We start from the raw sequence: 57,671 nt of genomic DNA, 5'->3' as shown, positions 1-57,671 counted from the left end.
GCGTGATTGCTGAAATCCGGCAGGGTGACAGACGGGGCTGTTCCTTGCCGTTGTCCAGGCGGAAGAAGTCAAGCAAAGTGTTAAGCATATCCCGCATACGGTCGGAGGATTGCAGTATGTTTTGGATATACTGCCCGGACTTATCCTCACACTGTTCTTTCCGTATCAGTCCGGCATAGCCTGTTATTGCTGTCAGCGGTGTGCGCAGTTCATGGGTGATAGTATGTACCGCCTTCTTCCTTGACGTTATCAGTGCCTCGTTCCGTTGTACGGATTGTTCCAGTTGCCTTATCAAATCAGTTGTCTTGTGCTTGTATTGTTTAATGCTTTTTGCATCACGATGTATGATGATGTAGGAAATTAACAACAATAGAAGAACGAATCCCATTAAACCGCCTACTTGCATAAATGACTTTTCACGCATGGCAACTATTTCGTTTTCCCGGCTTTGCAGTTCGGTTTGTACCTTTTCTTCTATTTGGCAAATCAATTCTTGCAGTTGTCTGTTAAGTTCTGCATTACGAGCTGCAAGGCTGTCGGCTTGTTCCGACAATTGGCGATCCTGCACTTTCTGTTCGCTGATTACGTTTCTATTGACCGAATGAAGGATAGTGGTTGATACTGCTGGAGTTACTTCCTTTTTTTTGCCGAATATGCCTAAGAAACCTTTTCGTTTTGGCTTTTTGGACTGTTCCTGCACACTTTTCTGTACAATAACCGGAATTTGATTGGCTATCTTCTTGTTAATAGATTGTTGTTCATCCATTAACCGGACTATCTGGAACATCTGTCGTTCCTTATCCTCTAAAAGACTGCGCACACTATCGATGCGCTCTGCTGGATAGGTGGCCTTGAAACGGCAGAGCATACTGTCCATTGCCATACGCCGTGCATGGTAATGCTCGATATCTTTATCGTTCCATTCCAGTATTGTTTCACCCAATAGAGAAAATTTTATCATTTGAATATTGATATTGTTTATTTCTTTTCGGAGCTCGTCTATTTTTTTATTGCCAAGTTCTAATGCTTCTATCTCCTGCCATTCATAGAGGCTATTATATGCCATACATCCGATAAGAATGGAGATAAGTATATATCCCAACCGTATTGCCTTATAGAAATTTCCTGACCGCTCCATTATTTTAATGACATTGATTTTTGGAACATGAATAAAAGTTTATCTTTTTCGTTCATGCGGATATTATCAGAATAACCGTCTTTTGTTATTTGATACCCACATGGCTTAACCATAAAAATGCCTAAGCCCTTAGTGTACGAACTTACTTCTGAGGCATAGTCTTTACTTGTATTTAATGGAACTTTCCCTTTAATATGACACCACTCATTATTACAACTGATGTCTTCAATCTCAGACATCAGTTTTTGCAAATCTGTAATAGCTTTGGAACTCGCTACTTGGGGTATCTGCAACTCAAAACAGAGCATCGGTTCGAGAATGTCCACACCTGACTGTTGCAAAGCCAGCCTGAAGACATAAGGGGTCAGCTGTCTGAAATCAGCAGGTGTACTTACCGGGCTATAATACTCGGCTTGAGTAAAAGTTACTTTCAGATCTGTCACTTCCCATCCATGTAAACCAGATTGGCAAGACATACGAATCCCTTCAAAAACGGCATTTTGAAAAGAATGGTTCAGATAACCATAGGAGATGTCACTTTCGATTTGCAACCCTGCCCCTAACGGTAAGGGTTCAAGAGTCAGCCCTATTGTGGCCCAGTAAGGGTTGGGTGGTACTTCGATCTGAATAATCTTATTGACCTTTTTTATAGGTCGTTCTTTGTAGATAGTCTTGATCTCATCAAAATGGACCTTTACGGAAAATCGTTCTTCCAGCAATGTCTGTATGATTTCCTTTTGGGTCAAACCATATAACGAGATTTCCAATTCATCACTATATGAGTTTATGGAAAAGGACAAAGACGGGTCTTCAATCCACAATGTATTCAGAGCGGATATCACCTTGCTTCTCTCTTCGGGCTTATTTGGCCGGACGGAGGATTTGAGAGCGGGATGCTGATGAGATAATCCTTGAATCAAACAAGGTTTAGCACCTAAATAATCTCCGATTCGAAAATCTTCTATATCTTCTACAATCGCGATATCATTGGCACCCACTTCATCAACATTTATCTCTCTGCCCTGATAAATAGTCTTTAGATTTTTAATCTTGATGAATTTTTCCGAATCGTTGATTCTTACAACGTCTCGAAGTCTCAGACTTCCGTCAATTATTTTAAGAAAACTTCTTTTATGCCCTTTGGGGTCATGCTCTATCTTATAGAGATAAGCTGAAAGTCTGTTTGAGACTGATGCCGGAGGAAGTATAAAAGAAGAAATGGCGTCCAACAACTCATTGATACCGATATTGAACATTGCTGATCCATGTAGCACCGGATAGACTTTGGCTTTTGCCACAAGAGCGATTATCGTATTCCAATAATCAGCCGGTGAAATTTCGCTATCCGCCAAATATCGTTCTAATATATCGTCGTCATGGTTGCATACAAATTCTTTGTATTCTTCCTTTATATATGTTTGGGAGCAAACCGGATAAACCGATCCATCGACAACAGTTTGCATAAACAGGACATCTTGCGACAGATTTGTTTTTATATCCATATACAAACGCTCCAAATTCACACCGGCACGGTCAATCTTATTGATAAATATAATTGTCGGGATTTGCAGCTTTTGTAAAGTACTGAACAGCAACTTTGTCTGCGCTTGTATGCCTTCCTTTGCGGATAAGATGAGGACTGCTCCATCAAGCATTTTGAATGTCCGCTCCACTTCCGCAATAAAATCCATGTGTCCCGGAGTGTCAATGATATTGCATTTCACTCCATTCCAGATAATAGATGTCGTAGAAGCCCGGACAGTAATTCCTCTACGTTTCTCTATATCCATAGAGTCCGTTATGGTGTCACCATTATCCACACGGCCGCACTTTTCCGTTGCTCCACTGGCAAACAGCAGATTCTCGGTTACGGAAGTTTTTCCTGCATCAATGTGAGCAAGAATTCCTAAATTTATAATATTCATTTGGATTAAGCAATAATATACTACAGTAGATGCATTGTCGAAACGCACCTTTTAATACCTCCTCGTAGCATATGAGAACTACAGGATTACTAACTCGTATTAATATGTATATTATTACTGCCGCATAACGATTACAAAATTACACAAAAAAATATATCTAACAAAAGTGGGAGGATTTTTTAACTTTTTACCATAGACATTTTATTAGGGAAGCGTAGGTTCAACTGGCAAGTACAAATAAGTAGAAATGTTTGAACAACACCGTTTTAGGAAGTTGAAAAATCAAGTTTCTCTCTCGGTATAGCGTTTATTTTGGCCAATATCTTCTTTAGTTTAGCATTTGTGTATTTCCCATTCGTGTTCTATTTAGCTCCTTATTATGAGTATGTAGCAAGTTACTTATCAAATTCAGCCTCTTTGAGGGTCAAATATGGTTTTGCAAATGGTGACTGACAAGACATAAACAAGGTCAGCAGGAATTTTTTACATAAATGGACATGAATGTATATAACCTAAAATAAGAATAAATTTTAATAAGGGCTGCCCAAAAAGAAAAAAATGCAGTTGCCATCCTATAGATACTTGCAGAAAGGATAAAATTTACTTTTAGACCTTTTGGGATAGCCCTTATTAATACTTCAGATAAAATTCCTTAGGTTATATTTTCAATCCTTTGGACCGGGTTTCCTCCTTGGCATACAGTCCCGGACGCCCGATTATGACATGGTTGGCAACGATACTATCCGCCGGACTGCGTATCTGCGGCGGTGCATTTTCGGGATATTGCGCCTGCCTGTTCCTCACATCTTCCGCTTCCGGCTTGAGCTGTTGCCCTTCATTCTCCTTTTCTGCGACTTCGGGCGTGGGTGGCGCAAGCTCCAGCTGAATTTTTCGGTCAAGGGCGGCAAGTTCGGACTTCAACTGCTTCAGCTCGTCCTCCTTCTTCCACACCTTACCCGCTATCTCCTGTAACTGCGGTATCTCCATCTCCAGCACCTCGTTCTTCGCCTTGTACTGGTCGATGATGGAGGGTATCCTCTCCATCGCGTTGAGGAAGTTGCGGGCGGCGGCCAACGGGTCAGCCATCGCCAGATGCCCGTTGTTGTAGGTGTACTTGTAGTTCCCCTCGACCACGAAGCGGTTGTCGGTGAACTCCAATCCCTCTTTGAGTATCCTTTCGCTCACCACCTTTATCGGAAAACCGTAAAGTTCACCGACCTGCGTGTACAACCCTCCGGTCGTGGCATTCTTGGCTATCTCCTGCAAACGCTTTCCGATGACCTTCTCATCGGCGGAATCCACTCCGTCCACCTTTATTATATTAAGGCGGTTGCCCTCCTTGTCGGTCTGCACCACCGACAGGAAGCGGTTCCAGTCCTCCGTCATGGCATCTATGAAAGCCGTGTTGTTGCGCAACTCGCCGGTCTTTGACTCCAGCTTGAACTCCGAATCACGCTTGCCCTTGTTGAACGACTTGCGTTCCCCTTCGAGCGATGCGATCCGCTTTTCCAGTTTCGCCTTGTCCAACAGGTCGGTATTGCCGGAGAGCAACGCCATGTATTCCGAGAAATTCATGCCCGATTTTTCGTCCATTGCCCCCTCGTCGATGGTACGCGCACCCATCGCACCGCTTTTGAGCTGGCTTATGAAAGTCTGCTTGCAGTGCAGGAGGTTGAACTTGTAGCTGTCCAGTGACTTCTCCACCGCGTAGATGATTACATCCACGTTGTTCCCGGCGAAATGTTTGGCAATCTCATTACCTGCCCTAACTCCGCGTCCGTCACGCTGTTGCAAGTCGGACGGTCGCCACGGCGTATCGAGATGATGGATAGCCACACACCGTTTCTGGGCGTTCACACCCGTTCCGAGCATAGAGGTAGAGCCGAACAGCACACGCACCGTCCCGGCGTTCATGGCGTCTATCACCGCCTTCCGCGCCTTGTCGGTCTTGCACTCCTGAATGAAGCGCACCTCGCTTGGCGGTATACCGTAGTCCTCCGTCAGTTTGCGCTTGATTTCCGAATAGACGTTCCACCCGTCGCCCGGCTGGTATGTCCCCAAATCAGAGAAAACGAACTGCGTGCCTTTCTGGGCGTCGTATTTTTGATAATACTCCGCGATCATCTTGGCACAGTGACTCGCTTTGTTGTCGGGATGATCTTCGTAATTCGGGTCTATCATGCGCATGTCGAGTGCCATTTTCCGGGCATAGTCCGTGGCGATGAGCATCTTCGCCTTTTCTTCCGTTTCCGAAAGCGGCAGCCTGCCCAACAAGGTGGCATCGCCCGTCTTGGCGAACTGCATCAGTTTCTGTATGAAGTCCTCCTGTTCCGGCGTGGGCGGTATATGGTGCAGTATCTCGTTCTTGGCAGGACGGTCAACGCCCACATCCTCCGCCGTGCGGTAGTCCGTGATTTCATTATAGAAGGCGGCAAGCTCCGGCACTTTGATGAAGTAGCGGAAACGCTCCTTCTGGACCACATTGTTCGTCACGTTAAATTCAAAATCCGTCGTCTTCTTGGCAAATATCGCCGCCCAAGCGTCGAAACACCTTATGTCCTGCCGTTCCAGCTCCTTCGGGCGCAGGTACTTGAACAGCAGGTACAATTCAGTCAGTGAGTTGCTGATAGTCGTGCCGGAGAGGAAGGTCGCACCCAAGTCTTTTCCTGTGCGCTCCTGTATGGTGCGTATGGCAAAGAGCATGTTAAGTGCCTTCTGGCTTCCCTCGCTGTTTCCCAATCCCGCCACACGGTCGTGGCGCGTGTTGAAAGTCAGATTCTTGAACTGGTGGCTCTCATCTATGAAGATGTGGTCGATGCCCATCTGCTTGAAATCCACCACGTCGTCCGTGCGTGACTTTATGGCGTGTTCCACCTTCTCCAGCTTCGCTTCAAGGTTGTGCTTGCGCTTCTCCAATCCTTTCAGCATCGCCCGCGACACGTTCTTTCCCTGCTGCCGTAGCACTTCGAGGTTTTCCTCCACCGTGTCAAGCTCTGCTTGCAGGATGCGCTGCTGCAATTCCGGCGACTGCGGTATCTTGCCGAACTGGTCGTGCGACATGATGACGCAATCGTAGTCGTTGTTCTTTATATTATTGAAGAAGCGCACACGGTTGGCGGTCGAAAAGTCCTTCTCCGAAGCGTACAGAATACGTGCGTTGGGATATGCCGCCTGATAGGTGGCTGCAATCTCCGCAACGTTGGCTTTCAGCCCGATAATCATCGGCTTGTGTGCCAAATTCAGACGCTTCATCTCATGCGCGGCGATGCACATTATCAGCGTCTTACCGGTTCCCACCTCGTGGTCGCAAATTCCGCCGCCGTTCTGTTTCAACATCCAGACGCAATCCATCTGTGAGGGATAGACGCTCTTGATACCCCGGCTTGCCAGCCCTTTCAGGTTGAGGTCGGGAAAGGTCTGATGGGAGCCGTCGTAGCGCGGGCGCACGAAACAGTTGAACTTGCGGTTATACATCGTCACAAGCCGCTCCTTGAACTGCGGCGACTGCTCTTCGAGCCATTCGGAGAAGCCGTTTCGTATCTCGTCAATCTTGGCGTTGGCGAGTTGTATTCCCTCGCTGTCGCGCATCTTGATGTCGTTGCCATGCTCGTCCTTGCCGATGGACTTCATCATGTCAGGGCAGGTGTTGTGCAGGGCGTGTTTTAGGAGGTGCATACCGTCATAGTTCCGGTAATACCCCTTCACCAGAAACTCGTCCGTGATTTTCATGGTGCGGTAGCCGCACACCACCGAAAACTCGTCCATGCTTGCGGAATAGGCGATTTTCACCTCCGTGTCGAACAGCCGGCTCATGTAGGCGGCATAGACACCCGTCGGAATCCAGCGTTCCCCGAAATTGAAGTCCAGATCCTCGAAGGCGATGCGCTGCGGCTCGGCATCTTTCAGAGCCTCCAACGCCTGCTTCACCTCCGGCATACGCTCATTTTCGGGATTGTCACCCATCCATGCCTCTATGCGTTCCGCTTTCTCTATGACATTTCCGGCGATGAAACGGTCTTTGATTTCGTAACCGGTCACGAGCGGATTGTAGTAGATGCGCCCTTGCAGGGCAGTGAGCAAATCCTCCGCCGTGCTGTCGGTTATCTCCCGCATATAGTCGAGATTGACCGTACCATATTTGTTGAGCGACGCAGACAGGGCTTCTTCGGGAGAGCCTACGTTGGCATGGCTCTCCACCGCGAAGGAAACAGGATGCTCGAAGATGTCCGCCTTGACGAACTTTCCGTTTTCCATCCGTTCCAGCGAAAGGATGTCGCGCCCGCCCGCATCCATCATCACTAACTTCACGTTCTGCTTGGCGTTGAGGTTGCCGTAGCGCATGACAAACTCATCGTAACAGGTATTCAGATGCTCTCGCCACGGAACATTTGCCTCGCGCCGGAGCGATTCATAACGGTACAGACGCTCGTAGGCGTCACGCAGCGACACATACAACAACGCCTTTTCCTTCTGGTATCCTTTCAGGTCGAGCGGCTGGAATGTCGCCCCGTATGGCGTGATGTCTTTCAGGTAGCCGATGTTATGACGCCCCCGGTCAGCCACCAGCGACCCTTCGCGCAGGTGCATCTCCGGCGTGCGGTGGTAGGCACGCGGAGAAAGGTCCACGACTTCCTCCTTCGGCTTTTCCGCTTCGATGTCGGGGAAAAGGAAAGTCCCCACCGCTTCCGATGGGGTATCTGTAACGGCAGGTGCGGCGACTGCCTCCGGCTGTGTTTCCTCCTGTCGTGGCTGCTCACGGGAAGTTTCCGGCACGGCTTTCACTTCCGTCTTTTCCGCCACTTGTTTCTCGTTATGCTGCCTTGCCAGTTCCCGAAGTTCTTTCCTACGCTCCGGCGTCAAACCCATCATCATTTCATAGAAACCGTTGATGGGAGGATTGGTATCCCAGTCCAGTGTGGCATAGATGTCGTCCGGGTCGGCAGGCTTGGCGGTGTTCTCCGCTTTCACCTCCTTATTCTCCATTGCGGGTTTTGCAGTTGGAGCTGTCGGTGTAACCGTGACTTTCGGTTTGGGCGGAGTGGACTTTGCCGTAACTGCCTTTTTCACCGTCTTTTTCTTTTTGGAGGTTTTCGGTTGGCTGACCTCTTCCGTCATCCCCCAGAGGTCAAGCAGGGTGAGCTGCACGCCTGCGGAATATTGCGGGCGCGGTTCTATCTCCGGCTTTTCATCTGCGGGTTGCGGCTTTTCTGTCGGAGTTTCCACCGTCTGCGCCGAGGATACTGTTTCCAATTTTATGGCAGGACGCTCTACTTTATTTTGAACGGCAACTTTTTCTTCCGTTCCTGCCTGCCGGATTGAACCCGAATACAAGCGCATGGCAAGCCTGTAATGGAAATCCTCGTCGAGCATACGGCGCAAATCCCCGGCGATGCCTGCTGCCTTGCCCTCGTGCAGATAAACCATAGCGGGCTTCCCGTAGGGGTCTGTGTCAAGTTTCGCCATCGTATGCACGATGCGTTCCGGGTGGTGGATGAAATAGGCGTTGTCGGTCAGGGCGGTTTTCGTGTCCGTCTGTATCACGGTCATCAGCCGCTCGTCCTGCGACATTTCCTTCTTGCTGAGGTTCTTTTGCAGGACAATCAGGTCACTGCCCACCTCCGTGCCCGCGTTGTCCGTGAACAGGTTGTTGGGCAGGCGTATCGCGGATACCAGATTGGCCTGACTGAACAGCTCGTTACGCACGGAGGTCTTGGTGCTATTCAATACCCCTTGCGAGGTGATGAACGCCACGATACCGCCGTCACGCACGGCATCCAGTCCTTTGAGAAAGAAATAGTTGTGGATGGTTTTCTGGGCGGAGCGTCTGCCGAAAGAGTCGCTCCGCTGAAACTCCGCGTCGAACACGGCAATGTCACCGAACGGAATGTTGGACACCGCCAAGTCGAAATAATTGTTGAACGGTCTTTCGATTTTCTCAAAACCGCAGGTGCGCATTTTCTGGTCGGGATAGAGATGCCTCAAGATTGTACCCGTGAGCAGATCCTTCTCGAAAGCCATCACATCCGCATTGGGGCTGTGCCGCAGCATGGAATCCACGAACACGCCGACACCTGCCGACGGTTCGAGCATACGGGCGGGGCGGACGCTGTAATCTGCCAGCACGTCCGCGATGGTGTCGGTTATCTCTTTGGGGGTGTAGAAAGCGGTCAGCACGGACGCTTTCAGCGAATCCACAAACCGCTTGTACTCTGTTTCGTCCTTGCTGTTCTCACGGATAAGCCTGTGCAGCTCCACCGTCGGGGCGAACAGTTCGAGGTCGGATTTCGCCCACCGGACGGCATCCGTCAGTTCCTTTGCAGGGTTGAGGATACATTTCAGACCGCCGAAACCGCAGTACCTTTGAAGTATGGCACGCTCTTCGGTTGTCGCTGTCCTATTTTCCCTGTCAAGGATGAATGCCGTCCGTATCGCCTCGATGTTGTCCCGCAGTTTCTGTTTGCGGTTAAACGCCATATTCGTCTAAGTAAAGGACGGTTGCTCCCGTCAGCTCCGTGTAGAGCAGGTCGTAATCGGAAGACAGGGCGAAATTGTCATCCGAGAGGTCATAGACGGAGAACACGTTGCCGACAAGCGGCAGCAGTTTCAGGACAAAGGCTTCACGCTTCTCTTCCGGCACTTCATCGGCAAACTCGTTTTCCACGACTTCGCGGAGGATGGCGTAACGGGAATAATGCAGCCCGCGCAGCAGCGTGTCCATCGCCAGTTCCTGCGCACCATCGGCGGGATAGCCTTCAAGCCGTGCCCTCTCATACGTTTCGGCGGCACGGTCGGCCCGTTCCCGTATGAAAGCGGTGTCGTCAGCCTGTTCAAACTTGTTCGTGCGGAGATAGTCCAGCAGGTACAGACCGTAATAGGAAAAGTCGGTCTGACCCTCGTTTTTCTTCTTGTTGTTCATTACTTTGGATTTAGCGGATTGATAATTAACGGGATAATCGGTTGGAAAAAGGAAGAAAAAGGCACTCGGTATCCCTCCGAGTGCCACCACTAAATCCAAAGTATGAGTGTAATCCGGTATCGAAGAACAATTCATTACTCTGAACAAGTGGCAAAGTTAATACTATTTCTTCCGTCCTGAAAATTTCTTGTCCTTTTTAGCCTCCGGGAACACAAAAGTCGTGTTATATTCCCCGTCAAAGGCGACAACAGCATCGAAACTCTTGCCCTGTTTGCTCTTGAACCCTTTGAGCAGCTTGGTATGCCCTTCGGTGAGCAGGTCTTTGATTTCATCGTCGGACAGGGTGCGTCCCGCTTTCAGCCGGAACACGGGCAGTCCGCACTCCGTGTTGTCGCAGCGTACCACCTTGCCGTAGAACCGCATCCTGCCCGTGCCACACTTGGGACACGCGCAGCCGGAGTCACGGCTGCCGAAGAGCTTGTCGCACGAGATCAGTTCGGAGGTTATCTCACGTGTGTACGCCTCTATCTCCTTGCGGAAGGTGTCGTCGGACAGTTCCCCGCGCTCGATACGCGCCAGCTCCTTTTCCCATTCGCCCGTCATGGCAACATCGGCGATGCGCATCGTCTTGACGACGGAATTGAGGGCAAGTCCTTTTTCGGTGGGAACAAGCGACTTCTTGCAGCGTTCCATGTAACCGCGCTTGAAAAGCGTTTCGATGATGGAGGCGCGTGTGGCGGGAGTACCGATGCCACAGTCCTTCATCGCCTGCCGCAGTGCGTCGTCCTCAATTTCCTTGCCCGCCGTTTCCATTGCCGAGAGCAGGGTGGCTTCGGTATGCAGCGGCTTGGGTTTGGTCTTTCCTTCGGTAATGGACGAGCCTTTCGGTGTCAGCGTGTCGCCTTCCTGCCAGCCGGGGATGGTAATTTCCTCTTTTTCCTCGCCATAGACGGCACGCCATCCGGTTTGCTTCACGACGCTGCCTTTTACGGTAAACTCCACTCCGGCACATTCCGCCGTGACAGTGGTCACATCCTTGACGCATTTCTCAGAGAATGCCTCGACCATGCGCCCGGCAATCATCTGATAGATGGTATTGTCCTCTTTGGAGAGGAAGAGCGGTTTCTCACCCGTGACGAGCAGGGCATGGTGGTCTGTCACCTTGCCGTCGTCCACGCTGCGGCGTGTCGGGGCGGCTTTTGCCCGCACCTTGTCTTTCCATTCGGGCTGTGTGCCGATGAAAGCGAGCAGTTTGGGAATTTCGGCAAACACGTCTTCGGGGATGTAGCGGCTTCCCGTTCTCGGATAGGTTATCAACTTCTTTTCGTAGAGTTTCTGCGCGATTTCAAGCGTCTGTTCCGCCGTGAAGCCGTGCTTGGCGTTGGCTTCTTTCTGGAGCGTGGTCAGGTCGTAGAGCAAGGGAGTTTCCTCCGTCTTCTCCTTGCGCTCGGCTTTCGTGACAGTGGCGCAACCTGCCGCCTTTACCTTATTATATAGTTCCATCGCCGGTTCTTTCTCTTTCCATTTCTCGGAGGATGAGAATTTCACGACTTCGCCGTCGCAACCGTCCGTTGCGATATGGAGCTGCCAGAATGCTTCGGACGTAAAGCGGCGGTTCTCCCAGTAGCGTTCACATACCATAGCCAACGTTGGTGTCTGCACCCGCCCCACGGAATACGTGCCGTGTCCGGCGGCGATGGATAACGCCTGTGTGCCGTTGATGCCCACGAGCCAGTCGGATTCGCTCCGCGCTTTGGCGGCGAGGTAGAGGTTGTCGTATTTGCTGCCGTCTTCGAGTTTCCGCAGTCCCTCGCGGATAGCTTTGTCGGTGAGAGAGCTGATCCACAGGCGCACGAAAGGAGTGGTGCAACCCGTATAGTGGTAGAGGTAGCGGAAGATAAGCTCTCCCTCGCGTCCGGCATCGGTCGCCACGATGATATGTTCGCTTGTGTCGAACAGTCTTTTGATGACTTTTATCTGCGACACCACGCCGCTGTCGGGCTTGTAACCTTTCTCCGTCCTGACCTGACGGGGGACGAGCGTGAATGTGTCGGGAATAATCGGGAGGTTGTCACGGACAAATCCGCGCACGCCGTAGCCGTCGGGCATGGCAAGCTGAACGAGGTGTCCGAATGCCCATGTCACGGCATAACCGCCTCCCTCGAAATATCCTTCCTCTCTCTTTGTCGCGCCCACGATGCGGGCGATTTCACGTGCCACGGAGGGCTTTTCTGCAATGATTGTCTTCATGTCTTCTTCTTTTTTGTTGATACTTTGGATTTTATTTTGGATTCAGTGGCGGACACGGGATTACATTTTCATGCCCTTGCCCGTTTTCTTCTGCGGCTTCTCCTGCTGCTGTTGCTGGCGGGCGTCCTTCGGGTTGGTCTGACCTTTCTGCAACGGCTCTCTCAGATTCTTTGTAGCCTCGTTGGTCTTGCCATCGTTGTTCACCGCCACCTGCGTGCGGCTCTCGTTGGACGGAGCAACCTGCTGTGCATTGTCAGGGTTCGTGTCGTAGCGGTACGGGCGTCCCTTCTCCGGGTTGAACTTGATATACATCGTGGCATGGAAGCCCTGCTTGTCGGTCACGTTCTCCAGCTTCACGGCTTTACCCGCCACATAGTCGGCTTTCTGCTGGTCGGTGAAGCTCACGCCGCTCCATTTGCTGATGGGGCGGATGCTGCCGTCCTCGTTCGTCCACGTGTTGCGGCGTTGCTCCTTCTTGGTCTGTGCGGCATTTTCCCCGCCCTGCGCCTGACTTTTCGATGTGTCGCCTTTGGTTTCCTGTGTCTGTGCGGTACGGGGCGACTTGCCGGTTCCCGGCACGAACTCCACGCCGCGCTGCTCCACGTTCACTTGCAGGGTGGTGACGAACTTTCTGCCGTCGTTGCGCTCGATGAGCTTGTCGCGTACGGGCAGTCCGGCGCGGAGCATGTCCCGCTCCTGCGTGGTGATTTCCGTCTTGCCGATGCGCTCCGGGATGCGCACCCTGCTTGCCGGAATGTCCGTGATTTCATTCGTCTTGCGGTCGATGCTGATGTAGGAGGGGATGATCTCGCCCGTTTCCCTGTCCACAATGTCCACGACCCTACCGAGATTGCCCGTTTCGCGGAGGTTCTTCCGGTCATTGTCGGAGAATTTGTGTTCCTTGTACTCATCCAGCTTCTGCTCCTTGCGGATGAAGTGCGGCACGAGGCTGATGTTTCCCTCACCGTCCTTCTTGAAGGAGAGGCGGGCGTCCAGCTCGAATGATTCGCCGCCGAAGGTCGGTTTGACCTTTACCAAGTCGGACTTGCCATAGTTGAGCATCTTCGTAAGGTCGCCGGACTTTTCAAGGTTGTCCCGCTTTACGCCCCATCTGTCCTCCAGCTCCTGCCAGTTGATTTTACTCTCGTCGATGGGCTGGTAGCCACGTTTGCCCTGCATCTGTTCGGATTTGTCCTGTTGCTGTTCTTTCCGTTGTTCCATGTTCTCCTGTTTTTGAGGTTCTTGTTTCTCTGTCTGTTGTGCTGCCATCTCTTCCTGCACCTTCTTCTCATAGTCGGAGGTGTCCACCTTGTGAGGGGCGAGCAGCTCCTTGTTCGCTTCGGGGTCTTTCAGCAGTTGCTTCATCACCTCTAAGAGATTTTCAGCTTGGTCTGCCGCAATGCGGTAGAAACCGAAGCGGCTGGGTTCCTTGCACTGCCGGAAGAAGTTCTTGAAGAAGTTGTCCAGCACGTCGCCATGTCGGTCGAATTGCAGGAAACTCTGCGCGTTCTCCGCTTTTGCGGGGGTGCGCTTGGGTGTGCCGTCCGCGTTCAGCCCGGCTACCACGCTGATCTCGCCTGTCTTCTCGTCACGGACTACCAGCACGTCCTTTTCGTCTTTTTTCTTTGCCATCTGAAAAATGTTTTAATGGGTTATTTATGAAAGAAATTATGGATACGAGCCTTGTAGAAGGCTATATCTTCCTTTTTGAAGTCCTTGATATGGTTGGAAAGGAATGTCAGCACGTCCTCCTCGCTGTAATAGGTCTTCTTGCCCAGCGTCTTGTAGGGCAATGCGCCTACGCTGCGGTAGCGTTGGAGGGTGCGTTTGCTTATCTGGAGCAACATGCACAAATCCTGATTGTCGAAAAGGCGGATGCTTTCCGTGATAGTGGGCTGTTTCCCCTCAGCCTTCATCGCCAGCAGCAGTTCGTCCTGACGGTCGAGCCGTTCCATCAGCTTCTGCATCCAGCCCTCGAAGTTGTTTCGTGTGAGCAGTTCCATGACCTATGTCCTCCTTCCTTTTGGTTTGCCGCCCGTGCGCAGCGTGTGGTTGTGGAACAGGGTGTCTATTGTCCCTTCCTCGTTCCTTACTGTGTTGTCCTCCAATAGCCGCAGTATCTCGGAAAGGCGGTAGCGGCAGCTTCCGCGTACCACCACATACTCGATACGGTGGTCGGTGCGCATACGCTGCATGGTGCGCTTGCTCACGTTGAGCATCTTCGCCGCCTGTGCCGTGTCAAGCAGCTTGTCTTCGGTTTCCCGCTTCCGTTTCTTCTCGTCCCTTGCCTCGCGGATGTACCCTGCGATGTTCGCAATCTGCGCCATCATCTCCTTGTAGGCGGAACTTTCCATTGTTATCACTTTCATGTTCAGTCCTTTCTTTTTGTTTCTGCGACAAAATTCGGCAATAAACAAAAGGGGCTTTAACAACTCACTACGTGACTCACGTAAGATTTTTGCGGAAGATGGCTCCGTAACCCGGTCAAACGGCGCAACAGGCAGCCTTTCAGCGGAAAACGATACGTCTTGTATGCCGTTTCGTTACCTTTGCGGCAAACTCTAAATGACATGAATATGGAAATAGTATCTATCGAGAAAAAGACTTTCGAGATGATGGTGGCGGCATTCGGCGCACTCTCGGAGAAGGTCGCCGCCCTGAGGCGCAAAAGCGACACGGGGCGCATGGAAAGATGGCTCACGGGCGAGGAGGTCTGCGGGCAGTTGAGAATAAGCCCGCGCACGTTGCAGACGCTGCGTGACAGGCGGCTTATCGGCTACTCGCAGATAAACCGCAGGTTCTATTACAAGCCAGAGGAGGTGAAGCGGCTGATACCGCTTGTCGGCACGCTCTATCCGCACGGCAGATGATTTGATTTATTCACCCACTGAATCCGAAGTTATGATGAACGAGAACAACGATGTTTTTACGATGGAAGACGAGCCGATAGCCTCTGTGGTGCAGGATATGCGCAAAGGCTCGAAATGGCTGTCCGCATTTCTGGAAAGCTACCGTCCTCCGCTGGACGGGGAACGTTACCTGACGGACGGCGAGGTGTCGGAACTGCTCCGTGTGAGCCGGCGCACCTTGCAGGAATACCGCAACAACCGCGTGTTGCCCTTCATACTTTTGGGAGGGAAGGTGCTTTACCCGGAAACGGGGCTGCGCGGGGTACTGGAAGCGAACTACCGCAAGCCGCTGGAGTGAGGCGGTTTCATGAAAAAGTAAACGGGTGACACCTTTTGTGGTGCTACCCGTTTACTTGTCTTATGGGGTATGTGCAATCAGCAATACCCGGCTTTTCCGTTCTGTATGAACATCACGTATGTCTGCCGTTTCTCTTGTGAGAGTGCCTTTCCCACCAGCCATGTGCGGAACAGGTGGGTGTTGTAGGTATTCACCCTGAAAGCGACCGGGATGATGATTTCAAGGGCGTACACGTCCGCGTGCAGCCCGTTTTCAAGCTGCATGTAGCGGCACACCTCGTAGTCGTTCAGCACGTCCGACTTGCGGACGGCTCTGATGGCGGCGTTCACTGCCGGGACGGTCGTATGGAACAATCCGGCTATTTCGGTGGCGGTCATCCACACGTCGTTACCGGTTACGCTGACTGCCTTGTCCTCGATGATGATTGTGTCACGTTTCATGGCTTTTCTTTTTAGATGGTGCAACCTGCAAATTCCTCGACGCCGTTCAATCTTGCGGCAAGGTTCTCCATGTCCTGATTGAGCTTCTCTTTGGTTATCTTTGCGTAAATCTGCGTCGTCTTTATGCTCTTGTGTCCGAGCATGGAGCTGACCGTTTCGATGGGAACACCGTTGGAGAGGAATATCGTCGTGGCTGCCGTGTGGCGGCTCTGATGCCACGTGATATGCTTGGTGATGCCGCAACGCTTGGCGACGGCACGGATACCGGCAAGGCACGTGTTATAATGCGGAACGGGAAATATCCTGCCGTCCCCGCACAGTCCCCGGTATTTGCCGATTATGCGGTTGGCGATGTCGAGCAGGCGGATGTTGGACACCACGCCCGTTTTCTGGCGGTTGATGTTTATCCACTCGTGTTCGTCGAAGTAGGTGCGGATATTCTCTTCCGTAAGGTTGCGCATATCCGCGAACGACAGCCCCGTGAAGGCGCAGAACAGGTAGAGGTCGCGGTACAATTCCTGTTTGGCGTTTTTCAGTTTCCCCTCCATCAGCAGGCGGATCTCATCTTTGGTCAGGAAACTGCGTGTTGTTTCCTCCTTCTTGATTTCATACTCGCGGAACGGGTCGCGCGTCAGCCACTCGTTGTTGATGGCGATGAATACCATCGTCCGTAACGGGCAGACGTACAGCCACACGGTATTGGTGCAGCAGTGCTTGTCCGTGCGCAGGAACATCTCGAAGTCGGAGATGAAAGCCGGGGTAAGCTCTTTTAGGGCGATGTCCTTCACATGGTAGCGGATGTCGAGGAACTCTTGCATGTGCTTGTAAACGGTGCGGTACTTCAGCAGCGTGCCTTTGGCTTTCATGCCTGCCTCCACCTGCTTCTCGTAGTCCTCGTTGTGCTGGCGGAACACCTGCATCAGCGTGTGGTAGCGGTGTTCCAGTCCGAGAAAGGCGTTCTTCACCTTCTCCGCCGTGACGAAGTTGTCACGCTCCATGATTTCCTGATAATGCCTGTTGATGCGTACCCGCATCTTGTCAAGCATACGGTTCGTTTCGAGTGCCGCCGTGCTTCTGCCCGTGACACGTCCACCTTTGGTGTCCCACAGTTTCGGATCGACAGTCAGTTTGCAGCTGAACTGTGTCTGGCTGCCGTCCACCGTGATGCGTCCCATGACGGGAACTGTCCCGTCCTTTTTCACTACCTGACGCTTGAGGTAGTAGATTACTGAAAATGTACTCTTCATTGTCCTTAATTTTTGGGTTTCAAAATTAGTTGGTGAAGAGTCCGGTGTTGGTACGCAAAACGGGGAGGAACGGCGCAATCTTTTTCCGTAACCTGATTTTTCGCATGAGTTATGGATAACTCACTATTCCTTAGAGCCTTGTTTCGCTATTCGTACCCGTTTGTCGCATTTTCGGGCATGGTTACGAACAAGTAACGTAGCGGCGTCAGGATTTGGCTTCGGCAGGGATTGTAATGGCTTCACGGATTATCGCCACTTCAACCAAAACCCTTGTAACTCAATTCTATCACTATATCTTTCCGCATTTCACTTTTTTGTAGTAACTTTGCCGCTTAAATAAAATTACCGATGAGCGTAGAGATAAGAGAAGTTACCAGTAAGAAGGAGCTTAAGAAGTTTGTCAAGTTCAATATCGAATTATACAAGGGTAATCCCTATCACGTACCGGGTTTAATAGAGGAAGAGATGATGACGCTGGATAAGAAGAAAAATCCGGCGTTCGAGGTGTGCGACGCTATTTACTTCCTTGCCTATAAGGACGGGAAGGTGGTAGGCCGTATCGCCGGTATGGTGAATCGCCCGAGTAACGAGGCTTGGGGACAGAAACGTGCCCGCTTTGGTTTCGTTGATTTTATTGATGATGACGAGGTGGTTGATGCCCTTTTTGGCGCTGTCGAGAAATGGGCCCGCGAACAAGGCATGGAGGAGATCCACGGTCCGATGGGCTTTACCGATATGGATCACGAGGGTATGTTGATCGAGGGTTTCGATCAGATCGGTACGATGGCTACAATTTATAATTATCCCTATTACCCCAAGCAAGTGGAGCGTATCGGATACGGAAAGGATCAAGATTGGCATGAATTTAAGATCTATATACCGGATGGCGTTCCCGAGAAGCATTTGCGTATCGGCGAGATCGTGAAGAAGAAATACGGATTGAAGGTGCTGAAGTTCAAGAACGCTAAGGAGATTATGCCTTACGCCCGTCCGGTATTCCATACATTGAATGCGGCTTTCGCTCCCTTGTATGGTTTCGCGCAATTGACCGAGAAGCAGATCGATTATTATATCAATATGTATATCCCTATGCTGCGTTATGATTTGGTAACGCTGATCGTAAGGGAAGAGGATAATGCGGTGGTTGGCTTTGGCATCTCCCTGCCCAACCTTTCGAGAGCCTTGCAAAAGGCTCGTGGGCATATGTTACCCTTCGGGTGGATTCATTTGCTGAAAGCGTTGAAGAGCAAACCGAAAGTAATCGACCTGTATTTGACAGGAGTCTTGCCGGAATATCAAAGTAAAGGCGTGAACGCTTTATTATTTAATGACTTGATTCCGGTCTATAAGCGTATCGGTGCCGTTTACGCCGAGAGTAACCCGGAGCTGGAGACGAATAGCGCCGTACAAGCGCAATGGGATTATTTCAAGCGAGAGCATCATAAATCAAGAAGAGCGTATATTAAAAAGTTATAAGAGATATGGATGAGCTGAATTCAACGATACAACAACCTACGGAATATAACGATGATGACATCAAGACACTGGACTGGATGGAGCATATCCGCCGGCGTCCCGGTATGTATATCGGAAAACTGGGGGACGGTAGCTATGCCGATGATGGTATCTATGTGTTGTTGAAGGAGGTGCTGGATAACTCTATCGACGAGTACATGATGGGGTATGGCAAAAGTATCGAGGTGACTATCGAGGAAGGTACGGTAGCCGTACGGGATTATGGCCGTGGTGTCCCTCTGGGTAAAGTCGTGGATGTGTCTAGCAAGATGAATACCGGCGCTAAATACGATAGCAAGGCGTTTAAGAAATCCGTGGGTTTGAATGGTGTGGGTATCAAGGCGGTGAATGCCTTGAGTAGTTATTTCTTGATAACCAGCTACCGTGACGGAGAGTGTAAGCGGGTGGAATATAGTAAGGCGATCGTCACGGAGGAATCGGATATCCAACCGACCGGGGAGGCGAACGGTACGCAGGTGTTTTTTGTCCCGGATCGGGAGATCTTTAAGGATTATCATTATAAGGACGAGTTTATCGAGGGGCTATTAAAGAACTATGTCTTCTTGAACTCGGGACTTTCCATTATTTACAACGGCAAGCGTTTCTATTCCCGCAACGGTCTGGTGGATTTGTTGAACGAGAATATGACCACCGAGCCTCTTTACCCGATCATCCACCTGAAAGGGGAGGATATAGAGGTGGTTATCACGCATAGCAACCAATATGGAGAGGAATATTATTCGTTCGTGAACGGCCAGCATACCACCCAAGGCGGTACGCACCTTTCTGCTTTCAAGGAGTCTATAGGCCGTGTCATCAAGGAATATTACAATAAGAATTTCGAGTATTCGGATATTCGTGCGGGTATCGTGGCCGCTATCAGCATAAAAGTGGAGGAGCCTGTATTCGAGAGCCAGACAAAGACCAAGCTCGGTTCGAAAGATATAGGACCGGACGGCCCTACGGTAGCGAAGTTTATCGGTGATTTCATCAAGAATGACCTGGATAACTATTTGCATAAGAATATGGAGACTTCGGAGCTTTTGCTGAAGAAGATCTTGGAGTCCGAGAAAGAGCGCAAGGCGATCGCCGGTGTTACGAAGCTGGCCCGCGAGCGTGCGAAGAAAGCGAATTTACATAATAAGAAACTAAGGGATTGCCGGATTCACCTGACCGACTCGAAAGGGGATTTGCTAGAGGAAAGCAGTATCTTTATCACGGAGGGTGACTCGGCTAGCGGTTCTATCACGAAGAGCCGTAACCCGAATTACCAAGCTGTATTTAGTTTGAGGGGTAAGCCTTTGAATAGTTATGGCTTGACAAAGAAGATCGTTTACGAGAACGAGGAGTTTAACTTGCTTCAAGCGGCCTTGAATATTGAGGATGGCTTGGAAGGTTTGCGGTATAATAAGGTGATTATCGCGACAGATGCCGATGTGGACGGGATGCATATCCGTTTATTGTTGATTACCTTCTTCTTGCAATTCTTCCCCGATTTGATTAAGCGTAATCATGTCTATATCTTGCAAACCCCGTTATTTCGGGTACGTAACCGGCAGAAGACGTGGTATTGTTATTCGGAGGAGGAACGCTTGGCTGCCATAGCCGCTGCCGGGAAGAATCCGGAGATCACCCGATTCAAAGGTCTGGGAGAGATCTCTCCCGATGAGTTCAAGCATTTTATCGGCAAGGATATACGCCTTGATCCGGTGACAATGAAGAAAGAGGACCTCGTGAAAGATATGCTCGAGTTCTATATGGGGAAGAATACCATGGAGCGACAGAACTTTATTATCGATAACTTAGTGGTTGAAGAAGATGTCATCAATTGAAAATAAACGTATTGCGCTTTTTCCCGGTACCTTCGATCCTTTTACGATCGGGCATCAATCCTTGGTAAGGCGTGGGTTGGAACTGGTGGACGAGATCGTGATCTCGATCGGTATCAACGATAAGAAGCTTACCTATTTCTCCTTGGAGAAGCGGATGGAAGCGATCTGGAATCTATACAAGGATAATCCAAGGGTGAAAGTCATGTCATATAATCAATTGACGGTGGATTTCGCTAAAGAGGTCGGAGCCGGCTTTATCTTAAGAGGAATCCGTACGGTCAATGATTTCGAATATGAGAAGACGATCGCGGACGTGAATCGTAAGTTGACGGGTATCGAGACTTTTATCTTGTTTACGGAACCGGAGCATACGCATATTAGCTCAAGTATTGTCCGTGAGTTGTTACGCTACGGCAAAGACATTTCCCAATTCGTCCCTAAAGAGACGAGATTGTATTGAAAATTATGAAACGAATATATCTGATGAAAAGAATCGTCTTATCCCTGCTGATCGTCCTAGGTGTGTTTACCGGAGCGACAGCGCAAAAAGCGAATATGGATGCCCGGAAGCTCCAATTGGCTTTATTCGCTATATCTAATCTATATGTCGACTCTACTAGCGAGACGAAGTTGGTGGAAGACGCTATAGTCGGCATGTTGGATAAGCTAGACCCTCATTCCAATTATATGGACCCGGAGGAGACGAAAGAGATGACCGAGCCTTTACAAGGCAATTTCGATGGTATCGGCATACAGTTCAATATGTTGACGGATACGCTTTACGTGATTCAGGTAATCCCCGGAGGTCCCTCTGAGAAGGTGGGGTTGATGGCGGGCGACCGTATTATCCAAGTAGACGATACCTTGATCGCCGGCGTGAAGATGAAGACTACCGATATCATGAAGAAACTACGCGGACCGAAAGGTACCGAGGTGCGTGTGAAAGTAAAGCGAGGCAAGTCGCCGGAATTGATGGATTTCAAGATCGTTCGCGGTAAGATTCCCGTGTATAGTCTGGATGCCGCTTATATGGCGGATAAGAATACCGGTTATATTAAGTTGAACCGTTTCGCCGCTTCTTCCGCCGATGAATTCAGGGAGGCGTTGGAGAAGCTCCGGAAACAGGGCATGAAGAACTTGATTCTGGATTTGCAGGGAAATGGTGGGGGATATTTGAATATCGCCATAGAGTTAGCGGATGAGTTCTTGGATAAAAACCGGTTGATCGTTTATACGAAAGGGAGTAAGCAACCTCGTGAGGAGGCGAACTCTACCGCTCGCGGACAATTCCAAGAGGGACGTTTGGTCGTTCTGGTGGACGAGTCCTCGGCTTCGGCCAGCGAGATCGTCTCCGGCGCTATTCAAGATTGGGACCGTGGAGTGATCGTAGGTCGCCGTACCTTTGGCAAAGGTTTGGTACAGAAACCGATTCCCCTGCCGGATGGTTCCATGATTCGTTTGACGGTTTCCCGTTACTATACACCCACCGGACGTTGTATACAAAAGCCTTACGAGAACGGGAAGATCGAGGAGTACCACCATGATCTGATCGACCGTTATAACCGGGGGGAGTTGATGAGTGCCGATAGCATTCATTTCCCGGATTCAATGAGGTATAACACCTTGGTTTCCGAGCGTACCGTATATGGAGGTGGAGGTATTATGCCGGACGTGTTCATCCCGGTAGATACGACTCGCTATACGGATTATCACCGGAAACTGGTAGCTTCCGGTTTAGTCAATCGGGTGTCCATGAATTATCTGGATCGTAATCGGAACCAGATGATGGCTAAATATCCGAAGTTCCAGCAGTATAAGCAAGATTTCGTGGTCGGAGAGGATATCATGGAGGAGCTTCTGAAGATGGCCGGCGATGAGAAGATTGAGTTTGAGGAAGAGCAATATAATCGTTCGAAGCCGTTGATCATGCTTCAGATCAAGGCGCTTATCGCACGGGATCTCTATGATATGGCGCAGTACTTCCAGATTATCAATGATGATAATCCAAGTTACCAGAAAGCGCTTCAGATTATTAATAATAAAGAAACTTACAATAGGCTTTTAGGACGTTAGCCAACGTAAACTGATAAGGGTATGTATTGGACGCTTTTTCTGACATTCGTGAAAATCGGTATGTTTACCATCGGAGGTGGATACGCTATGTTGCCGCTGATCCAACGGGATGTGGTGGACCGGGGGTGGATGACGAAAGAGGACTTTATCGACGTTTTCTCCGTGGCCCAATCGTTGCCGGGTATTTTCGCCGTGAATATAGCGATCTTCGTGGGTTATAAACTGAAGAAGACATGGGGCGGTTTTGTTTGTGCCTTGGGCACGATTCTCCCTTCTTTTGTAATCATGCTCTTGATCGCGTTATTCTTTACGCAGGTAAAGGATAATGTATGGGTGGAGAAGGCGTTTATGGGATTGCGTCCGGCGGTGGTCGCCTTGATCGCCGTGCCTTGTCTGACAACCGCACGTTCTATCAAGTTGAGTTACGTGCAAATGATCATACCTGTCGGGGCGGCATTGCTGATCTGGATGGGTGGGGTGTCTCCCGCTTGGATTATCTTGGCGGCTATAGCCGGAGGTTTGGTGTATGGTTTAAATAAGAAGGGCTGATATGATTTGGTTACAATTATTATATGTATATCTGAAGATCGGTATATTGGGCTTTGGTGGCGGGTATGCGATGTTATCCTTGATACAAGCCGACGTGGTGGACCGCTATGGTTGGATTTCCTTGCAGGAGTTTACCGATATTGTCGCTATCTCTCAAATGACACCCGGGCCGATCGGTATCAATAGCGCCACCTATATAGGGTATACGGCGGTGCATAATGCGGGGTATTCAGAGACGATGAGTATCCTAGGGTCTTGCCTGACGACATTCGCGGTATGTCTGCCCTCTTTCATATTGGTTCTCTTGATCTCTTATTTCTTCGCTAAGTTCCGGAATAATAAATATGTAGAGGCGGCTTTCCTTGGATTGCGCCCGGCTACGGTCGGTTTGATCGCCGCCGCCGCCTTGCTATTAATGAATAAAGAGAACTTCATCGACTACAAGAGCTTCTTGATCTTTGGCGCCGCCTTTATCTTGACTTGGAAATTCAAGATACATCCTATCTTGATGATTATTTTGGCAGGTATCGCCGGGGTTATTTTGTATTATTGAGGATCAAATCGGCTCAATTTGAGCTGATTCTTTAAGAAGAATGACTACTTTTGAGCCGATAAAAGATAGGTGGAATGGCGTTTATTCTTACTTCTTGCTCGATATAACGCAAATCCGCTGACACACCTTTTGTGCGGAGGTAGCGAGATCGTGGGAAAGAAGTGGTGATAAGCGTGCTTTTTCGTTAAAAAGAGGCCGATTTGGGACATAATAGGTGACGAGACAGCTTGCGAGAGGACGCATTCCTTGATGCGTATACTTGCGTTAGGCGTTGTGAGCGGCTGTGCATTGGGTTGTGAGTACCTGTGAATGGGCATTCGTAGCCTGTTACAACCTTATCGTAACACTGTTTCACCCTTTTTCTTGTCTAAATAGATGAATTAGGATGAATTCATTTCACTGGAATAAAAGACTGTTTTTGGGTATTCGTCTATTAGCGAGATGATTGCCGTTTTTTTCTTTCGTATTTGGGAGTGAGCCGTACCTTTGCCCGGAATAATCGATTCTCCGGGACTTCGGTTATCATTTTGTCAAATTGTCAAATCGATGGCCTTATAAATATATATCCGCACGCTTTCCTGTCGATGCAATTGCCCGTTTAATCGGTGAAAACAGCCCCTTTTTCTAGTCTGGTTGCCCATGTTTTTAAGGTAATATAGTTTTGCTTTCGTAAAAAGATAGAAAACGAAGGCAATATGAAACAATACGCTTTATTATTCGCATGTCTGTTCTTCCTCTGTGTAGGGAGTAAGGCACAAGAGCAACCTACCCGATGGACGTTGCGTGCTTGCTTGGATTACGCTTTGGAGCATAATATCCAAGTAAAGAAAAGCAAGGTGTCGCATCTTTCCGGTATAGAGGATACGAAGCAGGCGAAAGCACAGCTTTTCCCTTCCCTTTCGGCTTCGGTTACCCAAGGATTCGTGAATTATCCTTCGAGCGACGCCGCTACGAATAATAGCTATAGCGGTAATTATGCGCTGAACGCTAAATGGACGCTTTTTGATGGAGGGCAACGTGTACAGGCGATCAAGCAACAGGAAATACAAAATACCGTCGATGAGCTGGGTATCGAGCAAAACGAGGATGATATCCAAATCTCCTTGATACAGACCTATATGCAGGTACTATATGCGATGGAGTCCGTTCGTATCAACCAAAATACGGTCGAGGTATCTACGGCGCAACGGGATCGTGCGGTGGAGTTGCTACGTGCCGGTTCGATCTCGAAAGTGGATTTGGCTCAGTTGGAAAGCCTGTTAAGCACCGATAAATATCAATTGGTCGTAGCCCAGACGAATCTAGACAATTATAAGTTGCAATTGAAGCAATTACTAGAACTGGATATAACCGAAGAGATCGAATTGGTGATGCCGGAGCTTACGGAGAAAGATATCTTAACCCCGCTTCCGAGCAAGCAAACGATTTACAATACCTCTCTGGCCGTGATGCCGCAAATAAAGAGCAGTGAGCTGGCCGTGGACATCGCCGAGCTGGAGAAGAAAAAGGCGAAAGGTGCTTTCCTTCCTTCGCTCTCCATGAACGCCGGGCTGGGTACCGGCCATCTTTCCGGAACGGATTACGCTTTCGGTAGCCAGGTCTGGAATAGTTTCAACGAGAGTGTCGGATTGACGATCAGCATCCCTATCTTCAGTAACCGTCAGTATAAGACGGCCTATAACAAGGCGAAATACGCGATTACCACCAGCCAGTTGGAGTTGCTGAATACCCAAAAACAATTGCTGCAAACCGTGGAGGGGATCTATCTGGACGCTACCTCGTCGCAGACCCAATATACCTCGGCTACCGAACGCTTGAGTTACGTGAAAGAAAGCTATAACTTGATCGATGAGCAATTCAGCCTCGGTATGAAAAATACGCTTGAGCTATTGACGGAGAAGAACAATTATCTGACCGCCCAGCAAGAGCAGCTACAAGCGAAATACATGGCCTTGATGAGCGTTCAATTGCTGAATGTTTATCAGAAGAAGCCGGTTGCGGAGAATTATTAACCCACTAATGGATATATTTACTCCACTCTCTTTTTTCAAGGTTACCCTGCGACGGAGGTCGCGGGGGCCTTTTGAACAAGAATACAACGTAAAACAGAAATAAAACGAATCAGAATATGGACAAGAAGAAACTAATCATGGGCGGTGTTGCCGTTATCCTCATTGCGGGGGGCGTGTTCCTTTTCACGGGCAAATCCTCGAAAGGCGGGATCAAGCTGGAGACCGCTAAAGTAGGGCGCAGCACGATCACGAATACGGTTACGGCCACCGGTACGGTAGAGCCCGTTACCGAGGTCGAGGTAGGTACGCAGGTCTCCGGTATCATCGATAAGTTGTACGCTGATTATAACGACGTGGTGAAAGCCGGCCAACTGATCGCCGAGATGGATAAGATCAACCTCCAAGCCGAGCTTCGTTCCGCCGAGGCGCAATTGGCGAGCAGCAAGACGGAGTTCGAGTATCAACAGAAGAACTACGCACGTAGCAAGGTGCTTCACGAGAAACAATTGATTAGCGATACGGATTATGAGACGGCTACCTATAATTATGAGAAGGCGAAGGCCGCTTACGACCAGAGTCAGGCCTCCATGGTGAAAGTAAACCGTAATCTGGAATATGCCACGATCACGAGCCCTATAGACGGAGTGGTTATCAACCGGGCCGTTGAGGAAGGACAGACCGTTGCCGCCGGCTTCGAGACCCCGACGCTGTTTACCATTGCCGCCGACTTGACGAAGATGCAGGTAATAGCGGATGTGGATGAGGCGGATATAGGGAACGTGGAAGAAGGTCAACGAGTTAGTTTTACGGTGGATGCCTACCCGAACGATCAATTCGAGGGCGTGGTTCGTCAGATTCGTTTAGGGGACAGCGAAAGCACTTCCAGCGCTTCTTCCAGTACTTCTTCTTCCACGGTTGTTACGTATGAGGTAGTAATTACGGCGGATAATCCGGACTTGAAACTGAAACCTCGCTTGACGGCAAATGTCACAATTTATACGTTGGAACGTGCGAATATCCTGACCTTGCCGAACAAGGCACTTCGTTTTATCCCCGAGCCCGCCATCATGGAATCGTTGGGTATGACCGTGACAGATCCGAATGCGGAGGTACAACCCGGAAAACGCTTGGTTTGGTCCCGCCAAGGAAATACCTTGAGCCCGAGGCAGATTACGGTCGGAACCAGCAACAACAGCGTGACCGAAGTAACCGAGGGCTTGAGCGAGGGCGATGAGGTAGCCGTAGATTTAGCGAGCGCCGCCAACATGCCGGAAGTAGGTGCAGGAGCGGAGCGTAGCCCCTTCATGCCGGGCCCTCCGGGAAGCAACAAAAATAAGAGATAGTTTGCGTCATGAAAGAAATTATCAGATTAGACAATATAAAACGAGACTTCCACGTAGGCGACGAGACCGTCCATGCCCTGCGAGGCGTGTCGTTCACGATTCGCGAGGGGGAGTTCGTTACGATCATGGGAACCTCCGGCTCCGGAAAGAGTACGTTGCTGAACACGCTGGGTTGCCTTGATACTCCTACGAGCGGGGAGTATTACTTAGACGGAGTATCCGTGCGCACCATGAACAAGCGGCAGCGAGCGACCCTCCGGAATCGCAAGATCGGATTCGTTTTTCAAAATTACAATCTGTTGCCGAAGACGACAGCGGTAGAGAACGTAGAGCTTCCTCTCATGTACAATCCTACTTATAAAGCGGCCCAACGTAGGGAGAAGGCGGTCAACGCTTTGATCGCCGTGGGCTTGGGAGACCGACTGATGCATAAAAGTAACCAGATGTCCGGTGGCCAGATGCAGCGTGTGGCGATCGCCCGTGCCTTGGTGAACGATCCGGCGGTGATCCTTGCGGATGAGGCTACCGGCAACTTGGATACCCGTACCTCTTTCGAGATCTTGGTGCTCTTCCAGCGCCTGCACGCCGAGGGACGCACGATTATCTTCGTCACCCACAACCCGGAGATCGCCCAATACAGCAGCCGGAATATCACGTTGCGCGACGGTCATGTAACCGCCGATACGGTGAATACGAATATCTTGAGCGCCGCTGAGGCTTTGGCCCGCCTGCCCAAGAATGATGATTAGAATAATGAATTAATGTGGTAATAGCATATTATTTAGAATGAATACGACGAATTTACTAAAGATAGCCCTCCGGGCCTTGGCTAACAACAAGCTGCGGGGATTCCTCACGATGTTGGGTATCATCATCGGCGTGGCTTCCGTGATCACGATGCTGGCCATCGGTCAAGGCTCGAAGCGGAGTATACAGGCGCAGATCAGCGAGATGGGCTCGAACATGATCATGATCCAGCCGGGAGCCGACATGCGTGGTGGTGTCCGCCAAGACGCCTCTGCCATGGAGACGCTGAAGCTACAGGACTACGAGGATATCGTGAACGAGACTCGCTACGTCTCCGCCACTTCGCCCTCCGTGAACAGTAGCGGGCAGGTCATCTATGGCGCCAACAATGCCCCGACCACCGTCTACGGTATCAGCCCGGATTATATGGAGATACGCCGATACGAGGTGGAGGATGGCGATATGTTCAGCGATCAGGACGTGCAGACCGCCGCCAAGGTATGCGTGATCGGGAAGACGGTGGTGGATAACCTTTTCCCCGGCGGAGAGAATCCCGTCGGTAAGGTGATCCGTTTCCAGAAGCTACCGTTCCGGGTCGTGGGCGTACTGAAAAGCAAGGGATACAACAGCATGGGAATGGACCAAGACGACCTGATCTTAGCTCCATACACAACTATTCAAAAAAAGATCTTGGCCATTACCCATTTGCAAGGCATAACCTGCTCGGCGCTCAAAGAGGAGTACACCGATCAAGCCATAGACGAGATATCGGAGATACTGAGGCGTAACCATAGGCTGCGGGAAACCGATGATGATGATTTCACGATCCGGAGTATGCAGGAGTTGAGCACGATGTTGACAAGTACGACGGATATAATGACGACGTTGCTGGCTGCGGTGGCTGGTATCTCTCTTCTCGTTGGTGGTATCGGTATCATGAATATCATGTACGTGAGCGTGACGGAGCGTACGCGGGAGATCGGCCTCCGTATGAGTATCGGCGCGAAAGGCATGGATATCTTGGCTCAGTTCTTGATCGAGTCTATCCTTATCAGCGTGACCGGAGGATTGATCGGCGTGCTTTTCGGCGTGGGAGCCGCCTTGATCGTGAATGTCGTGGCGCATTTCCCGATCTATATCCAGCCGTGGAGCGTACTGCTCTCTTTCGTGGTATGTACGGTGACGGGCGTGTTCTTCGGATGGTACCCGGCCAAGAAGGCGGCGCAGCTCGACCCGATCGAGGCCATACGCTATGAGTAGACGAATGCTCACTAGATAAGGCTACATGGCTCATATAACGGTAGGAATGACTATATTTGCGTAGCACTAAAGAGGATAATAAGATGAATGACACACCACAATCTCCCCCTATCAAAGGTTTGGGAAAGTTGATACACATCGCGGGATGGGGTATCCTGTTCTGCTCCCCCTTTTTCTTCACGGGGAGGGAGTCGCAAGTCACGTTCGAGGGCTATTTCCGGAGCATCATCGTGCCGCTTTCCTTCATGCTCGTCTTCTACTTGAATTACGGGTGGCTGGTGAGGCGGTATTTGTTTAACCGCCGGACAGGGCGTTTCCTGCTGATCAACCTATTGCTTATCGGGGGTATGATGCTGTTCGTGCATCTCTGCATGCGCTATTTCTATCCGCCGGAGATGCATCATCCGGCTCGTCCGCCCCGCCCGTTGAACGAGACGGTGGGGTTCTTTCTCGTCAACGCCGTTATCTACTCCTTGGTAGCCGGCCTTAGCGTGGCGATCAAGATGACGGACGGATGGTACCGGGTGGCGGCTATCCAGCGGGAACTGGAGAAGGAGCGTGCCGAGGCGGAATTGCAGAACCTGAAGAGCCAGCTTAACCCGCATTTCCTGTTTAATACGTTGAATAATATCTATAGCTTGATAGCGTTCAGCCCGGAGAAGGCGCAGGAGGCGGTGCACGATTTGAGCCGCTTGCTTCGCTATGTCTTGTATGAGAGTAGCCAGCCTTTTGTCTCTTTGGAGAAGGATTTCGACTTCCTTCGTAATTATGTGGAGCTGATGCGTATACGCCTGCCCAAACATGTGGAGCTGAAAACGAATATCGTCGCTTCCTCCCCGGGAACCTTGATCGCCCCCCTGTTGTTTATCTCCTTGGTTGAGAATGCGTTTAAGCATGGGGTGAGCAATAATAAGCCGTCTTTCATCCATTTGGATATCCATCAGGAGGGGGCGGAGGTAGTTTGTACTATTGTGAATAGCTATTTCCCGAAAAGCCCGGATCAAGATAAAAGTGGTTCCGGTATCGGGCTGGTGAATCTGGAGAAACGCTTGGGGCTGCTCTATCCGGGGCATTTCTCGTTCCAATGCGGTCGGGAGGGGGATAACTATTCTTCTTATCTATCAATTACTATAAACGAGACTGAGATATGAGATTGACTTGCGCTATTATTGACGATGAACCTTTAGCGGTTAGCTTGCTGGAAAGCTACGTCTTGAAAACTCCGTTTCTGGATTTGCAGGGGACTTATAATAGTGCCTTGGACGCTCTTTCCGACTTACGGGATCGGCCGGTGGATCTGCTTTTTCTGGATATCCAGATGCCGGAGTTGAGCGGATTGGAGTTCTCCCGTATCTTGAACGCCGATACCCGTGTCATTTTTACGACGGCTTTCGATCAATATGCCGTGGATAGTTACCGGGTAAATGCGCTGGATTATTTGTTGAAGCCAATTAGTTATCCGGACTTCCTTGCCTCGGCGAATAAGGCGTTGCGATGGTATGAGTTGCTCCGTAAGCCGGTGTCTTCGGAAGAGAAGGAAGGATCCGCGCCAATCGCAGAGAAGGGCGGGATGGAGAGTATTTTCGTCAAGAGTGAGTATAAGCTGTTGCAAATAGAGCTGCGCAAGATATTATATATTGAAGGATTAAAGGATTACGTGAAGATATTCGTGGAGGATGAGTCCCGTCCGGTCCTTTCGTTGATGAGCATGAAGAGTTTGGAGGATATGTTACCTTCGGATCGCTTTGTGCGTGTTCATCGCTCTTTTATCGTCCAGCCGGAGAAGATCAAGGTGATCGAGCGGAATCGGATTGTCTTTGGAAAGGAGTATATCCCGATCTCCGACAATTATAAACAGCATTTCTTAGAGATGATAGAGCGTAGATCGATCCTGCCGAAATAACCGCTGGTTAGTTGAGCAATTGGAGCAATAATTTCTCTATCGCTACGGTCATAGGACGTCCGTCGCAGGAATAGTTGTTTACGAATAGGGCGATGGCGTATTGCTTATCGCCTTTGTTTATATATCCCGCATATCCTTTTACCCGGCTCATGCTTCCGCTTTTAAGATGAGCTTTTCCTTGGAGGGATGAGCCTTTTAAGAAGTTCCTCACCGAGCCTTCTACCCCCGCTACGGGCAATGATTCGTAGAAGGCTGTGTGTTGTTGTGAACAGGTTTTCATATAAATCAATAAATCAGCCACAAAAGCTGTTGATAACTTGTTGGTAACCGCAAGACCGCTACCGTCGTACATCCAGACGCACGAGAGGTCGAGTCCTTTCCCTTGCCAATAGTCCCGAAGCACCTGGATACCCCGGTTAAAAGAAGATATGACCTCTCCCTTACGGGGCGTATATCGTAGGCCGATCGTCTTGATCAAGGCATCGGCGAATAAATTATGGCTGACATGATTGGTCACTTCCACGATTTCCCGAAGCGTAGGGGAGTAAGTGGTAACAATCTCGGTCCGTTTCCCGGGTTGCCACCTACCGGCTTCCCGCAAGATACGGAAACAAGACGGTGATTCGCCGACCGTGATCCCTTCATGTTCCAATTGCCTAGTGAGATAATCCGCTAGGAAAAGAGCCGGGTCGGGAATATCCCCTTTGAGCGGATACCATTCCCGGTTAGCGGGGACAATGCCATATAAATAACGATCCGTGGCGAATGGCGCCCCTACGATAAAAGAACTATCCGAAGATACTTGCTGGGTCGTTAAGTAATTATGGAAATGGATGCCGGATAATTCCGGTTCGGTTCCTTTCAACTTCGGGCGGGTTCCGGGAGCTCCGGTTTGCAACCCTAATTTATAAAGATTGTCGAATACGCAAATCCCATAGCTTCCGGCACCATAATAACTACCCATATCTTCGCCAACCCATTTAAGGGAAGTGCCTTCCGTGTCGAATATACTTTCATCAGCGATTACGGCTCCTTGTATTTTATGGATACCCACCTTTTTCAAGGCGGAGATCCATTCCTGTAGAAACCGCTTATGATCCGGGGCGAAATGCGCTGAGCCAAGGCTAGGATCTCCGCTTCCCTTGATATATAAATTGCCTTTTAACAAGCCGTTCTCGATGGAGCCGTCGTATTCTAATGTCGTGGGAAAGCGATAATCCTCGCCCAATATCTCCAATGCGGTAGCGGTCGTAACCGTTTTCATGACCGAGGCTGGGGTCTGCTGCCGGATTGTATCGTAAGCGAATACCGTCTCGCCACTGTTAACCTCTTTCACGATCAAGGAAAATGAAGCTCCTTCCATATAAGGCTTGCGCAGGAATTGCTTGATAGGTTGTGGAGTCTGTGCCCCCACTGAAAGGTATAAGCAAGAAATGAGGAAGAAAAAGGATATTTTACGTATCATGATGTTTATATATTCTACTTTATTCTATCTTTGTCGCAAGCAAAGATATGAAAATAATATGAATCCACTGTTTGACAAGCCTTTTACGTTTGACCGTGTAATACGCATAGTGTTCGGTATACTGGTCATCTCAGGAATTATTTATTTGATAGCCTTATTACGAAACGCTTTGTTACCTTTCCTGATCGCTTGGTTACTGGCTTATATGATGCAACCGTTCGTAAAGTTCTTCCAATATAAATTATGTTTTAAGAGCCGCATCTTATCGATTATGGCGGTATTGGTGACTTTAGGGCTATTGATAACGTTGCTGGTAGTCATGGTCATTCCTTCCATCGCGGCTGAGGCGGATAAAACGCTAGAACTGATCCGCACACATGATCCCGGTGAAGGTCATGTCCCTTTGATCCCGCATTCATGGATGGAATATCTGGAAAGTAATGTGAACTTCGCCCAGATCATGGAGTTATTGAGTAAGGAGAATTTGTTGAAAGCGGTGAAGCAGATTGCGCCCCAGTTATGGTCTATCTTATCGAACACTTTCTCAATCCTTTTCAGTATCACGATCGTGTTCGTGATCTTGCTTTACTTTATTTTCATCCTTTTGGATTATGAGAAGATCGCGAATGGTTGGATCGATTTGATACCGGAGCGTTACCGTCCGTTCCTGCAAGGTTTGGCTGAGGATGTGGAATACAGCATGAATCGTTATTTCCGCGGACAATCGTTGATCGCTCTTTCTGTAGGGGTTCTCCTCGCGATCGGCTTTAAGATCATTAATTTCCCGTTGGCGGTCACGCTGGGCCTGTTTATCGGCGTGCTGAACTTAATTCCCTATATGCAGGCGATCGGTATTATCCCGATGATTCTATTGAGCTTATTGCGTTCGGCCGAGACTGGCGAGAACTTCTGGTTGATCTTTGGTATGGCTATTTTAGTCTTGGGTATCGTACAATGTATACAGGATTTATATCTTACCCCTCGCATAATGGGTAAGGCTATGGGACTGAATCCCGCCATCATCTTACTCTCATTATCCATCTGGGGAACGATCCTAGGCTTTATAGGCTTAATAATAGCCCTCCCATTGACAACATTGTGCTTATCCTACTATAAACGCTTTATCTTGCACGAAGATAATGAGTTAGATCCCGGAAACCTTGCTCATCAACCTAAGCGAGAGAAAATAAATTCAGATTTAATCGCAAAAAAATAGCCATGCCTATTGCATATTAAAAAAATACTCCTACCTTTGCACCCGCATTACAGAAGTAACGCACAGGATGATTCGCTAGCTCAGCTGGTAGAGCACAACACTTTTAATGTTGGGGTCCTGGGTTCGAGCCCCAGGCGGATCACTGAAGAACAAAGCCCAAAGAGATAAGTCCTGCAATATTAACGTATTGTGGGACTTTTTATGTTTTAGGGATCGGTCGATAATCCTCCTGTTTTCTTAGCCATAAGTTTGGAATCGGTCACGTTTCACACACTCTTAATTTGTTGTATTGCAGCGATATGCTGTGAAGGCTGTAAAGGGGAGCGTGGAGACGCTTACATGTCTCTTATCCCGAAGATGTGATGAGGATGAGCTTGTGGTATTATGACAATTAATCGTAAGATCCATGCCGCAATGTGTATTCCATCAAGGGATAGTATAGTCTAACACCAGACGATCTGATCTTTTCACATCGGTGAAGAGATCTTTTCACCTATGTGATACGATCGTTTCATATCTGTGAAAAGATCATATCACAGGCGTGAAACGATCTTTACCTATAGATAGAACAGCTACTGCTGTGTCAGCTAACGCTTTTAGTTGACTACATTTCGTCTTATAAATAAGCCTGGTTGACTCGATTAATACTTAATAATAATAAAGTGTCTTGTTGTGATTTCGCGTTGAAGGCATCTTCTTTCCCGGCTTTCTAGCGTAATGCCCTTGGCTAAGGGACGCTCTCTGGGAAAGCATCTGGCTTTTCTCGTTCAGTTGTATAATCACGACCGGCTAGTTCGATAGGATGGTTATTTAAGCCCGTAACTCTTCCCGTGATAACTTGTGCCTGTGTGAATGTGGTAAATTCATCCTCGATTTAGTCAACATTCCTGTGCATATTTCGCAAATATACTTTTCATTAGGGAATCTACCTAATAAATTCTACTTTTAGGACTTAGGGGATTAGGATATATTTGATAGCTTTGCGGAGGAATGGGGTTCGTGCCTCTTTCTCGAATAGATGATAACAATAAAAGTAAATGATAATGAATGAAAAAATGAATACTCCATTGGGTAGCGCTTTTCCCAAGGAACGGGTTCGTTATGCGATGCTTTCTTTCTTTTTAGCGCAAGGTCTTTGTTTCTCTAGTTGGGCTAGCCGTATTCCGGACGTGAAGGATTTCTTTGAGGTGAATTACGCTTTCTATTGGGGTTTGGTCTTGTTCCTGATCCCGGTAGGTAAGTTTGTGGCGATACCGTTAGCGGGTTATTTGGTGTCGAGGTTGGGAAGCCGTATTATGGCGCAGGCCAGTGTGTTGGGATATGCCTTGGCCTTATTCGCGATCGGTACGGCACATAATATTTATCTGCTGGGTGTCTATTTATTCTGTTTTGGGGTGTTCTGGAATCTTTGCGATATATCCTTGAATACGCAAGGGATTGGTATCGAGCGGCTCTATGGACGTACGATTATGGCCTCATTTCATGGAGGTTGGAGTCTGGCGGCCTGTTTAGGAGCTTTGATCGGGTTTATCATGATCGTATCCGGCGTCACTCCGTTCTGGCATTTTACGTTGATTGCATTATTGATTGGAGTGACTGTTTTGGTAAGCCGGAAGTATTTGCAGGAAGACGTGGCGGTTGAGTCACCGGAGGAAGAGAAGGAAGCGGAGAAGAAAGAAGCTCCGGCATTGTTGAGCTTTATCCGTAAGCCGGAAATGCTGTTGATCCAGTTAGGTATCGTCGGACTGTTTGCCTTGGTGGTGGAAAGTGCGATGTTTGATTGGAGTGGACTTTACTTCGAATCGGTACTACAAGTTCCTAAATCCTTGCAGATCGGTTTCTTAGTGTTCATGGTGATGATGACGGTAGGCCGTTTTCTTACGAACTCCGCCTATAGTGTTTTAGGAAAGCAGAAGGTGTTGCAATTGGCGGGTTTCTTTATTTTTGCCGGTTTCTTTATCTCAGCCATGTTGGGCGGTATGTTCGAATCGATGACGGTAAAGGTGATCGTGAATTCCTTAGGCTTTATGTTGGTAGGCTTGGGTATCTCGTGTATGGTGCCTACTATTTATAGCTTGGTGGGTGCTAAATCGAAAACTCCGGTGGGAATTGCCTTGACAATCCTTTCTAGCATCAGTTTTATCGGCTCGTTGATCGCACCTTTGTTGATCGGAGCGATCTCGCAGGCTTTCAATATGAAATACGCTTATATCGTGGTCGGCTTGTTAGGGCTTTGTATCTTGCTAATGACTACATTCTGCAAAGCATTCAAGAATAATTAAAGATAGAGACTTGAGAATTGAAAATTAGGAGAGAGCGAATAATTTTCAATTCTCAATTTTCAACTACTCAGGCATTCGTTGTTCCGCTGTCTCTAAACATCGCAACACATCTTCCTTAGTGCCGTTGAATGGGCCTATTCCTTCGATTTTCAATGTTGTCATAGCTGCCGCGAAACGTCCGGCTTCTTCTATGCTTGCGCCTTTGGCACGTTTATAGAGATATCCTGTCATATAAGTATCACCCGCTCCGGTAGCGTTTACGACTTCTTTCGGTATGTAAGCGGGGATTTTATGGAAAGTGGAACCGTCGTAAATGATAGATCCCATGCTTCCGAAAGTCAGCAATACCTCTTTCACGCCCCAATCGTAGATAACTTTTCCTGCGTTTACGGCATCGGTATATCCGGTTAACACCTCCATCTCATGTTCGTTAGCCTTGAGGAAGTGCACGTATTTAAGTACTTCTTTTTTCTCTGGCCAATCCACTGCAAATACATCTTTGTCTCTTACTTCCCGTAGATATCCTTGCGAGTCAATCGATACTAAGCCTTTCCCCGCTAAATACTTTACCACTTCCAAAGAGAAATCATCGGCAAGCAAACTACCAAGGTGGAAGATCTTGGAGTTGATGTTCTCCAGATATTCCACGGTGAAAGGATCTGCTTTCGCCAATACACGTTGCGTACGGTTATCTTGGTTCTCTCCATAAATATTCTCGAAATAAACGGTGTGCTTACTTGGCATCACGGCAACGTCGATACCTTCGGCTCGTAGTTCCTCCACCGTTTTCATCTCAGATTCAGCCAAGGCTGTCACTAGAGTATAGTCGATATCATCGAAATGTTTTATCGCATGCGAGAAATAAAAGGAGGTTCCTCCCGGCATATGGACGGTGTTCTTAGGTGTTACTACCTTATCCAAGGTGATGTGTCCTACGCAGCAAAGTTCGTGTGTATTCATTTTTTACTCAGTTTATTATAAAGCGACAAATTTATGAAAAAAGAGTTCAAGTACATAGGATAGTCGTTATTTTGACCAATAAAAGCATAAACGAGGCGTTTCCATTCAAGAGCGAAAGTATTTACATATAGTAGAAACGAAAGTGTTTACCTCTAGAAGTAAAGTCATTTACATATGGAAGTAAACAGCGTTACATCTAGTTGTAAATGTAATATGCTGATAATCCGTATATAATACTGTTGGCGGATAATGCTCGGTGTATCTGCTGGAAATATTCAAATTCACCTTATCCGATAAGCATGCTTATTTGGATTTAGAAAGAAGAATTGATAATCAGTCAACGACATAGATAATATATAATGTACGCTCGTACATTATAATATATGCAATACGCATAGAGGTTATACTACTATATAGGTGATGTATATTTTATGTGCGATGGAATAGAATGTGAGAAACGACTAGTCTAAACGATCGATTTTTATAGTCATTTGCAAAGGTACGCGTTTCTTCGACACTTACAACCCTTCCGCATTATTTTTTTATCGCTTATCCTCTTTCTTATCAATAGGATAGGTTATCCTTTACGAAACAACGGATTCTTTCAACAAATCTCCTGTTTTGGCACTAAAAAAACGCAAGATTTAGACGATCGTTTAGACTAGTCGTTTTGTACCCATTTAGGTGGGATGCATATATAAAGAGCTTTTAATTAACACTAGTATTAATATTAATTTTAGAATTATGAACAAAAAGTTTTCTACTCTTTTGGCGGGAGCTTTGCTAGTAACCGCTTTTTCTGCGGGAGCTGCTAATGTTGCTCCTAACGATGTGAAAGCTGGAGAGTATTATTTGATTGGTAATACCACGGATGGTTATTTGACAATCGGTAATAACTACAACCAGACAGCAAAAGACTCCATTATGTTTATTAATGCTCAAGCTGATGCTGATCTTTGGAATTTAACCAAAGCAGGTTATGATGAAGCTACAGGAGTTCAACGTTATACCATTAAGAATAAGAATGGTGTAGTTCTCTCTGTAGCTAAGAGCGATAAAGCTCCTTTCAGTATCCGTGGAGGTATCAGTGAGTTTGAGGTTGCGGGTACTACTGCCACTGGTTACTCTATTTCTGGAGCAGTTGCCGCAGGTAAGGTTCTTTCTTTGAAGAAAGCAACTTCTTTGACGGAGACCCTTCCTATTAATGCTTCTCCGATGGCTACTTATAATATTGAAGATCCGGGAACAAAGACTTTGGTTGCAGAGGAGATTTCTGATTTCTCTGTATTTACATTGGTCGCTGATCCAACGGTAACGAAGAACCCGTTTGATGGAGTTGTTGTAAGAGCTAAGGACGTTACAAGCGCTGGTCAGGCTTGGATTCAATTCGAGGTAGCTGATAAGAAAGACTTCTTTATTGGTGTCGATACTACTTTTACTACGATTCATAACCAACAAAATGTCTTTGGTGCGATTTTAAAAGCTGATAGTACTTATGCTGTGAATGAGAAACATACTGTAGGTAATGCAGATTTTCAGTTGTTCAAGGTTGTTAAGGATCTGAGAACAGATAAGATGACATTGACTGTTAAGTCTGCTCCGGTGAAAACAAGAGCTAATACTAGTACTCCATTCAGTATTCAAAATAATGCGGTGTTGAAATATGCTAAGATAGATAACTTGAATGTATTAACAGTAAGTGTTGATACTCAAGGTTCTGCTTTGGCATTTACTCAAACTCCGGGTACTCCCGCTAGCTTGCCTAACGGTGCTGGTGTTTATTTCTTGAAGAACAAGAATACCCATAATGCTATGGGTACTGCTAAAAACACTAACTATAATAAATACTATGGTGAGACTGTTACAGACTTTATCTCTTCTATCTCTAACGTGAAACGTGAAGGTCAATACTATGTGGCAGAGAAGGATGGTCGTTATGCAGTTGTTAGCCGTATGCAGGGTGGTGACGCTGTTACGAATTATGCGTTGGATGGAACTGCTGATTATCGTGAGATTTATAAAGTTTCTGATAATGTATTTACTTTCAATGGTACAGATACGATTGAGTTTGTTTATGCGAAGGAAGTAACAGAAGCAAAAGATCGTTTCTTAGGTTACAAGTCTTTCACGAAGGAAGAGGCTATGAATGATGCTTTCGCATTGAATTTGGTATCGGGAACTCCGGGTGTTGATGGTTTATACGCTTATGCGAAAGATTCTTTGATCTCAATTAAATCTACTGATTTTGATGAGGCTATCAAGTTTAAGGTGCAACCGGTAACTTTATATAGTTATGCTGTTAATGGTGGTGTGATTGATTATAGCGATGTGAAGTCTACCTCTACTATTTACAATAATGGTGGTGCTCAAGCTTTGAAGGATACATTATCTGTATCAATGTATACGTTGAGTGAACAATATACGAATAATAACTTTACAAGCAATGTTAATGGAGTACTTGCTGATGTTAAGTTCTTAGATCGTACACCTGTAGAATTTGTATTTGTTAATGGTGATGAGGCTGGTGAATATTTGATGATACCTGCTTATTCTGTTGAACACTATAGCGCAGCTGTGACAGAATCTTCTCCTGAGATTATCGAAATGAATAATAAAGTCGTGTTTAATGTGAGATCATCTGCTTTATCTTATGTGGAAAAAGATGATGTACGTGATGATTTCTTCAAGTTTGAAAAAGCTCCGGCTCCGGTTTACGCTAACTTAGGTGCTCCTTCTCATAAGATCCTTTCTTCTTCAGAAGGTGATGGTAAGGCTCTTTCTATGAATCCGACTACATTGTTCGCAGAGGTTAAGACCGCTGAACAAACTCCGTATATCGATAGCTTGTTCGGTTTGTGGATTGATACAGCTTGCGTGAAGGATATTACAAAACCTTTATATTATGTAACAACTGGCAATGGCCTTTCAGAGGTTGATCGTGAGGCTGGTTTTATGTATTATTTAGTTAATCCGTTTGATTCAGCTTATGTAGCTAATGATAATGGAAATAGCGTTGCTAATACAGAAAGTGCATATTTGTATAAGGATTATAATAATAATACATATGCAAAAGCTGCTTTTGTGAAAGCAAAAGTATATGGTGCAGATTCACTGACAATCGCTCGGTCAAAAGCAACTGCTGCTGATACGTTGAAGAACATGAGTGTAAATCCTGCGGCTATGGCATTTAGAACAACTGCAGCTACTGATGGTACAACTAACCTGATTGTAGAGAACACTGTTAATGTATTCAATGGCCAAGATGTTGATGATAATCAATTGTATTATCCGCAATCTTTCTTCTTGAAGGTTATTAACAATGTTTTAGTTTGGTCTTCTGTTCCGACTGACGCTCATATGTTTAATGTTGCTGCTACTGAATTACACCCGACATCTAACGATAGCGTTGAAGAAGGAGCTTCTGCTATCTCTGTTATCGCTAACGATGGTACTGTAACAATCCAAGGTGCCGCTGGCAAGTCTGTTGTTATCTCTAACATCTTAGGTAAGGTGGTTGCTGAGACAGTTCTTTCATCTGATAACGCTACAATCGCTGTACCGGCAGGTATCGTAGCTGTAGCTGTAGAGGGTGAGGCTGCTGTTAAGGTAGTTGTTAAATAATTATTTTATTCGAAATGATACAGTAGAGGCGGGCACGTCCCGTCTCTATCTAAATATATTTAATTAAATAATTTCCACGCAACAAAGTATCCCGTGATGGGGGAACGTGTGGTTAATACTAAAGTAAAAAAGTTCTTCCGATAGTATTTCCGTGAGGAAGGAAACCGGATAAAAAATTGCTCCCGGCGATATTCGTATCGTCGGGACTTTTTTATGGTTCGGAAAGCTTTTACATAAATAAATGCGTATATTGCGGCAAGCTTATAATTTTAGAGTTTATGGAATATACCTTACTGATACTTCTATTACTGATCATGATTTGGATAAACTTGCGTAATAAGATATCCAAATCACAAGAGAAAACGGAGGAATTGTTGAAAGAGATCGCTGCCTTGCGTAAACGTTTGGAGAATAGTCCGGAAGTTGCGGACGAGATAAAGGAACCCGAGCCTGAGACCTTGAAAGAACCGGAAGTTTTCGTACAACCTGAACCTGTAAAGGCGATTGTCGAACCTGCGAGAAATCTTCAACCCCAGAAGGTGCGGAAGCCTGTCAATTATGAGAAATATATCGGTGAGAACCTATTCGGTAAAATCGGTATCCTGATACTCGTCTTGGGTATGGGTCTTTTCGTGAAGTATGCGATAGATAAGGAATGGATAAACGAGACCTTGCGTACGATCCTTGGCTTTGGGATGGGCGGATTACTTCTATTCGTGGCTTGGCGTTTGAAGGATTCCTATCGTACTTTTAGCTCTTTGTTGGCGGGAGGCGCTTTTGCGATCTTCTATGTAACGGTGGCGATCGCCTATCATTATTACGGGCTGTTTAGCCAAACGGTCGCTTTTATTCTGCTTGTGCTGTTTACCGGATTTATGTCGTCTTTATCTATACTCTATAATCGTAGGGAACTGGCGATTATCGCTTTGGTGGGTGGATTTATCGCTCCATTCTTAGTGGGTAGCGGAGATGGAAGTTATTGGGTGCTGTTTACCTATGTCATGATCTTGGACCTAGGAATGTTCGGGCTATCTATCTATAAGAAGTGGGGGGAATTGCCTGTAATTTGTTTTGCCTTGACTTGGATCGTCTTTGCAGGTTATACGTATGCTGCGGATCTGGATTTGATGGGAAGTGTCCAATTAACACATTTACTTATTTTCTCTATTGCCTTCTATTTGATCTTCTTATTATCGGTCGCTTCCATCGTACGAATCAATATCCGGGGGATCAATCAATATTTATTAGGAGTGATCGGATTGAACAATTTTGTATTCCTGTTCTTTGCCCTTTGTCTCCTGCAGAATATGGAGCTTGAGCGGAATTGCAAAGGTCTGGTAACCCTTTTTGTTGCGGCTATTAACTTCGCTCTTTTCTTTTGGATCAAACGGAAAGGGGAACCTTTCACTTTCTTGATGCATACGTTATTGGGTATCGCTCTTACGTTCGTATCGGTGACGATCCCGATCCAACTGGAAGGGACCTTTATTACCTTGTTTTGGGCTTCAGAGGTAATGATTATTCTCTGGTTCTATAGTCGTTTCCGTCTGCGGGTTTACGAGATATTCGCTTGGGTACTTCCGGTCTTGACGCTGGGCTCTTACGGAATGGATGTCTTCCACGGATGTATGGAGGCTCGGTACGGAGATTCTTCCCTATTTATAAATGGCTTGTTCGCTACCGGTATTTTTACGGGGCTATCGTATTGGGTAGACGCTTGGTTGGTACGTCCGACAAGGATATCTACGAAAGGGCCTCTCTTGACGGGATGTGTCGTATTATATATAGCCTTTGTTTTCGATTTCTATTCATATGTAGATCCTTCGATCGTGTCCTTTAGCTATATCGAGACATTTACGGTGGCGGTTTTATTTGCTGCGAATGTTTTATTAGGGAAAAGCTATTTGCCTGTGTCAAGAAATGCGGGGGGATACGGACTACTCTTGGGGCTATCTTTATCCCTGTTCGGAGGAATGTCTTTGTGGGTCGGGTATGATGATCTCTTTATTCCCCGGTTCCTGCTATGGGTTTCCTTGCTTTTAATCGGGGGGCATATTTTTGTCTTGGGGCGGTACTATTATAAGTCATTTGACGCAAGAGAAAAGCGTACGCATGGGATGACCTTATATATTTGTTTGCTGTCTACGATATTACTGGCCGTGGGAACGAATAATTTGTTGAATCAGTTGGGCTTGCCGGATGAATTAAGCGCAGGCTTCTCTATCTCGTTGAGTCTTGCCGGCTTTATGCAAATGGCGGTGGGAATGCGATTGCACCTGAAGGTTGTCCGGATGATTAGTTTGGCCACTTTCTCGATCGTATTGCTAAAGTTGGTGTTGGTAGATCTGTGGCTCTTGCCTACGATCGGGAAAGTGGTCGTCTTTATAATCTTGGGAGTTATCTTATTGGTTCTCTCCTTCTTGTATCAGAAGTTGAAAACCGTCTTGTTCGATGATAGCTTATAGGATATCCGCTAGTTTCTCCAGCCCCATGCTATGAGAGCCTTTGATCAAGATATGATAGCCCTTTAACGGCTGTTTCCGAAGCTCTTCCACCATTGCCTCCGTGGTAGCGAAGGGGGAGAACTCTTTGCCTACCTTAGAGAAATGCTCGCCGCAGAGGAACACCTTGTCGAACTGGCCTTTCTTGATCTGTTCGACAACCTCCGCGTGTAATTCGTCGCTAGTTGGTCCAAGCTCGCGCATATCTCCAAGGATGATGGCTTTAGGCTGTACGGGCATGGTGATGAAATTGTCCAGAGCTACTTTCATGCTACTCGGATTCGCATTGTAAGCATCGATAATCAATTCGTTATTCTCGGTTTTCTTGAATTGGGAACGGTTATTGGTTGGCTCGTAAGCGGCGATAGCACGACTGATACGCTCTGCCGGGATCTTGAAGAAGCGGCCTACGGCGACGGCGGCCAATACATTATCTAGGTTATAACTACCGATCATATGTGTTTCGACGGTATGCAACTTTCCTTGTTGCTTCCAATTGAACACTAAGAAAGGATCGCAACTGACTACCTGTCCGGACGCAAAAGCATCATCCCCGTTTCCATATGTGATTTGTTCGATGCCTTTGGCGATAGACTGAAGGTACTCGTTCTCTTTCTTGATAAATATCTTGCCTTTGGAGCGACGGATATAATCATATAACTCCCCTTTTGTCCGGATCACACCCTCGAAAGAACCGAAGCCTTCCAGATGGGCACGGCCTACGTTCGTGATGATGCCATAGTTAGGATGGACGATATCCACTAATTCCTTGATGTCTCCCGGATGGCTGGCGCCCATCTCGATAACCGCCATCTCATGGTCATGAGTCAATCGGAGCAAGGTCAAGGGAACGCCAATATGATTATTGAAATTACCTTCGGTATATAGCAAATTGAATTTCGTTGAGAGTACGGCAGCCAATAACTCTTTGGTCGTGGTCTTGCCATTCGTTCCGGTAATCCCGATGATCGGCAACCCCAGTACCTTGCGGTGATGGTGCGCTAATTGTTGCAAGGTCTTCAGCACGTTATCAACAAGGATCGTGCGTTCGCCTATATAATAATCGGGATTGTCTATGACGGCATAGACACAGCCGGATGCCAAGGCTTTCCCGGCATATTGATTTCCATCGAATTTATCGCCTTTTAAGGCGAAGAAGATAGAACCCTTCGGACAGTTCCGGCTATCTGTCGTTATTTGAGGGTTATGTATAAATAAATCATAGAGGTCGATAATACTCATGACTGTATCGCGTTAAATATTTATTCCTGTCTAATTCGGCGCAAATGTAGCAATTAAATAAAGAATGAAGAATCTAGAAGGAGATTTTAAGAGAGAAACCTGTATCTTTGCTGGAAATAAGGAAAGATCATGTTAGATAAAACGCTCAATATTAGAGGGACACTTACTTCTTTAGCGACACCGTTGGTGATGGGAATCTTGAATATTACTCCTGATTCTTTTTATGCGGGCAGCCGCAAACAGACCGAGACCGCTATCGAGGACCGTATCCGGGAAATCTTATCGGAGGGAGGGGATTGGATAGATATCGGTGGTTATTCATCCCGTCTGGATGCCGCTGAGGTTACGCCGGAGGAAGAGATGCGCCGTTTGGAGTTTGCCTTACATATATTAAATAAGCATTACCCGGATATCCCGGTGTCCGTAGATACGTTTCGTGCGGGGATTGCGCGTCGTTGCGTAGAGGAATATGGAGCAGCTATCATTAACGATATCTCCGGCGGTGAGTTGGATGCGGATATGTTCCAAACGGTAGCGGATTTGAAGGTGCCTTATATTATGATGCATATGCGTGGAACCCCTCAAACTATGCAGAGGCATACTGATTACCCGGATATGATGGAGGAGATCATGCTGTACTTTTCCCGGAAGGTACGCCAGCTTCGGCTTTTAGGGGTGAATGATATCATCCTCGATCCCGGCTTTGGCTTTAGTAAGACGTTGGAGCAGAATTACCAATTGATGAGCCATTTAAAGGAGTTCTCTATTTTTGAGTTGCCTTTATTAGTTGGAGTCTCCCGTAAAAGCATGATTTATAAATTACTGGGTGGAACCCCTGCGGATAGCTTGAACGGAACGACCGTATTGAATACGTACGCTCTCTTGAACGGCGCTAATATCCTTCGTGTACATGATGTGCGGGAAGCAGTGGAAGCCATTCGCGTCATAGGTCAAATGACCAACAAATAATTTTCAACTTTCAATTCTCAATTAACTATGTGGATGCATTTCGGTATAAAAGACTTGATTGACGTATTGCTGGTGGCTTTCTTCCTGTACCAGACCTATAAGTTGATGAAAAGCTCGGGCACATTGGCTATATTCAGTGGGGTCGTATCATTCATCGTCGTATGGATCTTGATCTCGCAGGTATTGGAGATGCGGTTGATGGGGGCCATCTTGGATAAGTTTATTAGCGTAGGTTTCGTGGTTTTGGTAATCCTCTTCCAAGACGAGATCCGCCGTTTCCTGTTGGCGTTAGGTTCGCACCGGGGCTGGAAATTCCTAGGAAAACTTTTTTCCAAACGAGGAGACGACCCGGAGAAAGAAGGGAAGTTTGTCGCTCCTGTTGTCTTGGCCTGTATGAATATGGCCCGGAAAAAGACGGGTGCCTTGATCGTGATCCAGCAAGATATGGACTTGACGATCTATGAGCATACGGGCGAGATGTTCAACGCCGATGTAAATGCCCGCTTGATCGAGAATATATTCTTTAAGAACAGCCCGTTGCATGATGGTGCCATGATCATAGCCGATAACCGGATCAAGGCGGCCGGTTGTATCTTGCCGGTCGCCCAGAACGCCACCCTTCCCAAGGATATGGGATTGCGCCATCGTTCCGGTTTAGGGATGTCATTGGAAACGGATGCCTTGGTCATTATTGTCTCGGAGGAGAGAGGAAAGATCTCCGTGGCCCATAAAGGCAAGCTAAGTGTGAATGTGACAGCGGAAGAACTGCAACAAATACTCTCTGGGGAGCGGGAAGTGACGAATTACTGTTAAAAGATCTGAAACTGGTATCTCTACCTGTAATTCTTTTGCCTATTTTGTAAACTCTATATTGCATTATGCCTAATTTTGTAGCCGGATTACGAGTACAATTATTAAATAATATAAAATATCTTCCGCTATGGATTTAATGCAAGACATTATTGCGCGCGCTAAAGCTGACAAGCAGCGTATCGTTCTTCCCGAAGGTACCGAGGAAAGAACTCTTAAAGCTGCCGACCGATTACTGGCCGACGGTGTAGCAGACATTATCTTAATTGGAAACCCCGCTGAGATCAAGGAGTTGGCGTCTGGTTTTGGGTTGAACCACATCGGTGAGGCAACCCTTGTCGATCCGAAAAATCACGAGAAGAAAGCCGCATACGCAGACTTGCTTTTCCAACTTCGCCAAAAGAAGGGTATGACTCCCGAGAAGGCTGCGGTTCTAGTTGAAGATCCTTTGTTCTTGGCTTGTTTGATGATCAAGGCGGGTGACGCTGACGGTGAGATCGCTGGCGCTGAGAATACGACGGGTAATGTATTGCGTCCTGCTTTGCAAATTATCAAGACGGCTCCGGGCATGAAGTGTGTTTCCGGTGCGTTCCTTATGTTCACGCAGACTCCTCAATATGGGGATAATGGTATTTTGGTATTCGCTGATTGCGCGGTTATGCCAAACCCGAACGCGGAAGAGTTAGCTAGCATCGCTGTCGCTACCGCCGCTACGGCTCGTAATATCGTAGGCGTTGAGCCTCGTGTGGCTATGTTGAGCTTCTCTACGAAGGGTAGCGCTTCTCACGAGATGGTGGACAAGGTAGTGGAGGCTACTCGCTTGGCTAAGGAAATGGCTCCGGATTTGAAGATCGACGGAGAGTTGCAGGCCGACGCCGCTTTGGTTGAGGCTGTAGGTAGCAAGAAAGCTCCGGGTAGCGAGATCGCCGGTAAAGCGAATGTTTTGGTATTCCCGACTTTGGAGGTGGGTAATATCGCTTATAAGCTGGTTCAACGTTTGGGTGGCGCTGAGGCTGTCGGTCCTATCCTTCAAGGTATGGCCGCTCCGGTGAACGACTTGTCTCGCGGTTGTTCCGTAGACGATATTTATAAGATGGTAGCGATCGCTTGTAATCAATCCATCGGTTTGAAATCCGCAAAATAATAGATAATCCTAACGACTTAATAATATGAAGATTCTAGTATTGAACTGCGGTAGTAGTTCTATCAAATATAAGTTATTCGATATGACCTCCGGTGAGGTTATGGCTCAAGGTGGTATCGAGAAAATCGGTTTGCCGGGCGCGTTCCTGAAATTGACGGATAAGGAGGGCAAGAAGGTGGTTATCGAGAGAGAGATTCCCGGCCATCAACAAGGTATCGAGTTTATCTTGAGCGTATTGACCGACGCTACTTATGGTTGTATCAAGGACTATAAGGAGATCGACGCTGTAGGTCATCGTTTGGTACATGGTGGCGAGGAGTTCGCTTCTAGCGTATTGATCAATCAGGATGTAATCAATAAGGTAATCGAGTGCTCTGATTTGGCTCCGCTTCATAACCCGGCTAACTTGAAGGGTGTTCGGGCGATGGAGGCTTTGATCCCGGGTATTCCTCAAGTAGCGGTGTTTGATACGGCTTTCCACCAGACCATGCCGGATTATGCGTATATGTACGGTTTGCCTTACGAGATGTACAAGAAATATGGCGTACGTCGTTATGGCTTCCACGGAACCAGTCATCGATATGTATCCCGTCGTGCTTGCGAGATCTTAGGTGTTCCTTATGAGGATCAGAAGATTATCACGGCTCACGTAGGTAACGGTGGTTCTATCACCGCTATCAAGAATGGTAAGAGCGTGGATACTTCCATGGGCTTGACTCCGGTTGAGGGTCTGTTGATGGGTACTCGTTGCGGCGACGTGGATGCGGGTGCTTTGTCTTTCATCATGGATAAGGAAGGCATGGATGGTGCCGGCCTTTCCGACTTGATCAATAAGAGAAGTGGTGTTGCCGGTCTTTCCGGTATCTCTTCCGATATGCGTGAGATCGAGGCTGCCGTAGCTGCCGGAAATCCGCGTGCGATCATGACCTTGAACGTATATAACTACCGCATCAAGAAATATATCGGCGCTTATGCCGCCGCTATGGGTGGTTGTGATATCTTGGTTTGGACCGGTGGTGTCGGTGAGAACCAATGGGCGACCCGTCGTGCGGTTTGCGAGAACATGGAATACATGGGCATGAAGATCGATGTTGAGAAGAACGAGGGTATGCGCGGCGAGGAGATGGTAATCAGCACTCCGGACAGTAAGGTGACTATCATCGTCGTTCCTACGGATGAGGAATTCATGATCGCCGCCGATACCTTGGAGATCTTAGATAAAAAGTAACCAGTAACGTTTCATATAATTTTAGCTAATCCTCGCAGCTTACAAAACACGGGATTAGTGTTTAGGTCGCCCCGACACCGGTTGGGGCGATCTTTTTTATGCGAATATCGGATTATTCGTTACTTTTGCGGAATTACATATTAAATATATACAAAACATGGCTCAATACAAACGTATCTTATTAAAATTAAGCGGTGAGTCGCTGATGGGTGGTAAACAATATGGGATCGATGAGGTTCGCTTGAATGAATATGCGGCACAGATCAAGGAGATCGCCGAGATGGGTGTACAGATCGGTATCGTGATCGGTGGAGGTAATATTTTCCGCGGGTTGAGCGGCGCTTCCAAAGGTTTCGATCGGGTAAAAGGAGACCAGATGGGTATGCTGGCAACGGTGATCAATAGCTTGGCGCTTAGCTCCGCTTTGGTCGCTCAAGGTGTGAAGGCGAAGGTACTGACGGCTATCCGTATGGAACCGATCGGCGAGTTCTATAATAAATGGCGTGCGATCGAGTTGCTGGAACAAGGCAACGTGGTAATCATGTCTGGCGGTACGGGTAATCCGTTCTTTACTACGGATACCGGATCTTCCTTGAGAGGCATCGAGATCGAGGCGGATGTCATGCTGAAAGGTACCCGTGTGGACGGTATTTACACCGCTGATCCGGAGAAAGATCCTACGGCTACCAAGTTCTCCGATATTACGTATGATGAGATCTATACCCGGGGCCTGAAGGTAATGGACTTGACCGCTACCACGATGTGTAAAGAGAACAACCTCCCGATCATCGTATTTGATATGGATACCAACGGCAACTTGAAGAAAGTGATGAGCGGAGAGAATATCGGGACACTGGTGCATAATTAGTGCCATTAACCGATGACATGGCAGTGCCATCCGTATGGCACTGTCGTGCCACAGGCATGGCAAGGTTGTGCCAGCCCTGTGGCAAATACGTTAGACCTTTATTCTTGTATATGAAGCATCCCTTTTTACTAGTATGGTTAACCTTGATCGTATTGTGTGGTTGTACGAGCTCGGGGAAACAGAAGAGGCACGTTATTGGCCTCTCCCAATGTATGTTGGACGATGCTTGGCGGGAAGCTATGATTAACGATATGCGTATCGAAGCCTCTAACTATGATGATGTGGAAATTATTATAAAGGACGCGCAAAACAATAACGAGACACAAATACAACAAATACGAGACTTGATCCGCCAAAAGGTGGATGTCTTGATCATCTCCCCCTATCAATCCGAGCTGATCACGGCAGTTGCCGAGGAAGCGTACCGTGCCGGAATCCCGACGATCATTACAGATCGCAAGGTAAATACCGATCAATACACCTCTTTTGTCGGGGCGAACAATTATGAGATCGGACTAGCGGCAGGCAATTACGCCGCCCATTATCTTCCCCCGAACGCTATTATCTTAGAGATATGGGGACTCACGCAAACCTCCCCGGCGCAAGAGCGACATAAAGGTTTTGTCGATGCCTTGCGAGAAAGGGAGGATCTTTCTTTCCGTAAGATAGAAGGACAATGGCTGGTCGATACCGCCCGGATGGAGCTTCGGAAGTTAGAGCATCCCGAGCAGATAGATTTCGTTTACGCCCATAACGACATGATGGCCATAGCCGCCCGGGAATACTTTATGGCATGGGATTCCATCCGAGGACGGGATTTGCGGATTATCGGCGTGGATGCTGTGGCGGGTGCCGGTCTGGAAGCCGTGGAAGATGGACGGATCAACGCCTCTTTCCTCTATCCGACAGGAGGGGAGCAAGTGATTCGCACGGCTATGCGTATCATTCAGGGGGAGCCGGTGGATAAGTTTATCCCTCTTCGTACGGCCCCGGTAGATTATCAGTCTGCCCGCACCTTATTGTTGCAAGCGGACCAACTCCAGAAATATAAGCAACGTATCGAGGCGCAGCGTTCCCGTATCGACGGTTTGTCCGACCGGTTTTATTTCCTGCGAAACTCTTTAGGGGTGATCTCCTTATTGATGATCGGTTTTATCGCCCTTTCCATTTACGCCTTTTACATAAACCGGAAGATGAGGCAAGCGAATCGTAAGCTAATCTCCTTGAACGCGGAGATGAAAGAGGTGACGGCGCAGAAACTCCAATTCTTTACGAATGTCTCCCACGAGGTACGTACGCCCTTGACCTTGATTCTCGCCCCTTTGGATCGCTTGATTGTCTCGTTGCGGGAATCTCCTTACGCCTCGGATCTAGGACTGATCCAGAAGAACGCCAACCGTTTGTTGCGTGTGATCAATCAGATATTGGATTTCCGGAAGGTGGAAGGCAAGCAAGAGAAACTAGCGGTACGGGAAATCGATTTGGTTCCTTTCGTTGGCGAGATCAAATCTTATTTTGACAGTATGGCCTCGGTACGTGCGATCTCTTATACAATCACTTCTTCGATGAAGCAATGTACACTATGGATCGATCCGGACTTATTGGAGAAGGTATTAGTCAATCTTCTCTCGAACGCTTTTAAGTTTACGCCGGAGGGAGGTAGCGTGCGGATAGAGCTGACGGAAGAGGGAGACCGGGTCTTTATACGGGTTATTGATACGGGAAGTGGTATCCAACCCGGTAACCTTCCGCATCTGTTTGATCGTTTCTATACGGAGGATCGGTCGATGGGAACCGGGATCGGATTGCATTTGGTAAAGGAGTATATACATATGCACGGAGGGGAGATCCGTGTGGAGAGCGAGCCGGGGCAAAGAACTACCTTTACGGTTTGCCTACGGAAAGGAAAGGCGCATTTCGAGGATAGCGACCTGATGGAAACGTCCGTATCCCATCAAGCCTACGAAGCCTCCCGGTTGGACGATTCGGAAACCAAGGAGATGCTTTCCAAGACCTATCCTTATACGATACTGATCACCGAGGATGACGATGAGGTCCGCGGCTTTTTGGAACGCGAGCTTAGCCTTCATTTCAAGATCCGGACGGCTGCGAACGGGAAAGATGCCTTGCGGGTATTGGAAGAGGAGGAGATATCATTGGTAGTAAGCGATGTGATGATGCCGGAGATGAATGGTTTCGAACTTTGCCGGACGATCAAGTCGCAACTTCCCTTTAGCCATATCCCGGTGATCTTATTGACCGCCTTGACCGATGAGCGTCAACGGATTTTCGGAATAACCGGCGGGGCGGACGATTATATACAGAAGCCTTTCCATACGGATTACGTGAAGATCAAGATTATCCACCTATTGCAAGAACGCCGGAAGTTACGGGAACGTTTGTTGGAGAAGCTGCGGGATAATAAGCTCCTTCTGTCCGAGCCGGAAAAGGTGGAGAGTGTCGATGATGCCTTCTTGCGTAAGTTCGCGGAACAGATCGAGGCGGTTTACGCAGACCCCGAATATAATGTGGAGAAACTAAGCGAGACCTTGGGATTATCCCGGGGGCACCTTCACCGGAAGATCAAGGAGCTTACCGGAACCGCACCCGTCGAGTTCTTGCGTACCTATCGCTTGAATAAGGCGACCCAGTTGTTGAGGCAGAACGCGTATACGGTGAGTGAGGTCGCTTACCGAACCGGTTTCTCCTCGCCCGCTTACTTCTCTAAATGTTTCAAGGCGGTCTACGGGGTTACGCCTACCGAGTATCAATAACATTTGTACGATCTTTATCACAAATGTCATATCTCCTCATCTTTAGGGGATAAGTGTTTTTCTATCTGGAAGAATCCTATTAATTTTGGCGGAGAATCAAACTGTATTATCCTTTAATCCGTTCGTTTATGAAACAACAAACAAAGAGACTTCTTAAGAGTTTATGTATGGCTGTCGGTGTCGTTTTATTAAGTACTGTCGATCCGTTGGCCGGATATGCGACAGAACGTACTATAGATATAAAGCATCTGGGCGAAGGACAAAGCATTGTCCGTGTGGATGCGCAAGCCAAGTATTTGTTGCTTCCGGTCGAGGAGTCCTCGCCGGAATCCAAGTTATATATGATTGTCGATAATGACGTGGTACGGACTTTTAATGTTCGTTTGGCGGTGAATAAGGTGGATTATTTCGTTTCGGTAGATCTCTCGGGGTATGCGGATAAGCATATCTCCTTCAACTTCCAGCTTGCCCCGGAATCGGCTCTTTGCTGGAAAGAGATGAAGCTATCCGATCAGTTTGATTCGTCTAACCGGGAGAAATTCCGTCCGGCTTATCATTTCTCGCCGGCTTGGGGATGGATGAATGATCCGAACGGCATGGTGTACAAGGATGGTGAGTATCATTTGTTCTATCAATACAATCCGTATGGCTCGATGTGGGGGAATATGCACTGGGGGCATGCGATCAGCAAGGACTTGATTCATTGGGAGCATCAACCGGTGGCGATCGCTCCGGATGCCTTGGGTACGATCTTCAGCGGTAGCTGTGTGGTGGATAAGGATAATACCGCCGGTTTTGGCGCTGGCGCTATCGTGGCTTTCTATACCTCGGCCAGCGACCGGCAAGTGCAGAGTATGGCCTATAGCTTGGACAACGGCCGGACGTTCAAGAAATATGACCGGAATCCGATTCTTACTTCTACGCAACGTGATTTCCGTGACCCGAAAGTCTTCTGGCATAAGGAATCCAATAAATGGATCATGGTGCTCGCCGTAGGGCAGGAGATGCAACTCTATTCTTCTCCCAATTTGAAGGACTGGACGTATGAGAGCAGTTTCGGGGAAGGACAAGGAGCGCATGCGGGCGTTTGGGAATGCCCGGACTTGATCGAGCTTCCGGTGAAGGGTACGGAATTGAAGAAGTGGGTCTTGATCTGTAATATCAATCCCGGCGGTCCGTTTGGCGGCTCCGCTACCCAATATTTCGTAGGTACGTTCGATGGGAAACAGTTCGTGAATGAATCTCCGGCCTTGACCAAATGGATGGATTACGGCAAGGATCATTACGCTACGGTAACTTGGAGTAACGCTCCGGAGGACCGGAAGATCGCCTTGGCTTGGATGAGCAATTGGGAGTACGCGAATAACGTGCCGACCTCGCAATACCGGAGCGCGAACTCGGTTCCTCGCGACTTGGCTCTTTATACGAAAAACGGACAGACGTATTTGAGCAGTACCCCGTCTCCCGAAATGTTGAAATTGAGAGGTAAAGCCCAGAAGAAAGGTTCCTTCAAGGTAGACCGTTCCCATGAGGTCAATCCGATACTTTCCGATCATACGGGAACCTATGAGATCGAGATCAAGTTTAAGAATAACGGAGCCGATATCATGAGCTTCCAGTTGTTTAACTCGAAAGGCGAGGAAGTGGAGATGTATTATAATCTTCTGGATAATACGTTCACGATGGATCGCCGTAACAGCGGGGCTACGGATTTTAGCAAGACATTCGCCACGGCTACCTCGGCCCCGATCTCCGCCGCTAAGGAATATACCTTACGCTTGTTGGTAGACAATTGTAGCATAGAGGCCTTCGACGGGAATGGAGAGTTTGTCATGACCAACCTAGTCTTCCCGGAAGAGCCGTATAATCGCATTAGTTTCAATGCGAAGGGAGGAGCGTTTACGGTTACGTCATTAACCATTTATCCCTTCAAATAATTAAAAACAAAATATATCATGGAAAAGAGTAAACCTGTAGTAGTAGGCATTGGTGAATTATTGTGGGATGTTTTCCCGGAAGTGAAGAAAGCCGGTGGAGCGCCGATTAATTTTGTGTATCACGCTACCCAATTAGGAGCGGAAGGTTACGCGATCAGTGCCGTGGGCAACGACGTGTTCGGAACCGAGATTATTCAGGAATTGGATAAGAACGGTATCGATAGTAATTATATCAGTACGGTGGAATATCCGACCGGAAGCGTGATGGTAGAGCTAAAGAACGGCATCCCTTCCTATACGATCATCGAAGGTGTGGCATGGGATCATATCCCTCTTACCCAAGCGTCTATCGACCTGATGAAACGTGCGGACGCCGTATGCTTCGGAACATTGGCGCAACGTGCCGCGGAATCTCGTGAGACGCTTCGTACCTTGCTTTCTTATATGCCTAGTCATGCCTTGCGCTTTTTCGATATCAATATCCGTCAGCATTTCTATTCGAAGGAGCTGATCGAATCGTTGCTCGAATTGGCGAACGTATTCAAGATCAATGATGAGGAATTGGAAATGCTTCGCCCGATGTTTGGTCTGGAAGGCACGATAGAGGATATGTGTCGCTGGTTCATGAAGAAATATGGTTTGCGCTATTTGGTACTTACGGCCGGGGCGGAGTATAGTACGATCTTTTCCGAGGAGGAGGTCTCTACGATTCCTACCCCGAAGGTACAGGTGGTAGATACGGTAGGCGCCGGCGATTCTTTCTCCGGGGCGTTTATTTCATCGATCTTAACCGGAAAACCTTTACGTGAGGCACATGAGAAAGCGGTAACAGTAGCCGCTTATGTTTGTACGCAGAGTGGCGCATGGCCTGCTTACCCTAAAGATTTATAAGCCATGAGCGAGAAGACTTCATCCTTGAAATTGATTCCCGTGATGTTGGCGTTCTTCGCCATGGGATTCGTGGACTTAGTGGGAATCGCCTCTAATTACCTGAAAGCGGATTTAGGCTTGAGTGATTCGGAGGCGAATATCTTCCCGTCGCTCGTGTTTTTCTGGTTCTTGATCTTCTCCGTCCCGACGGGGATGTTGATGAACCGTATCGGGCGGAAAAAGACCGTGTTATTGAGCTTGATCGTAACGTTTCTTTCACTGGTGATCCCGATCTTCGACGACGCGTATATGGTCATGTTGATATCCTTCTCCCTGTTGGGTATCGGCAACGCTTTGATGCAGACTTCCTTGAACCCGTTATTATCGAATATCGTAAGCGGGGATAAACTAGCTAGTTCTTTGACATTCGGTCAGTTCGTGAAGGCGATCGCCTCCTTCTTGGCGCCTTATATTGCTATGTGGGGCGCTACCCAAGCGATACCGTCGATGGGACTCGGTTGGCGTGTCTTGTTTCCGGTCTATATGGTGATCGCCGTGATCGCTATCCTGCTATTGGGAGCTACCACTATCCATGAGATCAAAGAGGAGGGGCGGCCCTCCACCTTTGGCGAATGTCTGGCTTTGCTGGGCAAGCCTTTTATCCTGCTTTGCTTTATCGGTATCATGTGCCATGTGGGGATCGATGTAGGGACGAATACGACCGCCCCGAAGATCTTGATGGAACGTCTAGGCATGACGTTGGCCGACGCAGGCTTCGCCACGAGCCTGTATTTCATCTTCCGTACGGCGGGATGCTTCTCCGGGGCTTTTATCTTGCGAAAAGTCTCTCCGAAAGGATTCTTTGCCTTTAGTGTTTTCTTGATGTTATTGGCGATGATCGGTCTGCTGTTCTTCCATTCGAAAGAGATCATCTATGCTTGTATCGCCTTGATCGGCTTTGGAAACTCGAACGTCTTCTCCATTATTTTCGCCCAAGCCCTGCTTTCTATGCCGAATAAGCAAAATGAGGTGTCCGGCTTGATGATTATGGGACTGTTTGGCGGCACGATCTTCCCGATCTTTATGGGCGTGGCATCCGATATGTTGGCTTCTCAAGTAGGGGCGGTGCTGGTGTTGTGCGTGGGTGTAGCCTACTTACTATTCTTTACGTCTAAGTTAAGTAAACAGTGAAGGTGATAAGCTTTTATACGGTACTATAAATCTTTTGTTAGGGAGTATTTTAATTATATGTTTGCGAAGTTGGAAATCTTTATTACTTTTGTTAATTAAAAGATTCGCAAACAAAAAACGTATATTTATGATAGATACGAAACAATTGATCAAAGCAGGGGAAGAGAAGATGACGTTCGCCATTGAGTATCTGGACGAGCAATTGTCTCACATTCGGGCTGGTAAGGCTAATCCGAAAATCCTCGATTGTGTGAAGGTAATGTATTATGGGGCGCCTGTTCCTCTTACTAACGTGGCTACGGTGACGGTTCCAGACGCACGGACTATCATGATCACTCCGTGGGAGAAGAAGATCATCCGCGATATTGAGAAAGGTATTCTGGATTCTGAGTTAGGTATCACGCCGGAGAATAACGGTGAGGTGATCCGCTTAGGTATTCCTCCGTTGACTGAGGAGCGTCGCCGTCAATTGGTGAAACAATGTAAGCAGGAGGCGGAGAATGCGAAGATCAGCGTTCGTAACGCTCGTCGTGACGCTATTGAGGCTTTGAAGAAAAGCATCAAGTCTGATGGGGTTCCCGAGGACGTAGAGAAAGACGCCGAGGCAGAGGTTCAGAAAATCCATGATAAGTTTATCAAAAAGATCGATGAGCTTTACGCCGCTAAAGAAAAAGAAGTAATGACCGTTTAAATAATTGAAAGTTGAAACTTGAGAATTGAGAATTAAGGAACCCCATTGAGTCCTTATTCCAATTCTCAATTTTCAATTCTCAATTTTCAATTCTCATGAGGGGACTGGTAATAAAAAACACAGGTAGTTGGTATACGGTCCGTACGGAAGACGGGCGAGATATAGAGAGTAAGATCAAGGGTAACTTTCGTATGAAAGACATAAAGAGTACCAATCCGGTCGCGGTAGGAGACCGTGTCGTAATCGATATTAATAAAGAAGGAACCGCTTTTATTACAGAGATCGAGGAGCGTAAGAATTACATCATCCGTCGTGCCTCTAACTTATCGAAGCAATCGCATATTATTGCCGCGAACTTGGATCAGGCGATGCTGATCGTTACGGTGAATTATCCTATAACAACAACGATATTTATCGATCGCTTCTTGGCGACAGCCGAGGCTTATCGTGTCCCCGTTAAATTAGTTTTCAATAAGATTGATCGTTATAATAATGAGGATCAAAGAGCGTTGGAGAATTTAATCGAGTTGTATACCTCGATAGGTTATCCCTGTTCGACGCTATGTGCCCGGACCGAGGAAGGTTTGGATGCCTTGAAAGCGGATCTAAAAGATAAGATTACGCTTTTGTCCGGCCATTCGGGTGTCGGAAAATCCACGATTATCAATAAACTGGTGCCGGGGGTGAATCTCCGTACCGGTGATATCTCCGAATATCATAACAAAGGAATGCATACGACCACCTTTTCTGAGATGATTTCTCTTCCCGGGGGAGGCTATTTGATCGATACTCCAGGTATCAAAGGATTTGGAACGATCGAGATGGCGGACGCTGAGATCTCCCATTATTTCCGGGAGTTGTTTAAATACTCGGAAGAATGCCGTTTCAATAACTGCACGCACCGTCATGAACCGGGCTGCGCCGTTATTCAAGCCGTTAACGATGGGCTAATCAGCGAGTCCCGCTATAAAAGCTATCTAAGCATCTTGGAT

General features: G+C 47.8%; 42 protein-coding genes and 1 tRNA gene (2 of these 43 running past the window's edge). 30 read left to right on the top strand and 13 right to left on the bottom strand.

Annotated elements, in window-relative coordinates; translation table 11 throughout:
• The 8 genes from D7V92_RS00810 to D7V92_RS00775 all read right to left on the bottom strand — a co-directional run.
• On the bottom strand, positions 1–1,138 hold the 5' end (the start) of the coding sequence (locus D7V92_RS00810; RefSeq protein WP_004291467.1) for an ATP-binding protein. The gene continues 1,181 nt to the left of window position 1, outside the view; only the first 1,138 of its 2,319 coding nucleotides appear in the window; the start codon lies at positions 1,136–1,138; the stop codon falls past the left edge of the window.
• Positions 1,138–3,063 carry a tetracycline resistance ribosomal protection protein Tet(Q) gene (gene tet(Q), locus D7V92_RS00805; protein ID WP_004291466.1) on the bottom strand — a complete coding sequence of 642 codons (1,926 nt, stop codon included), beginning with the start codon at positions 3,061–3,063 and terminating at the stop codon, positions 1,138–1,140. Before tet(Q) ends, D7V92_RS00810 begins: the two co-directional genes overlap by 1 nt.
• A gap of 657 nt (positions 3,064–3,720) precedes the next feature.
• Positions 3,721–9,537 (bottom strand): N-6 DNA methylase, encoded by a 5,817-nt coding sequence (locus D7V92_RS00800; protein ID WP_004291462.1) that lies wholly within the window; start codon positions 9,535–9,537, stop codon positions 3,721–3,723.
• Positions 9,527–9,979 (bottom strand): DUF1896 domain-containing protein, encoded by a 453-nt coding sequence (locus D7V92_RS00795; RefSeq protein WP_004304266.1) that lies wholly within the window; start codon positions 9,977–9,979, stop codon positions 9,527–9,529. Before D7V92_RS00795 ends, D7V92_RS00800 begins: the two co-directional genes overlap by 11 nt.
• 162 nt (positions 9,980–10,141) lie before the next feature.
• Positions 10,142–12,229: a type IA DNA topoisomerase gene (gene topB / locus D7V92_RS00790; protein WP_004291456.1), complete on the bottom strand. Its 2,088-nt coding sequence runs from the start codon at positions 12,227–12,229 to the stop codon at positions 10,142–10,144.
• A gap of 60 nt (positions 12,230–12,289) precedes the next feature.
• Positions 12,290–13,861 (bottom strand): DUF3945 domain-containing protein, encoded by a 1,572-nt coding sequence (locus D7V92_RS00785; protein WP_004291455.1) that lies wholly within the window; start codon positions 13,859–13,861, stop codon positions 12,290–12,292.
• 20 nt (positions 13,862–13,881) lie between these two features.
• Positions 13,882–14,232 carry a helix-turn-helix domain-containing protein gene (locus D7V92_RS00780; RefSeq protein WP_004291454.1) on the bottom strand — a complete coding sequence of 117 codons (351 nt, stop codon included), beginning with the start codon at positions 14,230–14,232 and terminating at the stop codon, positions 13,882–13,884.
• Between the two features lie 3 nt (positions 14,233–14,235).
• Positions 14,236–14,598: a helix-turn-helix domain-containing protein gene (locus D7V92_RS00775; RefSeq protein WP_004304264.1), complete on the bottom strand. Its 363-nt coding sequence runs from the start codon at positions 14,596–14,598 to the stop codon at positions 14,236–14,238.
• Between the two features lie 201 nt (positions 14,599–14,799).
• Here D7V92_RS00775 and D7V92_RS00765 point away from each other — a divergent pair, with 201 nt between their 5' ends.
• Both D7V92_RS00765 and D7V92_RS00760 read left to right on the top strand, forming a co-directional pair.
• Positions 14,800–15,099 carry a helix-turn-helix domain-containing protein gene (locus D7V92_RS00765; RefSeq protein ID WP_004291426.1) on the top strand — a complete coding sequence of 100 codons (300 nt, stop codon included), beginning with the start codon at positions 14,800–14,802 and terminating at the stop codon, positions 15,097–15,099.
• A gap of 31 nt (positions 15,100–15,130) precedes the next feature.
• Positions 15,131–15,436, top strand: a complete 306-nt coding sequence (locus D7V92_RS00760) for a helix-turn-helix domain-containing protein (protein WP_004291424.1) — start codon at positions 15,131–15,133, stop codon at positions 15,434–15,436.
• Positions 15,437–15,513: 77 nt separating this feature from the next.
• On the opposite strand, the gene D7V92_RS00755 is transcribed toward D7V92_RS00760, so the two are convergent.
• Positions 15,514–15,876, bottom strand: a complete 363-nt coding sequence (locus tag D7V92_RS00755) for a hypothetical protein (protein WP_004291423.1) — start codon at positions 15,874–15,876, stop codon at positions 15,514–15,516.
• Positions 15,877–15,887: 11 nt separating this feature from the next.
• Entirely contained in the window at positions 15,888–17,123 is a 1,236-nt protein-coding gene (locus D7V92_RS00750; RefSeq protein WP_004291422.1) for a site-specific integrase, read from the bottom strand.
• Between the two features lie 348 nt (positions 17,124–17,471).
• Here D7V92_RS00750 and D7V92_RS00740 point away from each other — a divergent pair, with 348 nt between their 5' ends.
• The 12 genes from D7V92_RS00740 to D7V92_RS00685 all read left to right on the top strand — a co-directional run bounded on the left by D7V92_RS00740 (position 17,472) and on the right by D7V92_RS00685 (position 30,910).
• Positions 17,472–18,599: a hypothetical protein gene (locus D7V92_RS00740; RefSeq protein WP_005859806.1), complete on the top strand. Its 1,128-nt coding sequence runs from the start codon at positions 17,472–17,474 to the stop codon at positions 18,597–18,599.
• Positions 18,600–18,604: 5 nt separating this feature from the next.
• A complete protein-coding gene (locus D7V92_RS00735) occupies positions 18,605–20,470 on the top strand; it encodes a DNA topoisomerase IV subunit B (protein WP_005859805.1) in 1,866 nt (621 codons plus the stop codon).
• Positions 20,457–20,930: a pantetheine-phosphate adenylyltransferase gene (gene coaD, locus D7V92_RS00730; protein ID WP_005859804.1), complete on the top strand. Its 474-nt coding sequence runs from the start codon at positions 20,457–20,459 to the stop codon at positions 20,928–20,930. Before D7V92_RS00735 ends, coaD begins: the two co-directional genes overlap by 14 nt.
• Before the next feature lie 23 nt (positions 20,931–20,953).
• Positions 20,954–22,543, top strand: coding sequence for a S41 family peptidase (locus D7V92_RS00725; protein ID WP_121772084.1), 1,590 nt, complete (start codon positions 20,954–20,956; stop codon positions 22,541–22,543).
• A 21-nt stretch (positions 22,544–22,564) separates the two neighbouring features.
• Positions 22,565–23,092, top strand: coding sequence for a chromate transporter (locus D7V92_RS00720; protein ID WP_005859800.1), 528 nt, complete (start codon positions 22,565–22,567; stop codon positions 23,090–23,092).
• A gap of 1 nt (position 23,093) precedes the next feature.
• Entirely contained in the window at positions 23,094–23,645 is a 552-nt protein-coding gene (locus D7V92_RS00715) for a chromate transporter (protein ID WP_005867334.1), read from the top strand.
• Positions 23,646–24,340: 695 nt separating this feature from the next.
• Positions 24,341–25,657 (top strand): TolC family protein, encoded by a 1,317-nt coding sequence (locus D7V92_RS00710; RefSeq protein WP_121772083.1) that lies wholly within the window; start codon positions 24,341–24,343, stop codon positions 25,655–25,657.
• 116 nt (positions 25,658–25,773) lie between these two features.
• A complete protein-coding gene (locus D7V92_RS00705; protein WP_005867336.1) occupies positions 25,774–27,000 on the top strand; it encodes an efflux RND transporter periplasmic adaptor subunit in 1,227 nt (408 codons plus the stop codon).
• Between the two features lie 8 nt (positions 27,001–27,008).
• Entirely contained in the window at positions 27,009–27,749 is a 741-nt protein-coding gene (locus tag D7V92_RS00700) for an ABC transporter ATP-binding protein (RefSeq protein ID WP_005859794.1), read from the top strand.
• Between the two features lie 37 nt (positions 27,750–27,786).
• The gene (locus D7V92_RS00695; RefSeq protein WP_121772082.1) at positions 27,787–29,007 is read left to right on the top strand and encodes an ABC transporter permease; all 1,221 of its coding nucleotides are present in this window, start codon (positions 27,787–27,789) and stop codon (positions 29,005–29,007) included.
• 83 nt (positions 29,008–29,090) lie between these two features.
• Positions 29,091–30,158 carry a sensor histidine kinase gene (locus D7V92_RS00690; RefSeq protein ID WP_044545769.1) on the top strand — a complete coding sequence of 356 codons (1,068 nt, stop codon included), beginning with the start codon at positions 29,091–29,093 and terminating at the stop codon, positions 30,156–30,158.
• Positions 30,155–30,910, top strand: a complete 756-nt coding sequence (locus D7V92_RS00685) for a LytTR family DNA-binding domain-containing protein (protein ID WP_008779126.1) — start codon at positions 30,155–30,157, stop codon at positions 30,908–30,910. Before D7V92_RS00690 ends, D7V92_RS00685 begins: the two co-directional genes overlap by 4 nt.
• A gap of 7 nt (positions 30,911–30,917) precedes the next feature.
• Here D7V92_RS00685 and dacB read toward each other — a convergent pair whose 3' ends face one another.
• On the bottom strand, positions 30,918–32,375 hold the full coding sequence (gene dacB / locus D7V92_RS00680; protein WP_121772081.1) for a D-alanyl-D-alanine carboxypeptidase/D-alanyl-D-alanine-endopeptidase: 1,458 nt from the start codon (positions 32,373–32,375) through the stop codon (positions 30,918–30,920).
• Positions 32,376–32,433: 58 nt separating this feature from the next.
• On the opposite strand from dacB, the gene D7V92_RS00675 reads away from it, so the two are divergent.
• The 3 genes from D7V92_RS00675 (at position 32,434) to D7V92_RS00665 (ending at position 35,873) form a co-directional block, all read left to right on the top strand.
• A complete protein-coding gene (locus D7V92_RS00675; RefSeq protein ID WP_121772135.1) occupies positions 32,434–33,591 on the top strand; it encodes an AI-2E family transporter in 1,158 nt (385 codons plus the stop codon).
• A 69-nt stretch (positions 33,592–33,660) separates the two neighbouring features.
• Positions 33,661–33,733 (top strand) — tRNA-Lys (locus D7V92_RS00670).
• A gap of 901 nt (positions 33,734–34,634) precedes the next feature.
• Positions 34,635–35,873, top strand: a complete 1,239-nt coding sequence (locus D7V92_RS00665) for an MFS transporter (protein WP_080707590.1) — start codon at positions 34,635–34,637, stop codon at positions 35,871–35,873.
• 63 nt (positions 35,874–35,936) lie between these two features.
• Here D7V92_RS00665 and D7V92_RS00660 read toward each other — a convergent pair whose 3' ends face one another.
• The gene (locus D7V92_RS00660) at positions 35,937–36,833 is read right to left on the bottom strand and encodes a PfkB family carbohydrate kinase (RefSeq protein WP_005859778.1); all 897 of its coding nucleotides are present in this window, start codon (positions 36,831–36,833) and stop codon (positions 35,937–35,939) included.
• A gap of 744 nt (positions 36,834–37,577) precedes the next feature.
• On the opposite strand from D7V92_RS00660, the gene D7V92_RS00655 reads away from it, so the two are divergent.
• Positions 37,578–40,454, top strand: coding sequence for a DUF6383 domain-containing protein (locus tag D7V92_RS00655; RefSeq protein WP_121772080.1), 2,877 nt, complete (start codon positions 37,578–37,580; stop codon positions 40,452–40,454).
• Between the two features lie 278 nt (positions 40,455–40,732).
• Positions 40,733–42,919, top strand: a complete 2,187-nt coding sequence (locus D7V92_RS00650; RefSeq protein WP_121772134.1) for a DUF2339 domain-containing protein — start codon at positions 40,733–40,735, stop codon at positions 42,917–42,919.
• Here D7V92_RS00650 and murF read toward each other — a convergent pair.
• Positions 42,914–44,197, bottom strand: coding sequence for a UDP-N-acetylmuramoyl-tripeptide--D-alanyl-D-alanine ligase (murF, locus tag D7V92_RS00645; RefSeq protein WP_005867352.1), 1,284 nt, complete (start codon positions 44,195–44,197; stop codon positions 42,914–42,916). The genes D7V92_RS00650 and murF overlap by 6 nt on opposite strands.
• Positions 44,198–44,326: 129 nt before the next feature.
• Between murF and folP the strand changes: the two genes are divergently transcribed.
• The 11 genes from folP to rsgA form a co-directional block, all read left to right on the top strand.
• Positions 44,327–45,166, top strand: a complete 840-nt coding sequence (gene folP / locus D7V92_RS00640) for a dihydropteroate synthase (RefSeq protein WP_121772079.1) — start codon at positions 44,327–44,329, stop codon at positions 45,164–45,166.
• 27 nt (positions 45,167–45,193) lie between these two features.
• Positions 45,194–45,979 carry a diadenylate cyclase CdaA gene (cdaA, locus tag D7V92_RS00635; protein ID WP_008779131.1) on the top strand — a complete coding sequence of 262 codons (786 nt, stop codon included), beginning with the start codon at positions 45,194–45,196 and terminating at the stop codon, positions 45,977–45,979.
• Positions 45,980–46,106: 127 nt separating this feature from the next.
• Entirely contained in the window at positions 46,107–47,120 is a 1,014-nt protein-coding gene (gene pta, locus D7V92_RS00630; protein WP_121772078.1) for a phosphate acetyltransferase, read from the top strand.
• A gap of 25 nt (positions 47,121–47,145) precedes the next feature.
• Positions 47,146–48,348: an acetate/propionate family kinase gene (locus D7V92_RS00625; RefSeq protein WP_036614670.1), complete on the top strand. Its 1,203-nt coding sequence runs from the start codon at positions 47,146–47,148 to the stop codon at positions 48,346–48,348.
• 157 nt (positions 48,349–48,505) lie between these two features.
• Positions 48,506–49,216 carry a UMP kinase gene (gene pyrH / locus D7V92_RS00620; protein ID WP_005867363.1) on the top strand — a complete coding sequence of 237 codons (711 nt, stop codon included), beginning with the start codon at positions 48,506–48,508 and terminating at the stop codon, positions 49,214–49,216.
• A gap of 110 nt (positions 49,217–49,326) precedes the next feature.
• Positions 49,327–51,990: a substrate-binding domain-containing protein gene (locus tag D7V92_RS00615; protein ID WP_121772077.1), complete on the top strand. Its 2,664-nt coding sequence runs from the start codon at positions 49,327–49,329 to the stop codon at positions 51,988–51,990.
• Positions 51,991–52,118: 128 nt separating this feature from the next.
• Positions 52,119–53,927, top strand: a complete 1,809-nt coding sequence (locus D7V92_RS00610) for a DUF4980 domain-containing protein (RefSeq protein WP_121772076.1) — start codon at positions 52,119–52,121, stop codon at positions 53,925–53,927.
• A gap of 18 nt (positions 53,928–53,945) precedes the next feature.
• Complete coding sequence (locus D7V92_RS00605) at positions 53,946–54,818, top strand: carbohydrate kinase (protein ID WP_044545429.1); 873 nt, start codon at positions 53,946–53,948, stop codon at positions 54,816–54,818.
• A 3-nt stretch (positions 54,819–54,821) separates the two neighbouring features.
• Positions 54,822–55,988, top strand: coding sequence for an MFS transporter (locus D7V92_RS00600; RefSeq protein WP_121772075.1), 1,167 nt, complete (start codon positions 54,822–54,824; stop codon positions 55,986–55,988).
• 127 nt (positions 55,989–56,115) lie between these two features.
• Positions 56,116–56,679, top strand: a complete 564-nt coding sequence (gene frr / locus D7V92_RS00595; protein ID WP_005859749.1) for a ribosome recycling factor — start codon at positions 56,116–56,118, stop codon at positions 56,677–56,679.
• A gap of 95 nt (positions 56,680–56,774) precedes the next feature.
• Positions 56,775–57,671: the 5' portion of a ribosome small subunit-dependent GTPase A gene (rsgA, locus tag D7V92_RS00590; RefSeq protein WP_121772074.1), read on the top strand. Its footprint extends 36 nt past the window's final position; 897 of the gene's 933 nt are visible here — the first part of the coding sequence; its start codon is at positions 56,775–56,777; the stop codon falls past the right edge of the window.

Origin of the sequence: Parabacteroides sp. CH2-D42-20 (assembly GCF_003670185.1) — a bacterium.
Classification (GTDB): domain Bacteria; phylum Bacteroidota; class Bacteroidia; order Bacteroidales; family Tannerellaceae; genus Parabacteroides; species Parabacteroides distasonis.
This window is presented reverse-complemented; position numbering and strand designations above follow the sequence as displayed.

Excerpts from the sequence above, each read along its gene's own strand:
- D7V92_RS00800 (WP_004291462.1), bottom strand. The coding sequence starts at position 9,537 with ATGGCGTTTAACCGCAAACAGAAACTGCGGGACAACATCGAGGCGATA.
- D7V92_RS00795 (WP_004304266.1), bottom strand. The coding sequence starts at position 9,979 with ATGAACAACAAGAAGAAAAACGAGGGTCAGACCGACTTTTCCTATTAC.
- topB (WP_004291456.1), bottom strand. The coding sequence starts at position 12,229 with ATGAAGACAATCATTGCAGAAAAGCCCTCCGTGGCACGTGAAATCGCC.
- D7V92_RS00785 (WP_004291455.1), bottom strand. The coding sequence starts at position 13,861 with ATGGCAAAGAAAAAAGACGAAAAGGACGTGCTGGTAGTCCGTGACGAG.
- D7V92_RS00780 (WP_004291454.1), bottom strand. The coding sequence starts at position 14,232 with ATGGAACTGCTCACACGAAACAACTTCGAGGGCTGGATGCAGAAGCTG.
- D7V92_RS00775 (WP_004304264.1), bottom strand. The coding sequence starts at position 14,598 with ATGAAAGTGATAACAATGGAAAGTTCCGCCTACAAGGAGATGATGGCG.
- D7V92_RS00765 (WP_004291426.1), top strand. The coding sequence starts at position 14,800 with ATGAATATGGAAATAGTATCTATCGAGAAAAAGACTTTCGAGATGATG.
- D7V92_RS00760 (WP_004291424.1), top strand. The coding sequence starts at position 15,131 with ATGATGAACGAGAACAACGATGTTTTTACGATGGAAGACGAGCCGATA.
- D7V92_RS00755 (WP_004291423.1), bottom strand. The coding sequence starts at position 15,876 with ATGAAACGTGACACAATCATCATCGAGGACAAGGCAGTCAGCGTAACC.
- D7V92_RS00750 (WP_004291422.1), bottom strand. The coding sequence starts at position 17,123 with ATGAAGAGTACATTTTCAGTAATCTACTACCTCAAGCGTCAGGTAGTG.
- D7V92_RS00740 (WP_005859806.1), top strand. The coding sequence starts at position 17,472 with ATGAGCGTAGAGATAAGAGAAGTTACCAGTAAGAAGGAGCTTAAGAAG.
- D7V92_RS00735 (WP_005859805.1), top strand. The coding sequence starts at position 18,605 with ATGGATGAGCTGAATTCAACGATACAACAACCTACGGAATATAACGAT.
- coaD (WP_005859804.1), top strand. The coding sequence starts at position 20,457 with ATGTCATCAATTGAAAATAAACGTATTGCGCTTTTTCCCGGTACCTTC.
- D7V92_RS00725 (WP_121772084.1), top strand. The coding sequence starts at position 20,954 with ATGAAAAGAATCGTCTTATCCCTGCTGATCGTCCTAGGTGTGTTTACC.
- D7V92_RS00720 (WP_005859800.1), top strand. The coding sequence starts at position 22,565 with ATGTATTGGACGCTTTTTCTGACATTCGTGAAAATCGGTATGTTTACC.
- D7V92_RS00715 (WP_005867334.1), top strand. The coding sequence starts at position 23,094 with ATGATTTGGTTACAATTATTATATGTATATCTGAAGATCGGTATATTG.
- D7V92_RS00710 (WP_121772083.1), top strand. The coding sequence starts at position 24,341 with ATGAAACAATACGCTTTATTATTCGCATGTCTGTTCTTCCTCTGTGTA.
- D7V92_RS00705 (WP_005867336.1), top strand. The coding sequence starts at position 25,774 with ATGGACAAGAAGAAACTAATCATGGGCGGTGTTGCCGTTATCCTCATT.
- D7V92_RS00700 (WP_005859794.1), top strand. The coding sequence starts at position 27,009 with ATGAAAGAAATTATCAGATTAGACAATATAAAACGAGACTTCCACGTA.
- D7V92_RS00695 (WP_121772082.1), top strand. The coding sequence starts at position 27,787 with ATGAATACGACGAATTTACTAAAGATAGCCCTCCGGGCCTTGGCTAAC.
- D7V92_RS00690 (WP_044545769.1), top strand. The coding sequence starts at position 29,091 with ATGAATGACACACCACAATCTCCCCCTATCAAAGGTTTGGGAAAGTTG.
- D7V92_RS00685 (WP_008779126.1), top strand. The coding sequence starts at position 30,155 with ATGAGATTGACTTGCGCTATTATTGACGATGAACCTTTAGCGGTTAGC.
- dacB (WP_121772081.1), bottom strand. The coding sequence starts at position 32,375 with ATGATACGTAAAATATCCTTTTTCTTCCTCATTTCTTGCTTATACCTT.
- D7V92_RS00675 (WP_121772135.1), top strand. The coding sequence starts at position 32,434 with ATGAATCCACTGTTTGACAAGCCTTTTACGTTTGACCGTGTAATACGC.
- D7V92_RS00665 (WP_080707590.1), top strand. The coding sequence starts at position 34,635 with ATGAATGAAAAAATGAATACTCCATTGGGTAGCGCTTTTCCCAAGGAA.
- D7V92_RS00660 (WP_005859778.1), bottom strand. The coding sequence starts at position 36,833 with ATGAATACACACGAACTTTGCTGCGTAGGACACATCACCTTGGATAAG.
- D7V92_RS00655 (WP_121772080.1), top strand. The coding sequence starts at position 37,578 with ATGAACAAAAAGTTTTCTACTCTTTTGGCGGGAGCTTTGCTAGTAACC.
- D7V92_RS00650 (WP_121772134.1), top strand. The coding sequence starts at position 40,733 with ATGGAATATACCTTACTGATACTTCTATTACTGATCATGATTTGGATA.
- murF (WP_005867352.1), bottom strand. The coding sequence starts at position 44,197 with ATGAGTATTATCGACCTCTATGATTTATTTATACATAACCCTCAAATA.
- folP (WP_121772079.1), top strand. The coding sequence starts at position 44,327 with ATGTTAGATAAAACGCTCAATATTAGAGGGACACTTACTTCTTTAGCG.
- cdaA (WP_008779131.1), top strand. The coding sequence starts at position 45,194 with ATGTGGATGCATTTCGGTATAAAAGACTTGATTGACGTATTGCTGGTG.
- pta (WP_121772078.1), top strand. The coding sequence starts at position 46,107 with ATGGATTTAATGCAAGACATTATTGCGCGCGCTAAAGCTGACAAGCAG.
- D7V92_RS00625 (WP_036614670.1), top strand. The coding sequence starts at position 47,146 with ATGAAGATTCTAGTATTGAACTGCGGTAGTAGTTCTATCAAATATAAG.
- pyrH (WP_005867363.1), top strand. The coding sequence starts at position 48,506 with ATGGCTCAATACAAACGTATCTTATTAAAATTAAGCGGTGAGTCGCTG.
- D7V92_RS00615 (WP_121772077.1), top strand. The coding sequence starts at position 49,327 with ATGAAGCATCCCTTTTTACTAGTATGGTTAACCTTGATCGTATTGTGT.
- D7V92_RS00610 (WP_121772076.1), top strand. The coding sequence starts at position 52,119 with ATGAAACAACAAACAAAGAGACTTCTTAAGAGTTTATGTATGGCTGTC.
- D7V92_RS00605 (WP_044545429.1), top strand. The coding sequence starts at position 53,946 with ATGGAAAAGAGTAAACCTGTAGTAGTAGGCATTGGTGAATTATTGTGG.
- D7V92_RS00600 (WP_121772075.1), top strand. The coding sequence starts at position 54,822 with ATGAGCGAGAAGACTTCATCCTTGAAATTGATTCCCGTGATGTTGGCG.
- frr (WP_005859749.1), top strand. The coding sequence starts at position 56,116 with ATGATAGATACGAAACAATTGATCAAAGCAGGGGAAGAGAAGATGACG.